Raw genomic sequence first — 57,671 nt, forward strand, 5'->3', positions numbered from 1 at the left:
AATCGCCTGCCGATTTAGCCTCTACGTTCCTGCGCGGCTACATTCGCTCTTACGCGCGTCTGGTGCACATTCCTGAAGAGGAACTGCTGCCGATGATGGCGAAACAGACACCGGTTCGGGCTGCAAAAATCGAACCGATGCAAAGTTTCTCACTGGGCAAGCGCCGCAAGAAACGCGACGGCTGGCTGATGATTTTCACCTGGCTGGTGGTGTTTGTGGTGGTGGGACTGACCGGCGCCTGGTGGTGGCAGAATCATAAAGCGTCGCAGGACGATCTGGTGCCGATGACCGATCAGAACGGCAGCAGCGGTGATAGCGGCCAGTCGATTCCGCTGGGCGAGACCAGCGGTGACAGCGCGGCACCTGCTGCGCCTGACGAAAGTAACACCACGACCAGTGATAACAGTGCGGCCAGCACGCCAGCGAGTGCGGCTCCGGCCGCCAGCGCCAGCAATGGCGCGACTGCCGCCCAGCAGGATACCAACAGTAATGCGGTGGTGTCGCCGAGTCAGGCACCTGTAGACAACACGGCGGCTGCGCCTGCAGCCACCCAGTCCGGTACCAGCACCAGCACATCACCTCAGATGCCAGTAGGCGCAGCCGCGGTCAGTGAACCGGCTGCTGATCCTAACGCAGTGGTCATGACCTTTAACGCCGACTGCTGGCTGGAAGTGAGTGATGCGACCGGCAAAAAACTGTTCAGCGGTATTCAGCGCAGTGGTGGTAAACTCAGCCTCGCAGGAACGCCTCCGTATCGTCTGAAAATTGGCGCGCCTTCCGCGGTTCAGGTGCAATATCAGAATCAGCCCGTTGATTTAAGTCGTTTTATCCGTAATAACCAGGTTGCTCGCCTGACGTTGGGTGCGCAATAACAGCGTATCGCGTACCGGGCAATTGTGGAGAAGAAATATGCATAACGAAGCACCCATTATCCGCCGTAAATCCAAACGCATTTACGTCGGCAAGGTGCCGGTCGGTGACGGCGCGCCAATCGCCGTACAGTCGATGACCAACACCCGCACCACTGATGTGGAAGCGACGGTAAATCAGATCAAAGCCCTTGAACGCGTCGGTGTCGACATCGTTCGTGTCTCGGTGCCGACCATGGATGCCGCAGAAGCGTTCAGGCTGATCAAACAGCAGGTGAACGTCCCGCTGGTTGCAGATATTCATTTTGACTACCGCATCGCCCTGAAAGTCGCCGAATATGGCGTCGACTGCCTGCGCATCAATCCCGGTAACATCGGGAACAATGAGCGCATCCGTATGGTGGTCGACTGCGCACGCGACAACAATATTCCGATTCGAATTGGCGTGAATGCCGGTTCGCTGGAAAAAGATCTGCAGGAAAAGTATGGCGAGCCGACGCCACAGGCGCTGCTGGAATCCGCTATGCGCCATGTCGATCATCTCGACCGTCTTAACTTCGACCAATTCAAAGTCAGCGTAAAAGCGTCTGACGTCTTCCTCGCGGTTGAATCTTATCGCCTGCTGGCGAAACAGATCGAACAGCCTCTGCATCTCGGCATCACTGAAGCGGGTGGCGCGCGTGCGGGCGCAGTGAAATCGGCGATTGGCCTGGGGCTGCTGCTGTCAGAAGGGATCGGCGATACGTTGCGCATCTCACTGGCGGCCGATCCGGTTGAAGAAGTCAAAGTCGGTTTTGATATCCTGAAGTCATTGCGCATTCGTTCTCGTGGTATCAACTTCATCGCCTGTCCGACCTGCTCACGTCAGGAATTTGACGTCATCGGTACGGTCAACGCGCTGGAGCAGCGTCTGGAAGATCTGATCACGCCGATGGACGTCTCCATTATCGGCTGTGTGGTTAACGGACCGGGCGAAGCGACCCTCTCTACGCTGGGCGTGACTGGCGGCAGCAAGAAGAGTGGTTTCTACGAAGATGGTGTGCGTCAGCGCGATCGTCTCGACAACAATGACATGATCGATCAGCTGGAAGCGCGCATTCGTGCCAAAGCGTCGATGCTGGATGCCAGCCGCCGTATTGATGTGCAGCATCTGGAAAAATAATGGCGTGCGCGGCCTGCGTACGTGACTTTTTTGACTGAACCTGTGCGGTTTCATCCTCATAAGGTATGATGCCGGACAGGTTTTTTTGCATTAAGAGATTTTAACGTGGCGAAGAATATTCAGGCAATTCGCGGGATGAACGACTACCTGCCTGCGGATACTGCCCTCTGGCAACGGATTGAAGGCGTTCTCAAGCAGACGCTGGCGAGCTACGGTTACAGCGAAATTCGCTTACCGCTGGTAGAGCAAACCCCACTGTTTAAACGCGCCATCGGTGAAGTCACCGATGTGGTTGAAAAAGAGATGTATACCTTTGATGACCGCAATGGTGAAAGCCTGACGCTGCGTCCGGAAGGCACGGCGGGCTGCGTACGTGCCGGTATCGAACACGGTTTACTCTACAACCAGGAACAGCGCCTGTGGTACATGGGACCCATGTTCCGCTATGAGCGTCCGCAGAAAGGCCGCTATCGTCAGTTCTATCAGATTGGCGTGGAAGTGTTTGGTCTGCAGGGACCGGATATTGATGCTGAACTGATCATGCTGAATGCCCGCTGGTGGAAAGCCCTGGGTATCTCTGAGCACGTGCGGCTGGAACTTAACTCTATCGGTTCACTGGAGGCGCGCGCGCATTATCGTGACGCCCTGGTCGCCTTCCTTGAGCAGCACAAAGACGTGCTGGACGAGGATTGCAAACGCCGCATGTACAGCAACCCGATGCGCGTTCTCGACAGCAAAAATCCCGATGTTCAGCAACTGCTGAATGATGCGCCACAGCTTGGCGACTATCTGGATGACGAATCTCGCGAGCATTTCAGCGGCCTGTGTGCGCTGCTGGATGACGCTGGCATCAGCTACACCGTCAATCAGCGTCTGGTACGCGGCCTGGATTACTACAACCGCACTGTGATTGAGTGGGTTACCGATAGCCTGGGTTCACAGGGCACGGTGTGTGGCGGTGGTCGCTATGATGGTCTGGTTGAGCAGCTTGGTGGTCGTGCCACACCTGCCGTGGGTTTCGCCATGGGCATGGAGCGTCTGGTGCTGCTGGTTCAGGCGGTTAATCCTGAATTTGAACCGACGAGCAATGTGGATGTCTATGTTATCGCTTCAGGTCAGGGCGTGCAGTCTGCTGCGATGCAACTGGCTGAGAAATTGCGTGATGAAGCGCCGGAACTGAGGCTGATGACTAACTTTGGCGGCGGCAACTTTAAGAAGCAATTTGCCCGTGCTGACAAGTGGGGCGCGCGCGTTGCCCTGGTGTTAGGCGAAGATGAAGTTAAAGCCGGTCAGGTCGTGATTAAAGATCTGCGCCGTGGCGAGCAGCAAACGCTGGATCAGGCAGAGGCTGCTGCTGTATTGCGCACCCTGTTACAGTAAGCGTGACACAGCACCAACCATAGAAAGGAGAGGGATTGCGTGGAAGTGTATAGCAATGAGAACGAGCAGACCGACGCGCTGCGCAACTTTTTTGCCAGTAATGGCAAAGCGTTAGCCATTGGCGTAGTCATCGGCATTGCTGCGCTGGGTGGCTGGCGTTACTGGAGCAGTCATCAGGATGATACGGCGAAATCCGTGTCCGCGCAGTATCAGCAGCTCACCACCGCCATGCAGGCGGGTAAACCGGAAACGCTGGAAGCGGTTAACCGTTTTGCCAGTGAAAACAGCAATACTTATGGTGCGCTGGCTGCGATGGATCTGGCGAAGCAGTATGTTGACGCCGGTCAGCTTGATAAGGCCGCAACGCTGCTGCAAAACGGACTGAAAGATACCAAAGATGCCAATCTGCAGGCGGTGATTAACCTGCGCCTGGCACGCATTCAACTGCAACAGAATCAAGCGGATGCGGCGCTTAAAACCCTTGACGGTGTGAAGGGTGATGGCTGGACAGCCATTGTGGCCGATATTCGCGGCGAAGCGCTGCTGACTAAAGGTGACAAGCAGGGCGCGCGCGATGCCTGGCGTAAAGGAGTCGAATCTGACGCCTCTCCGGCATTGAAGCAAATGATGCAGATGAAGATGAATAACTTAAGCTAAGCCAGTCAAGAGAGAGCGCATGGAATTACGTAAATACCTGCTGCCGGGACTGATTTCAGTCACTTTGCTCAGCGGTTGTTCGCTGTTTAGCGGCGAAGAAGATGTAGTAAAAATGGCCCCGTTGCCGAAGGTGGAAAGTCAGTTCACGCCACAGAAAGTGTGGAACACCTCGGTAGGCGATGGCGTCGGTGACTTCTACTCAAATCTGCATCCTGCCTGGCAGGACAACACCGTTTTTGCAGCCGATCGTTTTGGTATTGTCAAAGCGCTGGATGCCGCAGACGGTAAAGAAAAATGGAAAGTCGATCTCTCTGAGAGAACCGGCTTCTTCTCGAAAAACCGCTCAGCGCTGTTATCAGGCGGTCTGACCGCTGATGGCGATCGGGTTTACGTTGGCAGCGAGCGCGGCAAGGTTTATGCCCTGAACAGCAGCGATGGCAGCCTGGCCTGGCAGACCAGCGTCGCGGGTGAAGCACTGTCTCGTCCTGTCGTCAGCGATGGTCTGGTACTGGTGCATACCAGTAACGGCATGCTGCAGGGACTGGATCAGAGCAGCGGTGCGGTGAAGTGGAGCGTCAACCTGGATATGCCTGCGTTGTCTCTGCGCGGTGAATCTGCACCTGCTGTCGCTTTTGGTGGCGCAATTGTCGGTGGTGACAACGGTCGCGTCAGTGCTGTGGTGATGAACCAGGGACAGCTGATCTGGCAGCAGCGTATTTCTCAGGTTAGTGGTGCCACTGAGATTGACCGTCTTAACGACGTCGATACCACACCGGTTATCGTGAATGGCGTAGTGTATGCACTTGCTTACAACGGTAACCTGTCGGCGCTGGATCTGCGCTCCGGCCAGATTTTGTGGAAACGTGAAATTGGCGGTGTGAAAGATCTGATTGTCGATGCTGGTCGCATCTATCTGGTCGATCAGGATGACCGCGTGATTGCGCTGAACGCTGACGGCGGTGTTGCCATCTGGCGTCAAAGCGATCTGCTGCATCGCAACCTGACTTCTCCGGTGCTCTACAACGGCTACCTGGTGGTCGGCGACAGCGAAGGTTATCTGCACTGGCTGAACACCACTGATGGTCGTTTTGTTGCACAGCAGAAACTGGATAGCTCAGGCTTCCAGACCGAGCCAGTGGTCGCCAGCGATAAGCTGCTGATCCAGTCGAAAGACGGCGAGGTTTATGCAATTACCCGTTAACGGGTCAACGTCTGGCAGGTGAAATCCTCCGTTCCGACGGCTCCTGGTTTAATCAGGGGCCGTTTCGTTTTTAGTCAGGCATGGTATTCTTTGCGCCTTAAGCCTGAACTTAATGGCCAGAGCCGTTATAATCACGCCATTCGGGCGATTAATTATTTATTGAGGCATTTTGTTATGGTACCTGTGGTCGCGCTGGTTGGGCGTCCCAATGTGGGAAAATCTACGCTATTTAACCGCTTAACCCGCACACGTGATGCGCTGGTAGCGGATTTTCCTGGACTGACTCGCGATCGCAAATATGGTCGCGCCGAAGTGGAAGGGCGCGAATTTATTGTTATTGATACTGGTGGTATCGACGGCACCGAAGAAGGTGTTGAAACGCGGATGGCCGAACAGTCACTGCTGGCTATCGAAGAAGCCGATATTGTGCTGTTTATGGTTGATGCGCGTGCGGGCATGATGGCCGCCGATCAGCAAATTGCTAAGCATCTTCGTTCCCGTCAGAAAGCTACCTTCCTGGTGGCGAACAAAACTGACGGACTCGATCCGGATCAAGCGGTCGTCGACTTCTATTCACTGGGCCTGGGCGAGATTCATGCCATTGCAGCCTCACATGGTCGTGGTGTGACCAGCCTGATAGAAGAGGCACTGCTGCCGTGGATGGAAGAGGTTGAGGCGGTTGAGCTTACTGAAGAAGAAGAGAACCAGGCTTACTGGGCTGCCCTTGAAGCTGACGAGATTGCTGAGCAGGAAGCTGCAGAGGAAGAAGAAAACTTCGACCCGACAGGCTTACCAATCAAACTGGCGATCGTTGGCCGTCCTAACGTAGGTAAGTCAACGCTTACTAACCGAATCCTCGGCGAAGATCGCGTGGTGGTCTACGACATGCCGGGCACGACCCGTGACAGCATCTATATTCCGATGGAGCGTGATGGACGTGAATACGTTCTGATCGACACCGCAGGCGTGCGCAAGCGTGCCAAAATCTCTGACACCGTTGAGAAATTCTCGGTAATCAAGACGCTGCAGGCGATTGAAGATGCCAACGTCGTAATGCTGGTGATTGATGCCCATGCCGGTATTTCCGATCAGGATCTCTCGCTGCTGGGCTTCATTCTTAACAGTGGTCGCTCGCTGGTGATTGTAGTCAACAAATGGGATGGCCTGTCGCAGGAAGTGCGTGATGAAGTGAAAGAGACGCTGGATTTCCGTCTGGGCTTTATCGATTTTGCCCGCATTCACTTTATCTCTGCGCTGCACGGGAGCGGCGTAGGTAATCTGTTTGAGTCGATCACGGAAGCCTATGACTGTTCGACCCGACGCGTAAACACCTCGCTGCTGACCCGCATCATGAACATGGCGGCAGACGATCACCAGCCGCCGCTGGTACGCGGTCGTCGCGTTAAGCTTAAATACGCGCATGCTGGTGGCTATAACCCGCCTATCGTGGTGATTCACGGTAACCAGGTTAAGGATCTGCCTGATTCTTATAAACGCTACCTGATGAACTATTTCCGTAAATCACTTAACGTGATGGGAACGCCAATTCGCATTCAGTTCAAAGAGGGTGATAACCCTTATGAAGGCAAACGTAACCTGCTGACACCAACGCAGCAGCGTAAACGTAAGCGTCTGATGGCGCATATGAAAAAGAATAAGCGTTAATAAAATGAGGGCCATCTGGCCCTCTTTTTTTTGCGCTGAATAACGCAGGGGAGAGAACATAATGCGTGTACTTTGTGAAAAATGTCAGCAACCGCTGTCGCTCAGCGACGGTGAATTTATCTGCACAGCCTGCGGAGCACATTACCCAGCGCATCCCTGCTGTCCTGATTGTCACCAGCCACTTGAAGTGCTGAAAGCCTGCGGCGCAGTGGACTATTTTTGCCGTAACGGACATGGTCTGATTTCCCGCAAGCGCGCACTTTTCCAGCCAACCGGTCACTGACCCCGCTTTCAGCTACCCTTAAAATGTCAGATAACGCAGCGCGATCCCTGGCCCTTTTTGTAGCAAAAATGCTATTGCGCCGTAACAAATGCGTTGTACAGGTTCACTCTGTAATGTACCAGGTGGTACAATCCTGCCGCGTCGTGGGAGGGGTCAGCCACATCCGTGCTCTTCCGGCCCACAGATTCTCACGGACGCGGGTCTGTTTATATTCGATTTGAAACAGAGCAATGCTCTGCGCGGATGTGCATAACGCGCCAGAGTCCGGACGGCATCAGTCCGGATGCTCTGTTTATTCAGGAGAGTAAGTGTTATGGCTGAAACATCCTCCCGCTCCGGAAAGGGGCTGGGAATCGCATCCGTGCTGCTCGGACTGGTTCTGCTTGCTACCGGTCTGTTTTTTGCCATTGGCGGCGGTAAACTGGTAGCCCTTGGCGGCAGCGGGTACTTTTTAATTGCGGGTATCGTCACTGTACTCTCCGCAATTCAATTCTTCCGTCGCAAATCATCGGCAGTGATTCTGTTCCTGATGGTCTTTGTCGGCACCCTGATCTGGTCGCTGTTCGATGCGGGTCTGGAGTTCTGGCCGCTGGTCTCGCGCCTGATGTTGCCTGCCGGACTGATGCTGCTGGCTTTCCTGATCTGGCCTTCACTGCGTAAGCACGAAGGTAAGCACTCACTGGCAAAACCCTCTTACGCCTTCTCTGCGCTGCTGGCGGCAGGCATGGTGATTACGCTGGTACAGATGTTCCAGCCCCATCCTACCGTTGCCGGCACCGGTGAAGAGTTGCCGCTGGTCCCGGTTGATAAAGCCAGACAGCAGAAAGACTGGGATAACTACGGTAACACTCCGCAGGGCAGCCGCTTTGTGGCGCTGGACCAGATTACCCGCGATAACGTGAAGGATTTGAAAGTTGCCTGGACCTTCCACACCGGTGATACGCCTGTCAGCCCGACCGGTAACGGTGCAGAAGATCAGCAGACGCCGTTGCAGATTGGCAACACCCTTTACCTCTGTACGCCACACAACAACGTTATTGCGGTTGAGGCTAACAGCGGTAAGCAGATCTGGAAACGTGAAATCAATGCCAAAGCAGAAGTCTGGCCGCGCTGCCGTGGTCTGGCTTACTTTGACGCAACTAAACCACTGCAACAGCCGGATAAGCCGGGCTCTTCACCTGTACCTGCCGCTGTGCTGCCAGCCGGTGACACCTGTCAGCGTCGTATTTTGATGAACACCATCGACGCACGTCTGATTGCGATCAACGCTGACAACGGCGAGTTCTGTGAAAACTTTGGCGATCACGGCATCGTTGATCTTAAAGCGGGACTGGGCCAGGCACCGGATCCACAGTATCAGCTGACGTCAGCGCCAACGCTGGCAGGCACCACCGTCGTGGTGGGTGGTCGTGTCGCAGATAACGTGCAGACTGATATGCCAGGCGGCGTGCTGCGTGGCTTTGACGTTATCACCGGTAAAATGCGCTGGGCGTTTGACCCAGGCAATGTTGATCCAAATGCAATTCTGATGCCGGGTAAAGATTACACCCGCAGTACGCCGAACTCCTGGGCACCGATGTCGTACGATCCGGCAATGAACACCGTATTCATTCCGATGGGCAGTTCATCGGTTGACCTTTGGGGCGCGAACCGTACCGAACTGGATCACAAATATGGTGCTTCAGTGCTGGCGCTGGATGCCACCACCGGTAAAGAGAAGTGGGTCTATCAGACCGTACATAACGATCTGTGGGACTTCGACCTGCCGATGCAGCCAAGCCTGATCGACTTCCCGCAGAAAGATGGCAGCACCACGCCAGCGGTGGTGATTGGTGGTAAAACCGGCATGATCTTCGTGCTTGACCGTATGACCGGCAAGCCGCTGACCAAAGTCGAAGAACTGCCGATGCCGCAGGGTCATATCCCGAACGAGCAGTACACGAAAACACAGCCACACTCGACCGGTATGCCGCAGATTGGCAACCAGACGCTGAAAGAGTCTGACATGTGGGGTGCAACGCCGTTCGATCAGCTGGCCTGCCGTATTGCCTTCAAATCGATGCGCTACGACGGCCTGTTCACCGTGCCGGACACTGACAAGTCGCTGAGCTTCCCGGGTTCGCTGGGCGGGATGAACTGGGGCAGCATGTCGATCGATCCGAACAACCATCTGCTGTTCGTCAATGACATGCGTCTGGGCCTGTGGGTTCAGATGATCCCGGCTGACACCAACAACATTGCCCGTGGCAGCAATGGCGGCGAAGCGATCAATACCGGTATGGGGGCGGTACCGCTGAAAGGCACGCCATATGCTGTGAATAAAAACCGCTTTATGTCGCCGCTGGGCATTCCTTGTCAGAAGCCGCCATTTGGTACGCTGTCGGCAATTGACCTGAAAACCCAGAAAATCGTCTGGCAGGTGCCGGTCGGCACCGTGCAGGATACCGGTCCGTTTGGCATCAAAATGCGTGTGAAAATGCCGGTTGGTATGCCAACGCTGGGCGGTACGCTGGCAACACAGGGTGGCCTGGTGTTCATCGCCGGTACGCAGGATTACTATCTGCGCGCCTTTGACTCTTCAACCGGTAAAGAGGTGTGGAAAGCACGCCTGCCGGTCGGCAGTCAGGGCGGCCCGATGAGCTACGTTTCACCGAAAGATGGTAAGCAGTACATCCTCATCTCAGCAGGTGGCGCACGTCAGTCACCGGACCGTGGTGATTACGTGATTGCTTACGCGCTGCCAGACAGCAAGTAACCATGCATAAGGAAAAGGGCCGACATTGTCGGCCCTTTTTTTTGAAAAGGACTGGCCGGTTCGCTGTAAGAGCGTGCATGCTCAGGAAACACGGTCAGATCGGAAAGTCGCAAAATCGTCATCCATGACGGCTCGGCCCGCGCCGTCCCAGGCGCGGGACGCTTTCCTCTTCTGACTGTGTTACCTTCGCTAAAGGCTCATTCGTTGCTGCCAGATTCACATCAGATTATCAGCTGTCTCCGGGTCGACATTGTCGGCCCTTTTTTGCTTATTTTCCGTCGTGCCACAGCGCCTTTAGCTCAGGCGGGGCCACCTGTTCCGGGATCAGCAGCACAATGGTGCCCGCCTCACGGCGGGTGGCATACTGAATCTGGATGCGAAAATAACGCTGGTCGCCACTGCCTACCTGCGCGGCTTTCTCCTCGGGTTCGCCCAGCGGCATCGCCTGCTCAAGCACATGGCAGACGCGCTGTTTTTCTGGGGGCGGCAGCTCGCCCAGCATAAAACGACGTTCGGCACGCAGCCCCGGAATAAAGGCCATGCCGCCTTCACGCGCGACGACAATGGTGGCATCATCGGTGAGTTCGGGCAGGTCACTCATAGCACGCCAACCTCCTTCCACGCCTGTTCAATGGCGCTGCTAACTGACGGGTTAAACCGCTTTTCGCCATGTTTAATGGTGAAGCGGGCAAAGGTTTTAAAATCTGCATCCTGTGGCAGTTCGTCGTCACACACGGTGTCATACCAGGCATAGCCTGCCTGCTCCCATGCATGACCGCCCAGCGCGGTAGCCGCCAGATAAAATGCCCGGTTTGGAATGCCGGAGTTGATGTGAACCCCGCCATTATCTTCACGGGTTTTCACATAGTTATCCATGTGCGCCGGTTGCGGATCTTTATCGAGCATCGGGTCATCGTAGGCGGTGCCGGGTTCAGACATTGAACGTAAACCGCGCCCATTGATGCCGCTTGCCAGCAGGCCTTCACCGATAATCCAGTCCGCCTCTTCGGCGCGCTGTTTCTTACTGTACTGTTTGACCAGCGAGCCAAAGACGTCAGACAGGGACTCATTCAGTGCGCCCGCCTGCTCAAAGTAGATCAATCCGGCTTCGTTTTCCGTGACGCCATGCGCCAGTTCATGCGCCACAACGTCAATCGCAATGGTGAAGCGATTAAAAATTTCGCCGTCACCATCGCCAAATACCATCTGTTGGCCGTTCCAGAAGGCGTTCTGGTATTTCTCACCGTAGTGAACGGTACCCAGCAACTTCAGGCCCTGACCATCCAGCGAATTACGCTGATACGCCTGCCAGAAGAAATCATAGGTGACGCCAAGGTAGTCCCAGGCTTCTTCTGCCGCGACGTCATCATTACCTGGCTGGCCTTCCTGACGAACCAGCTTACCCGGCAGGGTTTCCTGGCTCTGGGCATCATAAATTTCGCGGTCAACGTGACCGCCCGCCGCCGTTTTCACGCCGGTCGGTTTTTGCCAGTGTTCTGCCATCAGGTGCTGAACGTGTGTCAGGGTGCGACGCGCCTGCGCCTGCTGGTGACCGGAACCGTGGGCAATGATTTTACGAAGGATATAGGGAGGAATAACGCAGTAAGCCATGTGAGACTCCTTGGCAAAAAGGAATGAGCCAAAAGTATAGACCCGTCTGGCTGGTTAGACCTCATGAGTAAGGCCAGCGGTAAATGGAAAAATGTGAGGTGGCGCGCAAAGTCAGTGTCAGGGAGCAGATTTGCGACGGCGCTTATTTTTCAGACAACCCATCTGACGGGTTATATGAGAATGCCTGGCAGCAAAAATTAGCCATAAACACAGCCGGTCATGCCGGGTAGTCCTGGTTAATGAGGCCATTTGTAAATAGAGAATTGGGGCTGGCGGACAGCGTCAGGAAGCGGTTTTACGGCGACGCTTTTTCTCGGGCAGTAACTGCGTGACCTGGCTTTCGACCCAGCCATCATCCAGACGGGTGCGCAGCAGGTCGCCGCTCTGCAGCTGCGCCGTTTTTTTCACCACCTGACCGGCGGTGTCGGTGGTCACGCTAAAACCACGCGCCAGCGTCGCCAGCGGGCTGACACCTTCGAGCTGTGCGACCAGCTGACCAAACTGCTGTTTATTACTGCTCAGCTGCGTTGCCATGCTCTGCTGCAGGCGATAGTGCCAGCTTTGCAGCTGTTTTTGCGCCTGGAACAGACGCTGCTGCGGCTGTTGAGCGTTGAGCCGATGCGCCAGGCGATCCTGCTGACGTGTGGCCTGACGAAGGCGGGTTTCCATCGCTTCAGCCAGACGCTGCTGCAGGCGGAACAGGGCAGTCTGCTGACGGGCCAGACGCAGTTGTGGATGCTGCTGCTGCAGGCGATGCTCAAGACGGCTGTAAAGCCGCTGCTGGCGCGCCAGATAGTAATCCATCGCCATCTCCAGCCGCTGCTGCTGCGACTGCAGCTGGCGCAGCAATTCAAGCTGGTTCCGGCTGACAATTTCTGCGGCTGCTGAAGGGGTAGGGGCGCGTAAATCGGCGACGAAGTCAGCAATGGTGACGTCGGTTTCGTGTCCGACCGCGCTGACGATAGGAATGCGGCTGGCAAAAATAGCGCGCGCCACGCGTTCGTCGTTAAAGCTCCATAAATCTTCCAGCGAACCGCCGCCGCGCCCGACAATTAACACATCGCATTCATTGCGCAGGTTGGCAATTTCAATCGCCCGGACGATAGCCGCAGGCGCATCGACACCCTGCACGACGGTAGGGTAGATGACCACAGGCAGGGAGGGGTCACGGCGATGCAGCACACGTAACACATCATGCAGCGCCGCGCCGGTGGAGGAGGTAATAACCCCGACCTGACGCGCCGGTTCGGGCAGCGGTTGCTTATGCTGCGGATCGAACAGTCCTTCGGTCGACAGTTTTGCCTTCAGCAGTTCAAACTGCTGCTGCAACAGCCCTTCGCCCGCCGGATGCATACTCTCGACAATCAGCTGATAGTCGCCACGAGGTTCGTAGAGAGTGATACTGGCGCGCACCAGCACCTGCTGCCCGTGCTGTGGACGAAAAGTGACGCGACGATTGCTGTTGCGGAACATGGCACAGCGAACCTGAGCGCCATCATCTTTCAGCGTGAAGTACCAGTGACCGGAAGCCGGCTGACTAAAGTTGGAGATTTCGGCGCTGATCCAGACCAGGCCCATCTCTTTCTCCAGCAGCTGACGCACTGTCGTATTGAGACGGCTGACGGTAAAAATATTGGCGTTGGATGGCAGCGACATGTGACGAAGATCAAATTCCAAATCAGCAGGTTAATTCACCGATACTACAGGGCTGCCGGTGCGGATCAAGAGTTTTTCGTAAATAATAGTGGAGGCAATCGATTACGGCCTGTATAATGCCGCGGCAATATTTTATCTAATCTCAATCACCCGAGGTGGAGTATTGCCATGTTAAGAATCGCTAAAGAAGCACTCACTTTTGACGACGTTCTGCTCGTTCCTGCTCACTCCACCGTCCTGCCTAATACGGCCGATCTCAGCACTCAGCTGACCAAAAATATCCGTTTAAACATTCCTATGCTCTCCGCTGCCATGGACACCGTGACCGAAGCGGGCCTGGCAATTGCGCTGGCACAGGAAGGCGGCCTTGGCTTCATCCATAAAAATATGTCGATTGAACGCCAGGCGGACGAAGTGCGCAAGGTGAAGAAACATGAGAGCGGCGTCGTCACTGAACCGCAGACCGTACTGCCGACCACGCCACTGGCTGAAGTCAAAGCGCTGACCGAGCGCAACGGCTTTGCAGGCTATCCGGTGGTTAACCGTGACAACGAACTGGTCGGTATCATTACCGGTCGTGACGTGCGCTTTGTGACCGATCTCTCCCAGCCTGTTTCTGCCGTCATGACCCCGAAAGATCGTCTGGTGACGGTGAAAGAGGGTGAAGCGCGCGATGTGGTGCTGCATAAAATGCACGAAAAGCGCGTTGAGAAAGCGCTGGTGGTGGATGACAGCTTCCATCTGCTGGGCATGATCACCGTTAAAGACTTCCAGAAAGCCGAACGTAAACCTAACGCCTGTAAAGATGCGCAGGGTCGTCTGCGTGTCGGTGCGGCAGTAGGCGCGGGGGCTGGTAATGAAGAGCGTATCGATGCGCTGGTTGCTGCGGGCGTTGACGTACTGCTGATTGACTCTTCACACGGTCACTCTGAAGGCGTGCTGTCACGTATCCGTGAAACCCGTGCCAAATATCCTGACCTTGAAATCGTCGGCGGCAACGTCGCTACCGGCGCAGGCGCTCTGGCGCTGGTCGCGGCAGGCGTCAGCGCTGTTAAAGTCGGTATCGGTCCTGGCTCTATCTGTACGACCCGTATCGTGACCGGCGTGGGCGTTCCGCAGATTACTGCTGTCTCTGATGCCGTGACCGCGCTGGAAGGCACCGGTATTCCGGTTATCGCCGATGGCGGTATCCGTTTCTCCGGTGACATCGCCAAAGCGATCGCCGCGGGTGCCTCCTGTGTAATGGTCGGTTCGATGCTGGCGGGGACCGAAGAGTCACCGGGCGAGATCGAACTCTATCAGGGCCGTTCATTCAAATCCTATCGCGGTATGGGCTCACTGGGCGCGATGTCCAAAGGCTCTTCTGACCGTTACTTCCAGACTGATAACGCCGCTGACAAACTGGTGCCGGAAGGCATCGAAGGCCGTGTAGCCTATAAAGGCCGTCTGAAAGAGATCGTACATCAGCAGATGGGCGGCCTGCGTTCGTGCATGGGCCTGACCGGTTGCCCGACCATTGACGATCTGCGCACCAAAGCGGAATTTGTCCGCATCAGCGGCGCGGGCATCAATGAGAGCCACGTGCATGACGTGACCATCACCAAAGAGTCACCGAACTACCGCATGGGTTCATAATCCCGATTTCCCGCCCGGCTTAAGCCGGGCGCTTTTATTGATCAAGTCACCGTTCTGGAAACCCCTCAATGACGACGGAAAATATCCATAAGCACCGCATTCTGATTCTCGATTTCGGCTCTCAATATACTCAGCTGGTTGCCCGCCGCGTACGCGAACTCGGCGTTTACTGTGAACTCTGGGCATGGGATGTCACCGAAGAGCAGATCCGCCAGTTCAACCCAAGCGGCATCATCCTTTCCGGCGGCCCGGAGAGTACCACCGAACTGAACAGTCCGCGTGCACCAGAATATGTCTTCAGCGCGGGCGTGCCGGTGCTGGGTGTCTGCTACGGTATGCAGACCATGGCGATGCAGTTGGGCGGCACCGTTGCTGGCTCAAACGAGCGCGAGTTCGGGTATGCGCAGGTCGAAGTCACCATGCCAAGCGCACTGGTTCGTGACATCGAAGATGCGATCAGCGCCGCCGGTAAACCGCTGCTGGATGTCTGGATGAGCCACGGCGACAAAGTTACGTCAATTCCGGCTGACTTCGTGACCGTTGCCAGCACCGAAACCTGTCCGTTTGCCATCATGGCCAACGAAGAGAAGCGTTTCTACGGCGTGCAATTCCACCCGGAAGTGACCCACACCCGCCAGGGTTTGCGGATGCTTGAGCGCTTCATTATTGACATCTGTGAATGTGAGGCCCTGTGGACGCCAGCCAAAATTATCGAAGATGCCGTTGAGCGCCTGCGTGAGCAGGTGGGTAACGATAAAGTGATCCTCGGCCTGTCAGGCGGCGTGGACTCCTCTGTGACCGCAATGCTGCTGCATCGCGCTATTGGTGATCGTCTTACCTGCGTATTCGTGGATAACGGTTTGCTGCGTCTGAATGAAGCACAGCAGGTGATGGATATGTTTGGTGACCACTTCGGTCTCAACATCATTCATGTACCGGCTGAGATGCGTTTCCTGGACGCGCTGGCGGGTATTGATGAGCCTGAAGCCAAGCGTAAAACCATTGGTCGCGTCTTTGTAGAAGTGTTCGACGAAGAAGCACTTAAGCTGCAGGATGTGAAGTGGCTGGCGCAGGGCACTATCTATCCGGACGTGATTGAGTCGGCGGCCTCTGCCACCGGTAAAGCACACGTCATCAAATCGCACCACAACGTCGGTGGCCTGCCGAAAGAGATGAAGATGGGCCTGGTTGAACCGCTGAAAGAGCTGTTCAAAGACGAAGTGCGCAAGATTGGTCTGGAGCTGGGCCTGCCGTACGACATGCTGTATCGCCATCCGTTCCCGGGTCCGGGTCTGGGCGTGCGCGTGCTGGGCGAAGTGAAGAAAGAGTATTGCGACCTGCTGCGTCGTGCCGATGCTATTTTCATCGAAGAGCTGCACAAAGCGGATCTCTACAACAAAGTCAGTCAGGCGTTCACCGTCTTCCTGCCGGTTCGTTCGGTCGGCGTGATGGGTGATGGCCGTAAGTATGACTGGGTTGTCTCACTGCGCGCGGTAGAAACCATCGACTTTATGACTGCACACTGGGCGCACCTGCCGTATGATTTCCTGGGCCGCGTCTCTAACCGCATCATCAATGAAGTCGACGGCATTTCCCGCGTGGTGTATGACATCAGCGGTAAGCCACCGGCGACGATCGAGTGGGAATAAACCGGCCTCAGCCGATTAAACGCTGATGCTTAAAAAGCCCGCTTCCAGCGGGTTTTTTATTGCCTGAACCACACGCAGATTCCCCGCTTTAACCTTTCACCACATCCGGGTTACCATCTGGCGGTTTTCTGTTCACTTTGCCGGAAATTACGCTATTCTCCATGCAGTCAAAGCTGCACTACACGTCAGCTGTGTCCCGCTTTCACCGATTTATCCCAACGCCACCGCTTACTGAAACCGCCCGCTGATCAGGCGTTTCGTGATTTTTACGTCACCAGGAATGTTGTCATGCTCTCACTGAAAGTGTTCAGCCTGTTTTTTGTTGCCGTACTGCTGTTATCACTCGGAGCCAGCATCGCGCAGGCAACGCGTCACGGCGAAACCGCACAGCCAGGCGGCTGGGCGACCGCCCGGCGCGATTCGGCTGGCATAGCGCCCGATCCGCGCGCGTTATATAGCCTGGCTATCGTCCAGGTCTATGCTGCGCCGACCTATGGCTGGAAAGGGCGGGTGGCGGTGCATCCCTGGATCATTTTTAAACGTGCGGGTGAAACGCGCTACACGCGTTATGAAGTGATTAGCTGGGGCAGTGGCGATAAAGTTCGCCGTAACACCAACCTGCCGGATGGCTACTGGTATGGCGCAAAACCGCGGCTGCTGGTGGAACATCGCGGACCGGAAGCCGAAGCGATGATCCCGCAGATAGAAGCCGCCATTAAATCGTATCCGTGGCCGACAACCTACCGTGCCTGGCCAGGACCGAACAGCAACACCTTCCTGGCGCACATTGGCCGAGAAGTGCCCGCCCTGAGGCTTGATCTCCCCGCCAATGCGCTGGGCAAAGATTACCGGCCACTGTGGCGTCCTGTCGGGCTGCCGCCATCCGGGCGCGGTGTGCAGGTGTCGATTCTGGGCGTGGCGGGCGTGACACTGGGTGCAGAAGAGGGATTTGAAATGAACCTGCTGGGTCTGAACATGGGACTCGATTTTTCGCCGTTCCGGCTGCGGTTGCCGTTTGTTGGCGGTCTCGGCAACGACAATCTTCAGCAGGACAAGCCCTGACAATATGGCCCCATCAGGGGCCGTTTTGCCTCAGCACACGCCAAAGTCACCCTCTTCGTGATAGAGGTTGACGCTCTCTGCCTTCACTTCAATCTCTTTCTTCGCCGCATCATCAACGCGCGCGCACCACAGTGTGTCGCCTTCCACGCGCAGCACCTGCATTTTAGGGCCGCCGGTTTTCGACTGAACAAAATCCTCTGCTTTAAACATATTGCCTCCATTAATTATCGTTACTGCTGCCGATCGTTTTTTGAGTGACGTTTTCCAGTTTATACCCTGACTGTTTTACTGCGAGAAAAAGTCTCCGCATGCTGAACCGCATTAAGAAACATTCGTTGAGTTGTCAGTTGACAACTCGCTCATTCGGCGTCAGCATAGGGGCACATATGGCAAGGAAGCGGCATCCCAGTAAAGAGATTGAGATGGCGTTACGTTACGCCGAATCCCACGGCTGGCTGGTGGTTACTGGAGGCCATCATGCCTGGGGCAAAATGTACTGCCCGAAAAATCTGTTGATGTGCCGATGCGGGGAGTTCTGTCTGACCTGTATCTGGAGCACACCAAAAAACGTTCATCACCATGCCCGTGCGCTGCGGCGCGTGGTCGATAACTGTCAGTATCTGAAGTCCTGACACAGCACAAGGAGAGGCATATGGAATATTCTTTTACATTACGGTTCAGCCTGCCGGACGGGCATGCGCCGGTGGATGAGATGCTGGAAACGCTGGCAGCAGCAGGCTGTGATGATGCGCTGATCGGCCTGGGGATGCCAGGGCGAATAGCATTTGAGTTCACCCGGGAGTCTGACTCTGCAACGGACGTATTAAAGCAGGCGGAAGAGGATGTACTGCGCGCAATACCGGGTGCCACACTGGTGGAAGCGGCACCCGATTTTGTGGGCCTGACAGATGTGGCGGAGATCATCGGCATGACGCGTCAGAATATGCGCAAACTGATGCTTAGCCATCGCCCGCCGTTTCCCCTGCCGGTGCATGACGGTAAAACCGCCATCTGGCACCTGTCGGATGTACTGGAGTGGCTGAGCCAGCGCGGCAATTATACGCTGCCTGCGGCTACCCGTGAGCTGGCGCAGGTGACGCGCCAGCGTAATCTTAATGGATCGCTGCAACGTTACGGCCTTCACACCTGATCAGTGCGGCAGCAGGAAGATCGTTGCCAGTCCCAGGAAGATAAAGAAGCCGCCGGTATCGGTAAGGGCGGTGATCAACACGCTGGAGCCGACTGCCGGATCGCGCTTCATTTTGGTCATTACCAGCGGCACCAGCACCCCCATCAGCGCGGCCAGTAGCAGGTTCAGCGCCATGGCCAGCATCATGACGCCGCCCAGTGCCATATTGTCATACATCAGCCAGGTAATGCCGCCCATAATACCACCCCAGAACAGGCCGTTGATCAGCGCAACACCAAGTTCACGGACAATCAGAAACGAGAAGTTACCCGGTTCAACCTGATGCAAGGCCAGCGCCCGTACAATCATGGTGATGGTCTGGTTACCGGTGTTGCCGCCGATACCCGCGACAATCGGCATCAGGGTAGCGAGGGCGACGATCTGTGAAATGGTTCCTTCAAACAGCCCGATGACGCGCGAGGCAACAAAGGCGGTACAGAGATTAATCGCCAGCCAGGCCCAGCGTTTACGCACCGATTTACGCACCGGCGCGAAAACATCCTCTTCCTGACTGATACCGCCCATTTTACGGATGTTGCTTTCGTTTTCGGCATTCACCAGGTCGATGATGTCTTCAATGGTTACGCGGCCAATCAGTTTGCCTTTTGCGTCAGTGACAGCGGCAGAAATCAGGTTATAACGCTCAAAGGCGCTGGCGGCGTCTTCGGCCTTATCGTTGAGCTGGAAGGTGGTCGGGCGTGCGTTCATGACGTCGCTTACCAGAGTTTTAGGTTTGTTAAGCAGGATATCCGTCAGCATCAGCTCGCCCAGCAGCTGATTGTCTTTATTGGTGATAAACAGCTTATCCGTACCGCCGGGCATGTCTTTACGCTTACGCAGAAAACGCTGTACCGTTGCCAGCGTGACATCGTCGCGCACCGTCAGGATATTGAAATCCATCACCCGGCCCACGCGATCGCGGTCGAGCTGCACCATATCGAGCATACGGGCGCGCAGAGCAGGCTCCACGGTAGCCAGCAGGCGTCCGGTCAGGTCACGCGGCAGATAACGCGCCAGCCAGACCTGGTCGTCGATATCCAGCGGCTGAATAGCACGCAGAATATCGCGATCGCTCATCTCCTCGGTGAGGCTGGCCCAGACCGTTTCAGAGGCTTCAACCAGTACGTGGCCGCGCCGCTCATTTGGCACCAGCCGCCACAGTGCCTGACGCTCCTCTTCGGGCAGGGCTTCGAGAATATCCGCGAGGTCAGCGGCATGCAGTTGCAGAATGTCCTGTTCCAGCGCATCACGCTGGGCCGCATTTTCACGTTGCTGTTCAGGATTGAGATCGCCGGATTTCTCCAGCAGAGCATCAACCAGATCGTGCTCGTTGAGCAGCAGCGTCAGAATGCGATGACGTATTTCACTTAAACATTGAGAGTGAGAGGCAGACACAATGAGTTCCCTTTAGTCTGAAAGCACCAGCACGAAGTGTAGCGTTTCGCCTGAAAAAGGGATGCAAAAAAGAGTCCAGTTGTCTGGATAACGTTTAGCGTTCAGGCGAAAAATCACGGTTCGTTAACGCGTATCACCTGACGTAACGGTAACCGGTTCAGGAATCGCTTTCTGTTGCTGGTGATGCTCGAAGGCAGCGGGCAGGATAAAAATCAGGCGACTAAAGAGAATGATAAAACTGATCAACAGCACAATGCGGGTCATGGTGCCGGTTTTTTGACGTCTTCGGGGAGAAATAGCGCTGTTCACGCGGGGTGGTTCCTGTAATGACCCCATCAGGGGCGACTGCAATATTTAGTCACAGTCGCCTGATGAAATCAATCGCTGTTGAAAAAAACAGCAGATAAAGATCAGTAACTCGCTTTTTGCGCCAGCAGCGTAGCAAAGCGGCAGGTAATGCGGTTGCCATTTTCATCTTTGCGATGCAGCTGACCGGGATGTTCGTTGTACTTCACGATGTGCCAGTTGCGGTAATAGTGGCTCAACTCGCCCGACTTAAAAGCAAAGGAAAAATCAGTCGGGCAGGGCATATCTTCCGTGTTCATCGCCGCCACGATCAGGTTGAAACCATCCCTGACCGTACAGGCCTGCATGTCGGCAATCAGCTGTGGAATAGTCTGCGGCTGCAGAAACATCATCACCACGGTCGACAGCACAAAGTTAAAGCCGCCATTGAAGCGCGTGTTGTTCAGGTCGCGCTGCTCGGTGTGAATCCCGCTGAGGTTTTCCCGGGCAATAATTTCCTGCAGGCGCGCCAGGCTTTGCGGATTATGGTCCCATGCTGTCACGTCAAAGCCGTGCTGGTTCAGAAACAGCGTATTGCGTCCCACGCCACAGCCCAGATCCAGCGCCTTACCGACGTTGAGCTGAGGCAGAGCCGCAACCACTTCGGAGTGGGGCGGCGTTAAACCATAGGTTTCGGCAAAATAGTTTTCGCCTGAAAGTGGTGCAGTTGGTTGTGTCATATTCATCAATTCAGTTAAACGGGCGTCAGGCGCCCGGGTTATCAGGCTTCTTCTTCGAGGATCAGTTTCCATCCCGTCACGTCATTCCAGTAAACCTGCTCACGTTCCAGATCGAGCTGAACCAGATTGTTCTGGGCGAAGTAGCCCGCCGGGAAAATCAGCGTCCAGTGGCCGTCATCGCATTTCAGGGTTAACGCATCCGGACGCGTCGTGGCCTGACGCTGATTATTCAGCAGGGTACCCAGGCGCAGCAGGAAAATCAGCGGCACAAACTGCTTTTTCTTGAATAGCGTGACGCGCGGCAGCTCATCGAGTTTAATCGCTTTGCGGTGGAATCTGACCAGCGCCGCCAGCAGCATCTGCTGATCCTGATTGAAACCGGGCAGGTTGGTGTTTTGCAGAATGTAGGCGGAATGGCGCTGCAGCGCGCTGTGATTAATCGTCAGGCCCACTTCGTGCAGCATCGCCGCCCACTTCAGCAGGGCTGCCAGCTGCGGATTCGCCAGTTTCGGGTTCTGCTCGCGCCACTGCAGATAAAGCTGCTCGGTGGTATCCAGCACGCGGCGCGCCTGATCGCTGTCGATGGCGTAATGATTCGCCAGACTTTGTGCTGTACGGCTGCGAATATCCTGATGGCGGAAACGTCCTTCCATCTCATAGAGCACGCCTTCACGCAGCGCACCGTCGGAGAGGCGCAGCTCGCGAATCGCCAGCGCATCAAAGACGCCACACAGAATCGCCAGTCCTGGCACAAAAACGCCTTTGCGCTCTTCTGACAGGCCCGGCAGGCTCAGTGCCGCAAAGGATTTATGTTTCATCACCTCGTCATAGAGCTTGTCGAGGCGCTCAGGTGTAATCAGCTTCTCTTTCTCATCCATCGCCTGCAGCACTTCGCAGGCGGCTTTGATGGTGCCGGACGCACCCAGCGCATATTGCCAGCCATGCAGACGGTATTGCCACGCCAGCGTTTCCAGCTTTTGCGCAGCTGCTAAGCGAGCGCGACGGAAGTTTTCACGACTGATTTCGCCTTTCGGGAAATAGAGCTGGGCGAAACTGACGCAACCCATGCGCCGACTCTCAACCAGTTGCGGTTCAAAATCCTCGCCAATCACCAGCTCGGTGGAGCCGCCGCCGATGTCGATCACCAGCTTGCGACCTTTCTCCGGCTGCGTGTGCTCAACACCCATAAAGATCAGACGCGCCTCTTCATGGCCTGAAATCACTTCGATCGGATAGGGGATCACCTCAGCCGCTCGCTGCAGGAAGGTTTCGGCGTTGACCGCCTCGCGCAGCGTATGGGTGCCGACAATCGTCACGTTGCTGGGACTGAAGCCCTGCAGGCGCTCGGCGAAAAGTGCCAGACAGGCTAAACCGCGCTCCATCGCCTCTTCGCTGAGGTTGTGTTGAGCATCCAGCCCGTCAGCCAGATGGACGCGCTGTTTAAGGCGGCCCAGTACCTGCATCGCACCATCGACGACCCGCGCAATCACCATATGGAAACTGTTCGAGCCCAGGTCAATCGCCGCAAACTCCTGGGGTTTTGGCGTACTTTTATGAGAAATTGGCATAGGATTTATTCAGGTTGTTCCAGTTTCTTGATGTAATCATAGATGGCCAGCTGCGAGCGCACTTTACGGCGATTGCCACGCTGGACGTAATGGTTACTCAACTCTTTATCGACGATGCGGGCTTTCACCGTATCACTTAACTGAATAGCAATAATGTCGAGTATGCGCTGCCGGATGTGGGGATCGAGAATCGCCACAGCCACTTCGATGCGGTAATCAATGTTACGTGTCATCCAGTCAGCGGAGGAGAGGAACACCTTCTTATCGCCGCCATTTTCAAAAATATAGACGCGATCGTGTTCCAGATAACGGTCAACAATACTGATGACACGAATGTTTTCACTGATCCCCGGCAGGTCCGGGATTAATGAGCACATTCCGCGCACCAGAAGATTGACCTTCACCCCTACGCTGGAGGCTGTATAAAGCCGATCTACCAGACCTTTGTCTACCAGATTGTTGATTTTCAGAGTAATACCGCAGGGCTTATTCTGCTGTGCATTGGCAATTTCAGTATCGATCAGTTCATACAGCATCCGGCGCGAGTTCTGAGGCGACACCATCAGGTGATCGAACGTCACGGGCCGATAAGGATTCTCAATAAAGTTGAACACCCGGCGTACTTCGTTGGTGATGCGCGCATCCGCGGTCAGCAACGAGTAGTCGGTATAAAGCCGCGCGGTTTTCTCGTTAAAGTTGCCGGTACCGATATGCGCGTAGCGCACAATCTCTTCCCCTTCGCGACGGGAGATCAGGAACAGCTTGGCGTGGATCTTCAGGCCAGGAGCAGAGAAAATCACATGTACGCCCGCTTCGGTCAGGCGTTTCGCCCAGTAAATATTGGCTTCTTCATCGAAGCGTGCCTGCAGTTCTACCACCACCGTGACTTTTTTACCGTTATAGGCGGCATGAATCATCGCATCCATGATGCGCGAGTGTTTAGCGACGCGGTAGATGTTGATTTTGATCGCCAGCACGCTGGGGTCAAACGACGCCTGACGCAGCAGTTCCAGCACGTGCTCAAAGGTGTGGTAGGGATAGTAGAGCAGTACGTCGCGGTCGCGAATCGCATCAAAGCCGTTGCGGAAGCCATCAAAACCGATGTGGCGAATCTGCGGCAGCGGGCGGTTAACCAGGTTGTTTTTACCGACGTTCGGGAAGCCGATAAAGTCTTTGAAGTTGTGATAGCGGCCGCCAGGCAGTATGGAGTCAAAGTTGGAAATCGAGAGTTTGTGGCACAATAGCTCAACCATCGCCTCAGGCATGTCGCGCTGATAGACAAACCGCACCGGCTCTGCCGTCAGTCGCTGCTTCAGACTGGAGGACATCAGCTCCAGCAGGCTCGACTCCATCTCTGTGACCAGATCGTACTCGGCGTCACGCGTCATTTTCATTGAATAGGCGTTGAGCGCGTCGTAGTCATAGAAGCCTTTAAAAATGTCATCCAGGCAGTAACGCAGAATGTTATCCAGCAGGATCATCGGCTTGCGACGCCGCGGGGGCTCTGCCGGTAAATTGATGAAGCGTGGCACTTTATCGGACGGGATCTCCAGCAGCGCATAACGAATATCGTCACCACGGATAATCTCTACCGCCAGGTAGGTGTAATCATCTTTAAGGAATTCGGTCAGGTCGGTTTCATGGGTGATCAGAATCGGAGAGATATGCTGACGCAGTTCATGTTTAAAGTAGTGGCGCAGCCACGCCTGCTGATTGGGCGACAGCTGGCGTTCATTGATCAGGAAGATCTGATTCCGTGCCATCTCCAGCAGCAGATCGTTATAAAGTGCATCGAACTCCTGATCGGACTTCATCACCCGCTGCTGAATTTTCTTAAACAGATGGCGTGGCGTACTGGCGTAACCCTGCTCTTCACCAATCAGAATGCGGCGTTTGAGGTCGGCGAAACGCACTTTATAGAATTCGTCGAGATTGTTGGAGTAGATGCCCAGAAAGCGCATGCGCTCAATCAGTGGATTGCTTTTGTCTGCTGCTTCCTGCAAAACCCGTTCATTAAAGGATAACCAGCTTAATTCTTTTTCTATATAAAGCTTTACCTGACCCATTCTCACTCCATTTAGCGGTTGCAGGACTGAAGATCCAGTATCCACCAACATTATGGCGAGAGTATGGCAGCGTTGTCCAACGGCAGGAGTTGTCTTATCAATCGGCTACGGGCAACATAGCGGCTTATTTTGGCCTGCTACCGGAACCGCATGAGCGCAAACCACATTCCTGTCCAATTCAGCGATCGCAAGCGTCGTGCCGTCGATCGTCTGACGCGGCGGCTGATCACCTGCTGTGGTGTCGCGATCCTGCTGCTGATGCTGCTGCTGTTCTGCTGGCTGATTGGCGTGGTATTACCGCTGTTTAATGCGCCGGGCCTGCAAATCGCGGCCAGCCAGCAACTCTGGGATCGTACGCCCGCTTTAGCGATAGGCAATCAGGGCAATATTAGCTGGCGTATCAGCGCGCACGGTGCAGCACGTTTTATTCCACTGGATGGTCAGCCTGCGGAACCGGCGCTGGCGCTGACCCCGGTGCCCGATGAGGTGGTGCAGAGTGCTGATGGGCAGACGCTGCTACTGAATATGCAGGGCGCGCTGACGCTGATGCAGCCTGCGACCGACCGGCAGTGGCGCTTCCCGCTGGGCGACAAACCCTTTCATCTGCCTGATGGCGCAGTGACAAAGATGGCGCTGGCGACGCGTCATGCGGGTCAGTGGCGCATCGCTGCCCTCACTGAGGCCGGACTGCGGGTGCTGACGCTGGGCACCGATCGTCAGGCGTCGGTTATCCCGCTGCCGCAACGCCAGCTGGATCTGCTGGCACTCTCGCCGTCCGGCGATCTGCTCTACACCACCGAAGGCAATCTGTTGCGGGTCTGGCAGCTTGAGGATGATCATGCCCTGCTGCGCGAAACGCATACTCTGTCGCAGCCTCCACAAAGTCTGCATCTGCTGGTGGGCGGCAAAAGCCTGCTGATTCAGGATCACAGTGGCGTCACCCAATGGTTTGCTATCGCCAGCGATCAGGGGCCGCGCCTGCAGCGCATCCGGACCTTTGCCGACAGCGACGGCGAGACGATTCTGGTGACGGAATCGCAACGCCGGGTGTTTGCCACACTCAGTCAGCAGGGCATGCTGCGGCTGTTCGCCAGCAAGCAAAACGGTCCGATACTGCAGCGTCAGCTGGAACCTGGCATTGTGCACGCGCAGTTTTCACCCCATGGCGACAGCCTGCTGATTGAGCGGGCGGGAAGCTGGCAAACCCTGCGGCTCGATAATCCGTGGCCGGATGTGACCTGGCGTAATTTCTGGCAGAAAATCTGGTATGAAAACTACCCCGGACCCGACTGGGTCTGGCAATCTACCGCCGCCGGTGACAGCTATCAGGCCAAGTTCAGTCTGATGCCAATGGTCACGGGAACGCTGAAAGCGGCCAGTTTAGCGCTGCTGTTTGCCACGCCGCTGGCGCTGGCCGCAGCGATGTACACCGCGTGGTTCATGGCACCGGGGCTGCGGCGCTGGGTTAAACCGGCCATCGAGATGATGGGCGCGCTGCCAAGCGTTGTAGTGGGGCTGATTGCCGGAATCTGGCTCGCGCCGCATATTGGTCAGGCGCTGGTGGGTGTACTGCTGCTGCCCGTAACGCTGGCAGGCGCGCTGCTGCTGTGTGGCGTATTCAGCGCGCGTTTACCGCCGCGCTGGCGTCAGCCGGGGCGGGAGGTACTGATTTTGCTGCCGTTTTTGCTGCTGGTCACGCTATTGACGCTGTGGCTGCCGACGTTATTTATACCGGATGCGGGCGACTGGCTGTCGCACTATGAGCAGCGCAACCTGCTGGTGGCTGCGCTGGCGATGGGCTTTGCGCTGGTGCCGCTGATCTTCACCCTCTCTGAAGATGCACTTTTCAGTGTACCTGCGGCGCTGGGCCAGGGTTCACTGGCACTGGGCGCTACGCCATGGCAAACCCTGACCCGCGTCGTACTGCCGGGCGCCTCCGCGGGGATTTTTGCCGCGCTGATGATCGGTCTGGGACGTGCCGTAGGAGAAACCATGATTTTGCTGATGGCGACCGGTAACACACCGCAAAGTGAAGGTGGCTTGTTCAGTGGTCTTCGCGCATTGTCCGCCAACATCGCCATTGAGATGCCGGAAGCCGCAGCGGGTAGTGCGCACTATCGCGTGCTGTTTCTCAGCGCCCTGATGCTGCTGCTGTTTACGCTGGTAATTAACACGGTTGCCGAACTGATCCGCCAGCGGCTGCGTCAGCGTTACAGCCAGCAGGAGGAGCAGGCATGAAGGCGATGCGACAGAATGACCGCTGGCGCTGGTTAACCGCTGGTGCCGTCGCCGTCTGCCTGCTGGCCTTTACGCTGCTGATCGGGCTGCTGGCGTGGCAGGGCGTTCGCGCTTTCTGGCCGCAGCGCGTGGACCTCTATACCTTCAGCCAGCCTGAAGGCGGCGAAACGCGCCTGCTGGGCGAAACCCTGGAGCATCAGCGTCGTTTCCCGGCTCCTGCCGATGAGCAGGGTAACAGCGACGGGCAGGTGCATCGCTATCTGATTAAAACCGGTAACCGTGACTGGGACGCCCCCGATTTCCGCGTGGTCTACAGCCGTGCAGCGGCAAAAATCAGTCAGCCGCCGGACGTCATGGTGCTGCAGCGGCGCAGCCACGGTCAGGCCTATGGCTGGTTTGTCGGCCTGCGTGAAGATAACGAAGAGCTGACGGCGCAGGATCCCGATGCGCTACTGCATCAGCGGCTTGGACAGGTGCAGATGCTGGTGCGGCAGGCTAACGCGATTCGCCGGGTGGATATGGCGCGTCTCAACAGCCAGCGTGAAGAGCTTGATGAGCAGGCGGCCACAAATCGGGCGGCCGGACGCTTTGATCTGCAGGCAGAGTCAGAATACCAGGCCAATCAGGCGGCTTTACAGCGGCGCTTTAATCAGCTGAGTGAAACACTGGCTTCTCTGCAACAACAGAGTCAGCGCGATCTGTTAATCCTGCGGGATGTGCAGGGCAATGAACATGCCATTCCGCTGACCGAAATCGTCGACAGCTGGAAGCCGAACGCGATGACGCTGACCGGCAAAACCAGGCATTTTCTGCATCAGCTATGGCGTTTCGTCAGTGATTCACCCGCCGGGGGCGAAAGTGAATCAGGCGCATTTCCGGCGATCTTTGGCACTGTGCTGATGGTGCTGCTGATGTCGGTGGTGGTGATGCCGCTGGGCGTTATCGCCGCTATCTGGCTGCATGAATATGCCGGACGCAATGCGTTGACCAGGCTGGTGCGCATTGCGGTTGTTAACCTGGCCGGCGTCCCTTCCATTGTTTATGGGGTATTTGGTCTGGGCTTCTTTGTCTGGCTGGCAGGCGGCACGATTGATCAGCTCTTCTTTGCCAGCGCGTTGCCCAACCCCACCTTCGGCACGCCAGGCTTACTCTGGGCATCGCTGACCCTGGCGTTACTAACGCTGCCGGTAGTCATCGTGGCGACCGAAGAGGGCTTATCCCGTATTCCCAACAGCCTGCGGCAGGGTTCGCTGGCGCTGGGCGCGACCCAGGCGGAAACGCTGTGGAACGTGGTGCTGCCGATGGCGGTGCCAGCCATGCTCACCGGCCTGATCCTGGCGGTGGCGCGAGCAGCAGGTGAAACCGCGCCGCTGATGCTGGTGGGCGCGGTGAAAATGGTACCGGAACTGCCGGTCGACGCGGTATTTCCTTATCTGCATCTGGATCGCAAGTTTATGCATCTGGGCTTTCAGATTTACGATCTGGCGTTTCAGAGTCCGAATATTGAAGCTGACCGGCCGCTGGTGTTCGCCACCGCGCTACTGCTGGTGCTGATTATTCTGTCGCTTAATCTGCTGGCGATGGGCCTGCGTCACCGTCTGCGTGAACGCTATCGCCTTATGACTCAATAACAGGCTATGACTATGACGTCCGACACGGATATCGCGCTGACCGTTAACCATCTGTCGCTGTGGTATGGCGAGCGCCAGGCGCTGCAGGATATTTCGCTGCAGGTGCCGAAAAACAGGATTACTGCGCTGATTGGCCCTTCGGGCTGTGGCAAGTCGACGCTGCTGCGCTGCTTTAATCGCATGAACGACGTGATTGACCACTGCCGGGTAGAGGGTGAAGTGTTGCTGGGATCGCAGGCGATCCTGCGCCCCGAACAGGATCTCTCCGCGCTGCGCCGTCGGGTCGGCATGGTGTTTCAGCGGCCGAATCCTTTTCCAAAATCGATTTATGAAAATGTGGTCTACGGACTGCGTTTACAGGGTGTGCGCGATCGGCGGGTACTGAACGAAGCCTGTGAGCGTGCGCTTCGTGCGGCCGCGCTGTGGAGTGAGGTGAAAGACCAGCTGTCACAGAATGCGCTGACGCTCTCGACCGGACAGCAGCAGCGGCTGGTGATTGCCCGCGCCATTGCGATTGAGCCGGAAGTGCTGCTGCTGGATGAGCCGACCTCGGCGCTGGATCCCATCTCCACGCTGGTGATTGAAGAGCTGATGACCACGCTGAAGCAGCATTTCACGCTGGTGCTGGTAACGCATAACATGCAGCAGGCGTCGCGCGTGTCCGATTTCACCGCGTTTATGCATCAGGGCGCGTTAGTGGAGTTTGATGAGACCGACCGGATTTTTACCGCACCGAAGCAGCGACGTACCGAAGATTACATTACGGGGCGTTACGGCTGAGACAGCATCGGGAGCAGAACAGGTTTTTGTGTCAGACGGCTCATATGCTTAAAGCGATGGGAGCCTATGCCCGTAGTAAAGCATCGCGGGCCATGGATGGCCCGCGCTGAGCTGCCATGGATGGCATTTTTTGCGTCTTTACGAAGGGCATAGGCTCCCTGAGCCTTTACTCTGCCAGTACTTCATAAGAAGCCCTGGCTTCCGGTGCATCAGTCGTTAGCATAGCCCTGCGGTGGCAGTGGTTCGCCATCCAGCCAGGCCTTACCATCACGCATCAATAGCCGTCCCTCAACAAACCAGTCGATGACCAGCGGATAGATGGCGTGCTCCTGATGCTGCACCCGCTCGGTAATCTCCGCTTCGCTATCGTCAGGAAAGACCGGGACTTTAGCCTGCAGGATCACCGGCCCCCCATCCAGCTCGTCCGTCACGAAATGCACGGAAGTGCCATGTTCGCTGTCGCCGTTCTCCAGCGCCTGACGGTGCGTATGCAGGCCCGGATATTTCGGCAGCAGGGAAGGGTGAATATTCAGCAGGCGATCGTGAAAATGCGCCACGAATGCGCTGCTGAGAATACGCATATACCCAGCCAGGACGACAAGGTCGGGCGAGTACGCTTCAATCTCAGCGATCAGCTGGCGATCAAAGGCTTCGCGGTCAGCGAAGTCGCTGGCGGCAAGCGCGTGGGCGGGGATCCCCGCCTCCTGCGCCCGCGTCAGGCCATAAGCGGCGGCACGGTTGCTGAACACGGCAGCGACGCTGCCGTGAATCCGCCCGCTTTCACAGGCGTCAAGGATGGACTGAAGGTTACTTCCGTTGCCGGAAATCAGTACAACCAGCTTTTTCATCCGTTGATGACCACACGCTCTTCGGCATCCGACGCTTTAATCACGCCGAGCTTCCAGGCTTTCTCGCCGGCCGCTTCCATCAGCGCAATCGCCTTGTCCGCGTCTGCCGGGCTCAGTGCGATGATCATGCCGACACCGCAGTTAAAGGTACGGTACATCTCGAAACGGCTGACGTTGCCCGCCTGCTGTAACCAACTGAAGACTGCTGGCCACTGCCAGCTCTTCTCGTCGATCACGGCCTGGGTGTTGTCGGGCAGGACGCGCGGGATATTTTCCCAGAAGCCGCCGCCGGTCAGGTGTGCGATAGCATGCACATCGACCTGTTCAATCAGGCTCAGGATATTTTTCACGTAGATGCGGGTCGGTTCCAGCAGATGATCGGCCAGCGGTTTGCCTTCCAGCTGTTCAGCCAGCGGATCGGTGTTGCTGACTTCCAGAATCTTGCGCACCAGCGAATAGCCGTTGGAGTGCGGGCCGCTGGAGCCGAGGGCGATCAGTACGTCGCCATCCTGCACCTTACTGCCGTCGATAATTTCTGACTTTTCCACCACGCCGACACAGAAACCGGCCACGTCGTAATCTTCGCCGTGATACATGCCTGGCATCTCAGCGGTTTCACCGCCCACCAGCGCACAACCTGACTGCAGACACCCTTCGGCGATGCCGGTGATCACCGCAGAGGCAGTATCCACATCCAGTTTGCCGGTGGCGTAGTAGTCCAGGAAGAAGAGCGGCTCAGCGCCCTGAACCACCAGGTCGTTGACGCACATCGCGACCAGGTCAACACCAATGGCATCGTGACGTTTGAGATCCATCGCCAGACGCAGCTTGGTGCCCACGCCATCGGTGCCGGAGACCAGCACGGGTTCACGGTATTTTTGCGGCAGCGCGCAAAGCGCACCAAAACCGCCCAGTCCACCCATCACTTCCGGGCGACGCGTCTTTTTCACTACGCCTTTAATACGGTCAACCAGAGCGTTACCAGCATCAATATCAACACCGGCGTCTTTGTAACTGAGAGAGGTTTTGTCGGTCACTGCGAGGTCCCCACGCGAGTTGCGGTTGGTGGTTTAAAATAAAGCGCGGCAATTCTATCAGTGCAGGCAAACGTTTGCGAGTGCGGGATTGCGCCTCAGGCGATTTTCATTAATCCTCTATTTTTCCCGGTAAACCCGCGGCTTTGCGCAAGAGCAGGTGGCGCAGGGCGCAAAAGGCGGTATAATCCCGCGATTTTTTTTAGCTCAACTCATTCCGGGAGAACACCAATGAAGATCGTGGAAGTCAGACACCCGCTGGTCAAACATAAACTGGGCCTGATGCGTGAGCATGATATCAGTACAAAGCGTTTTCGCGAGCTGGCCTCTGAAGTGGGCAGCCTGCTGACCTACGAAGCGACCGCCGATCTGGAAACAGAGCGCGTCACCATTGAGGGCTGGAACGGCCCGGTAGAGATCGATCAGATCAAAGGTAAAAAAATCACGGTGGTGCCGATTCTGCGTGCCGGCCTGGGCATGATGGAAGGGGTGCTGGAACACGTTCCCAGCGCCCGTATCAGCGTGGTGGGTGTTTACCGTGATGAAGAGACGCTGGAGCCGGTTCCCTATTTCCAGAAGCTGGTCTCTAATATCGAAGAGCGCCTGGCGCTGGTGGTCGACCCGATGCTGGCGACCGGCGGTTCCATGATTGCTACCATCGACCTGCTGAAGAAAGCGGGCTGCACCAGCATCAAAGTGCTGGTTCTGGTTGCCGCACCAGAAGGGATTGCTGCACTGGAGAAAGCGCATCCTGATGTTGAGCTTTACACCGCGTCAGTGGATCAGGGACTGAACGAAAAGGGTTACATCATTCCCGGTCTCGGCGATGCCGGGGACAAGATTTTCGGAACCAAATAAATCGCACAGCCGACCAGAGAGTCGGCTTTTTTTTGGCAAAAATAGTGCCCCGAACGGATTCGGTCTGCCGCAAGGCGCACCGGCGTGCCTGCTGCTGTGCAGAGACGCGAACCCACGGGGATAAAAAACATAAGGGGATAAATGATGACTCGTCGCGCCATTGGCGTCAGTGAACGGCCGCCGTTACTGCAAACCATTCCACTCAGCCTGCAACACCTGTTCGCCATGTTTGGCGCTACGGTACTGGTGCCGATTCTGTTCCACATCAACCCGGCGACGGTGCTGTTGTTCAACGGCGTCGGCACACTGATTTATCTCTTTATCTGTAAAGGCAAAATTCCCGCCTATCTTGGTTCCAGTTTTGCCTTTATCTCGCCGGTGCTGCTGCTGTTGCCACTGGGTTATGAGGTCGCGCTGGGCGGATTTATCCTGTGCGGCGTGCTGTTCTGTATCGTGGCGCTGATTGTGAAACGCGCGGGCACCGGCTGGCTCGACGTGATGTTCCCCCCGGCGGCAATGGGCGCGATTGTCGCCGTCATTGGTCTTGAGCTGGCGGGTGTCGCCGCCAATATGGCCGGCCTGCTGCCCGCGGAAGGCAGTTCGCCCGACAGCAAAACCGTGCTGATTTCGCTGGTCACGCTGGCGGTAACGGTATTCGGTTCGGTACTGTTCCGTGGCTTCCTGGCGATTATCCCGATTCTGGTCGGTGTGGTGGCAGGCTATATGCTCTCTGCCTTTATGGGCATCGTTGACTGGAGTGGCGTGGTGAAAGCCCCGTGGTTTGCCCTGCCAACCTTCTATACGCCGCGCTTTGAGTGGGTGGCGATGCTGACGATTCTGCCTGCGGCGCTGGTGGTGATTGCTGAGCACATCGGTCATCTGGTGGTCACCGCTAACATCGTGAAGAAAGATCTGATTCGCGACCCTGGCCTGCATCGTTCGATGTTCGCCAACGGCTTATCCACCGTTATTTCTGGCTTCTTTGGTTCGACGCCAAATACCACCTACGGTGAAAACATCGGGGTGATGGCGATTACCCGCGTCTATAGCACGTGGGTGATTGGCGGTGCGGCGATTCTGGCGATTCTGCTCTCCTGCGTCGGCAAACTGGCGGCGGTGATCCAGGCGATCCCGGTGCCGGTCATGGGCGGCGTGTCGCTGCTGCTCTATGGCGTCATTGGCGCATCCGGTATCCGCGTATTGATCGAATCGAAAGTCGATTACAACAAAGCGCAGAATCTGATTCTGACCTCGGTGATCCTGATCATCGGCGTCAGTGGCGCGAAGGTACACATCGGCGCGGCAGAGCTGAAAGGGATGGCGCTGGCGACGATCGTGGGTGTCGGCCTGGCGCTGATCTTCCGTGTGATCACGCTGTTGCGACCGGAAGAAGTGGTGCTGGAGGCTGAGGAAACGCGCGAGCATTGATCGCAGCGCGCCTGACAGGATCGGGGCAGGGACGCTCCATTCATCTCTTTCTGGAAACTGTGTTAGACTTCCCCCGATTTTTTGCTTGTTCTCTTGCTGAGGTGCTTCTGAACACGCCGGCACAATTGTCATTGCCACTCTATTTACCCGACGATGAAACCTTCTCCAGCTTCTGGCCGGGGGAAAACCCGTCGCTGATTGCCGCACTCAAAGGCGCTCTCAATCAACAACATGGCAGCTATCTCTACTTCTGGTCACGCGAAGGCGGCGGGCGGAGCCATCTGCTGCACGCCGCGTGCGCCGAAATGTCCGCGCGCAGCGAAGCGGTCGGTTACGTTCCGCTGGATAAACGCACCTGGTTTGTTCCGGACGTACTGGAAGGGATGGAGCAGCTGTCACTGGTCTGTATCGATAACATTGAGTGCATTGCAGGCGAACCGGAGTGGGAGATGGCGATCTTCGATCTCTATAACCGCATTCTGGAAACCGGCAATACGCGCCTGTTTATTACCGGCGATCGTCCGCCACGCCAGCTGAATCTGCAACTGCCCGATCTCGCCTCGCGGCTGGACTGGGGACAGATCTATCGCCTGCAGCCGCTCTCCGACGAAGACAAACTGCAGGCGCTGCAACTCCGTGCCGGATTACGTGGTTTTGAGCTGCCGGAAGATGTGGGGCGCTTCCTGCTGAAACGACTGGATCGGGAAATGCGCACGCTGTTTGATACGCTGGATCGGCTTGATCGCGCCTCGATCAGCGCGCAGCGTAAACTCACCATTCCCTTTGTTAAAGAGACGCTCGGCCTTTAAAGAATGTCGAGCACGGCTTCTGGCGGACGTCCGATCCGCGCCTTATCGCCATTGATCACAATCGGCCTTTCAATCAGCACCGGATTTTCTACCAGGGCATCCAGTAGCGCACTTTCGTTTTTGTCGCCGAGTGCCAGCTCGCTGTAGATCGCCTCTTTGGTACGCATCAACTCTCGTGCGCTCTGCATTCCCAGTTTCTGTAGCAGAATTTGCAGCGTCTCGCGATCGGGCGGCGTCTGCAGATAGAGCACCACTTCGGGCTCAATGCCGCGCGCGTTCAGCAGCGCCAGCGTTTCGCGGCTCTTACTGCAGCGCGGGTTATGGTAAATCGTCACCATCTGGGATTCTCCTTTTATTCGCAACGCGCTGGCAGCGCGAGGGCTTAGCCTTTCTGATACTGCTTAAAGCGCTGTTGTAACTGACGCAGCTGATCGATACGGGCATCGTAGCGCGCCTGTTTCAGGCTGCCGAGCGGCACCTGTGCGCTGGCGCTGCCTAACGCGGTAATGGCCTGATCAAGCTGACCATTCAGCGCCAGGCTCTCTGCCCGTGCCGACAACTCTTCATCATTCAGTCCCTGCTGTGCAGAAGCCTGTGCCAGTAAGTCCCAGCCGTTGGGATCATCTTTATTGGCCCAGGTATAGCGGTTCAGAATACGACTGGCACTGGCATACTGCTTCGCTTCAACATAGGCATTCGCCAGGTTGAGCTGCACCACCGGACTGTTTTTGGCACCGGTTGCGGCGGTGAGCAGGGCGATCGCCTGTTGTGGCTGATTCAGGCCGATATCGATGTCTGACATGATGTCGAGGAACCAGACGTTATTGGGCTGTTTCGCCAGCAGTGGCGTCATGATCCGCTTCGCATCGGCATAGCTCTTCGCCTGTAAAAACTGTATGGCCTTGCCATATTGTGACGCCAGCTGCTCACGGGCATTACCGCTGGCATACTGACTCAGCAGTTCGTCAGTAAGCTGATTACGTCCGGTGGCGTACATCCCCAGCGCACGCACCTTCGCCAGGTAAAAATCTTCAGTAGACTGCACGACGACCGGGCGCATCTGGTTAGCACGGTTGCGGGCATCCGCCAGTCGGCTGTCGGGCAGGGGGTGCGTCAGCAGAATTTCAGGTGGCTTAGAGGAGAAGCGGCTCTGATCGGCCAGCTTCTGCAGAAAGTTCGGCATCGCCTGAGGGTCGAATCCGGCGCGCTGCAGCACCTGAATGCCAATGCGGTCCGCCTCCTGCTCATTGCCCTGCGTAAAGCTAATGATCCCCTGCTGCGTACCCGCCAGGGTGCCGGTCAGCGCCGCCATGCCCGCCTGCGGACTCGCCATCGCCAGCAGTATCGAGCCCAGGGCACCGACCCAGGTGAGCGGGGCATTGCGCTTCTGATCTTCCATGGCTCGCGCCAGATGGCGCTGGGTGACGTGTGAAATTTCATGCGCCATCACTGACGCCAGTTGACTTTCATTTTCGGTAAAACGAAATAGCGCCGAATGCAGCACTACGTTGCCACCGAAGAAGGCAAAGGCGTTAAGCTCATCGTTCTGAATCAGAAAGAAGTGGAACGGGGTTTTTACGGCGTCGGCGTGCGAGACCAGCCGCTGTCCCAGCTGATTAATGTACTGATTAAGCAGCGGATCGTTGATCAGCGGCGCACTGGCACGCAGCTGGCGCACATAGAAGTCGCCCATCTGCAGTTCCTGATTAATCGACAGCGTCGAACCGGCCGTGGTGCCAATATCGGGAAGCGAATCACTGACATCAGCGTGGGCCGGTGTCAAAGTGGTGAAAATGAGCGTCGGGAGGAGCGCGGCGATTAGCGTTTTCTTTAACCGGTTCAACATGCCTTAATCCTGTAGAGAGGCCCTGAAAATGGACAGGTGCGCAGCGGGAATGTTCCATTTTTCGCAGATAACGGCGGTTCGCGACTATCTTAACCAGAGCATCAAAAGAAAGAAATGTCGTTTTCTGACCGGTGCCTGGTGTAATTTGTGCAAGATCGCAGATTTTGCCGAAAAAAACTGAACATCCTGCCAACTTAAACCGCAGTTAAACGAGATAAATCCGGGGAGGTATTACCGGGATCCTGAGCAGCTAAGTTGCCACTTATCTGTTCATTCCCGCCGCGCTTCGCCAGAATAGAGCAGAATCTGCTGACAGACATACGCAACGGTAATCGTTCTTTTTTTAAAGTTATGTAAATTCAATCAGAAAAACTGAATATGGCACGTCTTTTTCCAGGTCTACTCTGAAAAAATAGGCCACGCTGAGCTGTAAAATGTCTCTGCGCCATTGATAAATTAAATCGATTTACCTGCGCCCATCTCCCTGATTCCAGCTAAGCATGGCTGTTATTTTATCGCATCAACTCAGGAGGCAGAGATTAAATTCCCGATAGTCAGATCCACTCCTGCCAAGACTCTTTTTTCTGCATGATGAAAAACTTCGATTAATTCTTTCAGTGAATAATTTCAGCGGGTATCAATAGCGCGTTGACCTGAATTTACAGAAGCGAGAATTAATCCTGCGCTGTGGTATAGATAGCCGACATGATTCTGCCCTGAATCTGACAGACATTATTTGCCGGAGAGAAGTATTATGCGTTCAGTTGTTTCATACGCGTTAATCGCCATTATTGGCGGCGTCGTTGGCGCGGCTGTCACACAGAGTGGCAATATTTACGACAAAGTGACACGTCATTTTGCAACCGAGCCACAGGAAGCTGCTGGATTCTGGAGCACCCCGGCGATTGAAGGCTACGGCAAAATTCATTACGAACCTGACGCCGCGTTTAAACCGGTAGCGGGCCTGAGCAACAAAATTGTTTTCCAGATTACCCGCAGCGACGGCGCGATGACCGCACCCAATCTGGGACTGGAACGTGTGGCGCGCGTGGTGAATTTGTATATCGCCTCTGGCGTGCCGGCCGACCAGCTGAAGTTCGTGGTTTCGGTCACCGGTGACGCAACGCCCGCCATGCTGGATAACGCCCATTTCAAACAGTTTTATGGCATCGAAAATCCAAACCTGAAGCTGATTAATGAGCTGAATCAGGCGGGAGTGAAAGTCTCGGTCTGCGATCAGTCCGTGGCATTCCATCACTATCCGAATAACTGGATTGATAAATCAGTTATCCATGCGCTTTCCAGTCCGACCACCGTATCAACCCTGCAAAACCAGGGGTACGCGTGGCTGGCAATGTAATTGATGTTTTTAAACGACCGGGAGAAGAGTAAATGCGTCCAGCAGCGTTAGTAGTAATGGCAGCCGTAGCAGGGTTTATTGGCGGCAATGTTTTACAGTTGCCAGAATTATTCGATAAGGTCAGCGGCAAAATGGCAGATAATAAATCTGAGCCCGCTGATTTCTGGAGTACGCCTGCGATTGATGGCTACGGCAAAATACATTATGTCGATACGCCGGCATTTAAACCCGGCACCACAGCGGGTCTGAGTAATAAAATTGTTTTCCAGATTAACCACAATGATGGCGATATTCGTAAGCCGAATCTGGGCCTGGAGCGTGTAGCGCGTGTCACCAACCTCTATTATGCGGCGGGTGTGCCACTCAACCAGCTCAAATTTGTGGTGTCGATCAACGGCGACGCGGTGTCTTCAGCGCTGAATAATGATCAGTTCAGCAAAGCCTACGGCGTGGATAACCCGAACCTGAAGCTGATCAGCGAACTGAAAAAAGCGGGCGTTCAGGTCACTATCTGCGACCAGTCTGTAGCGTTTCATCAGCTCGATCGCAACTGGATCGACCCGATGGTCACCCATACCATCTCCAGCGGCACCACCGTTGCCACGCTGGAAAACAGCGGTTACGCCTTCCTGATGCTTTAATTCCCTGCAGCGGCGTCACTGCCGCTGTCACCTGCCGGTCATGTTAACGTGATGCGTCTGTCATATAACGCCGCTAGTTTACGTCGCAATGCGATCGACGAGGCTGTAATGACAGATTTAATCAGCGTAGCCCGACTGGCAGGGTCTCCCGCGCAACCGCCGCGCGCGCCTTCTCTGCTCCTCATCTGCTGAAACCGGGTACGCTGCAAAAGGTGCTTGCCGCCTCGGAACAGATCGGTTTTCGTCCGAATCATATTGCCCGTCAGCTCCGTACCCAACACTCCACCACGCTTGGCGTACTGCTGCCTTCACTGCTTAATCCGGTTTTTGCCCTGCAACTGCAGGCGATGGAGCAGCAGGCCCGTCAGGCTGGGTATGCGCTGCTGGTGGCAACCATTGATTATCAGGCGGAGCGGGAAGCGGCCATTGTCGAACATATGCTGCATCAGCGTGTCGCCGGTCTGGTTCTTAAGGTGGCAGACGCCGACCGCAGTGCGCTATTGCCGACGCTGGCGGCAGCAAAGATGCCATTCGTGCTGACCCACAACGTGCCGCTTTCCCGGATCACGCCTATCTGCAGGCGGGACCCACCCTGAACTGACAGCTCAGCGTTGGCGGCGTCAGGCTGCTGGCGCTGGACTCCAGCGTACCGCAACAGCCCTGGGGTGAGCTGGACGAGCTACAGCTGCACTGGCTGGACCGGCAACGATTACGTTATCCGCAGGCTCTGGAAGCGATTATCGCCCGCCATGGGCAGGTTGAAAGGGTATTGTGTGGTCATCTGCATCGCAGTCTGCAGACCCGCTTTGCCGGCACGATCGCCTGTGTCGCGCCGGGTGTATCGCATCAGGTGGTGCTGGATCTGCATCCCGACGGGCCGGCTCACTTTATTCTGGAACCGCCCGGCTTTTTGCTGCACTGCTGGCAACCCGGGCAGGGAATGGTCACGCATCAGTGTGCGATTGGCCACTTTTCGGGACCCTGGCCTTTTTACGATAGTCAGGGATTAATCGATTAGTGCCAGTAAAATCTGGATTCTCAGGCGTGAAATTTGTCTTAATGCTGCTCAAAAATGCCGACACCGTGTAGACTTAAGCCCGGATATCCGGGCTTCTGGCACACATTAAAAAAATAATCAGGCATTGACGACATGACATTTATCTCCGGGGCGGCGACGCCATGTTAAAGCTCTTTCGGCCCAAGGCCGATTTGCGCAATCTGATCGCCCTGCTGGTGATTGTCAGCATTGTTATCACGCTCGCGAATACGCTTTACGCCACCTGGCGGGTTCAGCGCCAGGTGCTGATTGACACCACGCTTGAGGCCAACCGGGCCTACGCCGCCAAACTGGCCTCAACCAGTGAGATTTTCTTTCAGCTCGCGCAGTCACAGCTACATTACAGCGCCAACCAGCTCAGTCGCGACTTTAATAATGGTGCATTGCTGGAAAGCGAAGTCAGCCGCCTGCGCGAGCAGACCAGCAGTTTCAACTCAGTGGCGATAGTGGATGCGCAGGGCGTGATCAAAGCGATTTCGCCTGAGTCGTTGACCCTGAAAGGTATGCACCTGACCAGCGACGCCTCACGGGAAGCGCTGACTCTCCGCCAGCCGATCATCAGTAAACCCACTCTTTCTGCCGCCAACAATCTGCTGGTGTTTGTCTCCTGGCCCGTCTGGAGTGCCGATGGCGACTACCTGGGCTATATCGGCGGCACCATTTATCTGAAGAAAAAAAGCATTCTGAATGCGCTGCTGGGTGAGCAATTTTACCGGGATGGCACCACGGTCTATGTGCTCGACAGCAATAATGAGGTGTTGTATCACCAGAACCGGCAGCTGGTGGGTAAAACGCTGCCTGCCATCGTCAGTCCGCGCGACGAGCAGACCAATGGCTCGCTGATGCTTGCCGGTCCGGGTGAGTCAGCCCAGCTGGCGGGCTTTGCTGTCGTGCCGACCACCGGCTGGACAGTGGTGGCCCTGAAGCCGATTAACGTTACGCTGGATCCGCTTTCTGGTCTGTTAATGAACGTCCTGAAAAACTCGGTGCCGTTTGCGCTGCTGACTCTGCTGGTGGGCGTGGTGCTGGCGCGGTTGATCGCCCGGCCACTCTTCCAGCTGGCCCGCAAAGCCAGCCGGATGGATGCGCAGGGGGTATCAAAAGAGATTGGTGGCATCACCGCCTGGTATTTTGAGGCGGCTCAGGTTAAACGTGCACTGCTCACCGGTATTGGTCTGTTGCAGGACAAGATTGGCCGTCTTAGCTCGGAAGCGCAGACCGACCCGCTGACCCAGTTGCTTAATCGCCGTGGTCTGAACGCGGTGCTGGAGTATTACCGCACGCTGCGCCAGCCTTTCTCGGTGCTGGCTCTGGATATCGACCACTTCAAAAACGTCAATGACAGCTGGGGTCATGATGTCGGTGACCGAGTGATTCAGCAGGTGGCGAGCACGCTGCGTGCCAGCGCCCGTCAGTCTGATGTGGTGTGTCGCAACGGCGGAGAGGAGTTTCTGATGCTGCTGCCGGGCACGGCCCTGGATGAGGCACAGATCATCGCGGAGCGCGTACGGCTGGGTATTGCTGAAGCCTGGCTCACAGATGTAGGACGAATTACCTTGTCTATTGGCGTTGCGGCATGGAATGGCACCCAGGATGCCGGGCTGGAAACGAGTCTGAAACAGGCGGATGCGGCGCTCTACGCGGCGAAAAATGCCGGGCGAAACTGCGTTATCGCTGCCGCAGCTTAATCGCACGACTTAATCGCACAAATAGCGGCTCTTTTTTACGGCAGGGAAGCGTGAAGGGAAAGAAGATAAGCAGGGCGCGGCGGTCAGGCTACCGCGCCCCTTAACATCAGGCTGACTTAACGTAATCCAGCACCATGTCGTGGTGATTCGAGGTCTTAAAGTTATCAAACACTTTCTCAATCCTGCCCTCAGCATCGATCAGGAAGCTGATGCGATGAATGCCATCATAGGTTTTCCCCATAAAGGTTTTTTCACCCCAGACGCCAAACGCCTGGCAGACTTCATGATTTTCATCTGACAGCAGCGTGAAGTTCAGCAGCTCTTTTTCGACAAACTTTGACAGTTTTTCCGGTTTGTCGGTGCTGATACCCAGGACTTCCACGCCCGCTTTTTTCAACTCATCCATGTTGTCACGCAGACCGCACGCCTGCACGGTACAGCCTGGCGTCATCGCTTTCGGGTAGAAGTACACCAGAACGCGCTGTCCCTGGAAGTCGGTCAGATTCACGTGTTCGCCGTCCTGATCGGGCAGGCTAAATGCAGGTGCAGTATCTCCGGCTTTCAGTGGATTCATCACATCTCTCCATTTTTTTATTCAGGCTGTGGGTAATACACCATCCGGACCGAAACGACCAGAGGGAACATTACCATCAGGGGGTATTTCACCACATAGCCGATCACGCGTCAGGCATGTGGAGAAATCACTCCGGTTTATAAACTAAAGCTTAGCGTACCGCGCTGACAGATTCGCTGCTGTCGGCATCAGACACACTGTAGAGACGCAGCGTTCCCTGCGCATTCAGCTCCTGACACAGGGTATTAAAAGCCTGCTCAAAAGTGGTGCCGCTGGTTCGTGTCGGACTGTGGGCGGTCATTTGAATATAGAGCGTTGGTGGCAAATTGTGTTGCGCGGGTGTGATGCGCGACACCAGTTCGGCCACATTCATCTGATGCTTATCAATAAGATCGGTAAAGCGTTCAATAATATGCGGCGAGTCGGCTACTTCAACCTGAATGAACGCGGTATCGGGCATCGGCGGACGAACCCCGGCGTTGGTGCGCTTCATGACGATAAGCAGCTCCAGTTCTGCGCCTTTCAGCGGCAGTGTCGATTCAATCAGCGTAATCGCGTTCCAGCTGCCCGACAGCAGCATAATAAAGGTGAATTCATCCCCAAGCATGGCAAGACGGCTATCTTCAATATTGCAACCGCAGCTGCTGACGTGTCGGGTAATCGTATTGACGATACCCGGCCGGTCAACACCGAGCGCGGTGATCACCAGATGATGAGGCTGAGATTGCGGCAAAATGGCTTTTCCTCTGCTTTCGCTAATAACCATAAGGTAAACATAAAAAAAACTGCTGACAAGCGCGGGAATGGCGTGGCTTGCTTGCTTTTCCCTAAGTGTAAAACGTACCATGAAGCACTTGTTTGTCGAGGGGATCGCCAATGTTTACGGGAAGTATTGTTGCACTCGTTACGCCAATGGATGACAGCGGTAATGTCTGCCGGTCGAGTCTGAAAAAACTGATTGATTATCACGTCGCCAGCGGCACCGCGGCGATCGTTTCCGTCGGCACCACAGGCGAATCTGCGACCCTGAGCCATGAAGAACATGGTGATGTGGTGATGCTGACCCTGGAACTGGCCGATGGCCGTATTCCGGTGATTGCAGGAACCGGTGCAAATGCCACCGCTGAAGGCATCTCTCTGACGAAGCGTTTTGAAAATTCCGGCGTCGTGGGTTGCCTGACCGTGACGCCTTATTACAATCGTCCGACGCAGGAAGGGCTGTTCCAGCACTTTAAAGCGATTGCGAATAGCACCAGCCTGCCGCAGATGCTGTATAACGTTCCCTCGCGTACCGGGTGTGACATGCTGCCGGAAACCGTTGCCCGTCTGGCCGAAATTAAAAATATTATCGGAATCAAAGAGGCAACCGGGAACTTATCGCGGGTTAGTCAGATCCAAGAGCTGGTCAATGAAGACTTTATTCTGGTGAGTGGCGATGACGCGACTGCGCTGGACTTTATGCAACTGGGCGGCAAAGGCGTCATTTCGGTGACCGCAAATGTGGCTGCACGTGAAATGGTCGAGCTGTGTCAACTCGCACAGCAGGGCAATTTCGTTGAAGCACGCCGCCTGAATCAGCGTCTGATGCACCTGCACCAGACGCTTTTCTGTGAACCCAATCCTATCCCGGTGAAATGGGCTGCGAAACAGCTAGGATTAATCGCTAACGACACGCTGCGTCTGCCAATGACGCCACTGACTGCAGCCGGCCAGCCGAAAGTGGAGCAGGCGCTGGTGAAAGCGGGTTTGCGATAATTTAGGGAGTTTGAATGAATTACTCAGTAAAGCGGTCAACAGTAGCCACAGTAGTCGGGCTTTCTACTCTGATGCTGTTGTCGGCCTGTTCAAGCGATCAGCGTTATAAGCGCCAGGTCAGCGGTGACGAATCTTATCTTGAAGCCAGCCAGTTAAGTGAACTGAAAGCGCCAGCCGGTATGATCCTGCCGGTTCAGCGTGGTGACTATGATGTGCCGCGCACCAGCAGCCAGGCACCAACCGGCAAGCAGCTCGATATCCGTCCGCCAGCCCAGCCGCTGGCGCTGATGAACGGGACGCGCGCGCAGTTCAGCAATAATACCGGTGCGCTGATGATCGATAACAGCCGCGGTTCAGTCTGGTCACGGGTCGTTAACGTCGTTGAGTCAAACAAATTCCCGATTGCTTCACGTAACGATGCCGGTCAGCAGCTGACGACCGACTGGGTGCAGTGGAACCGTGCTGATGAAGATCAGCAGTATCGTGGCCGCTATCAGATCAGCGTGCAGTCGCAGAGCTATCAGCAGCAGCTTACCGTGCGTCTGCTGGAGCTGCAGCAGGATGGTAAAACCATTACGTCACCTGTGCAGATCCAGCGTTACACCGCGCAGATGCTGAATGAAATCAGCAGCGGTCTGGATAAGATTGATACCGCCAGTGAAAACGCGGCATCAGGCCGGGTAAGTGGCGCTATTGATGTCCAGAGCGGCGCAGATGACACCGGTCTGCCCATGCTGATCCTGCGTACGCCATACAACGTGGCATGGCAGCGTCTGCCAGATGCGATGAAACGCGTCGGGATGGAAGTGACCGATACCACCCGCTCAACCGGCAGCATGAAGGTGACCTACAAGTCACCAGGCAGCAGCGACTGGGATTCAGTCGGTGCAAAAGATCCGGAATTACCAAACGGTGATTACAAAGTGCAGGTCGGCGATCTCGACAACCGTACCAGTCTGCAATTCATCGACCCGAAAGGGCATGTGCTGACCCAGTCGCAGAACGATGCGCTGGTGGCCGTGTTCCAGGCGGCGCTGAACAAATAAAGTTGCCTCAGGCCGGAGATTCTCCGGCCTTTTTATTTTGTTTTTGGCATAATAGCGCGCGGCGAAGTAAACGATTGCGTCAAGGCAATCGCCGCAGCGGCACTGGTCGCTGAACACCCGTTATTTCAAGTCTGGAGTGAACAAGATGCAAAAGCGAGCTGAGTTGTATCGCGGTAAAGCGAAAACCGTATATAGCACCGATAACCCGGATCTGCTGATACTCGAATTCCGCAACGATACGTCAGCAGGTGATGGTGCCCGAATCGAGCAATTTGATCGCAAAGGAATGGTTAACAACAAGTTTAACCACTTCATCATGACCAAATTGCAGGAAGCAGGTATCCCGACCCAGATGGAAGCGCTGCTGTCCGATACCGAAGCGCTGGTAAAGAAGCTGGAGATGGTGCCGGTCGAGTGCGTGGTGCGTAACCGTGCCGCAGGCTCGCTGGTAAAGCGTCTGGGCGTGGAAGAGGGCATTGTGCTCAATCCGCCGCTGTTTGATCTTTTCCTGAAAGATGATGCAAAGCACGACCCGATGGTCAACGAATCTTACTGTGAGACCTTCGGCTGGGTGAGCAAACAGAACCTGGCGCGGATGCAGGAGCTGACCTTTAAAGCCAACGACGTGCTGAGCAAACTGTTCGACGATGCGGGCCTGATTCTGGTCGACTTCAAACTGGAATTTGGTCTGTTTAACGGCGAAGTGACGCTGGGCGATGAGTTTTCGCCAGACGGTGCGCGCCTGTGGGACAAAGAGACGCTGGATAAAATGGACAAAGACCGTTTCCGTCAGAGCCTGGGCGGTGTGGTTGAAGCCTATGAAGCGGTGGCACAGCGGCTTGGCGTGAAACTCGACTGAGTTTGCCTGCAGCGCAGAAAGAAAGCACACAGAATAAGGAGAGCCCCGGCTCTCCTTGTTTCATTTCAGGGTAAAGCTGGTGATTGCACCGTCACACAACTAAAATCATGCCATCTGAAAAATGACTGAGGGAATACAGCATGCGCTGGCAAGGGCGTCGCGAAAGCGACAATGTAGAGGACCGTCGCGATCAATCGTTCGGTTCAGGTGGCGGAGGCCGCCAGATTCGTCTGCCGCGTGGCAAAGGCGGTATCGTGTTACTGATCGTGGTGGCAGTCGCCGGTTATTACGGATATGACCTGACCGGACTGCTGACGGGGGGTGACGTTGCACCGACCAGCCAGCAGCAACAGCGCAGCGTCAGTGCCAATGATGACGAGGCGGCGAAATTCACGAAAGTGATCCTGGCCACCACGGAAGACACCTGGGGCAAGCTGTTCCAGCAGATGAACAAACAGTATGTAGCGCCGAAGCTGGTGATGTATCGCGGTGCAACCCGCACCGGCTGCGGAACCGGGCAGTCGGTGATGGGACCGTTCTACTGTCCTGCCGATCAGACTGTCTACATCGACCTCTCTTTCTATGACGAGATGAAAACCAAGCTGGGCGCAGGCGGTGACTTCGCCCAGGGCTACGTCGTCGCGCATGAAGTGGGCCACCATGTCCAGAAACTGCTGGGCATTGAGCCGAAAGTGCGTGAAATGCAGCAGGGTGCCAGCGAAAAGCAGGTGAATCAGCTCTCCGTCAAAATGGAACTGCAGGCGGACTGTTTTGCCGGTGTCTGGGGACACTATATGCAGAAGGAAAACATCCTTGAAGCAGGCGATCTGCAGGAAGCGCTGAATGCCGCTGAGGCGATTGGCGATGACCGTCTGCAGCAGAAAGGTCAGGGCCGCGTCGTGCCGGACAGCTTCACCCACGGCACCTCTGAGCAGCGCTACACCTGGTTTAAGCGCGGGTTTGATGGTGGCGATCCAGGACAGTGCAACACCTTCGCCAGCAACTGATGATCTCAACGCAGCTTATGCAACAGGCCGGTGTGCGTCGTCTGGCAGTCATCAGCGGCGACCCGGCCTGGTGCTTAGGTCGGGCTGCGGCGTGGCGTGATGCGTTGCCTGGCGACTGGCTGGAGCTAAGCCCGGCACCGCTATTCTTTGCTTCATCTGAAGAGTCACACCTGCATAAAACACCTGGCGCAGTACGCACGTTGCTGGGACGCGAATTCCATCATGCGATATTCGATGCCCGCCAGGGCTTTCATGCCGAGGCTTTCGCGGCGCTGGCGGGTACGCTCACCGCCGGAAGCTGGCTGCTGCTGCTGGTACCCCCCTGGCAAGCGTGGTCGCAACAGCCTGACAGCGACAGTCTGCGCTGGGCGGACGTCGCTGAACCCATCGCAACCCCTCATTTTGTTCACCACCTGCAACAGCTAATCCTGGCGGATGACCAGGTGCTGCTGGATCGACAGCATCAGCCCTGCCGTTTTCCGGCACAGCCGGACTGGCCGCAGTGGCACTGTCAGGCACCACAGCAACAGCAGGCGATCCTCAAGCAGCTGATGGCGCTGCCCCCGGGTGTCGCCGTACTGACCGCTGCCCGTGGGCGGGGTAAATCGGCGCTGGCGGGAATGCTGGCCCGGCAGAACAGACATTGCCTGGTGACGGCACCGGCCAAAGCCTCAACAGAGGTGCTGGCTGCTTTTGCCGCTGACCATTTTCACTTTATGGCACCCGATGCACTGCTGGCGCTGGAGACGCCGCTCCAGGTGGAGTGGCTGATTGTGGATGAAGCAGCGGCGATCCCGGCACCGTTGTTGCAGGCGCTGGTCAGCCGCTATCCCCGCGTATTGCTCACCACCACCGTTCAGGGCTATGAAGGCAGCGGGCGCGGCTTTATCCTTAAATTCTGCGCCGGGCTTACCGGCGTTCACTATTTCACACTGGACGAGCCCCTACGCTGGTCGCGTTTTGATCCGCTGGAGCAGTGGCTGAATCAGGCGCTGCTGTTTGAGGATGCCAGCGCCACTGTGCCCGATTCTCCGTTAACACCGCATCGTGTTGAACGGCATGATTTCAGCGCGCTGGATGCCGCTTATCGTCTGCTCACCAGCGCGCACTACCGCACGTCGCCGCTTGATTTGCGCCGCCTGCTGGATGCACCCGGTATGCAGCTGTGGCGGGCGGGCGATGCACCCGCGTTACAGGGCGCGCTCTGGCTGGTGGAGGAGGGGGGGCTGGAACCTGAGCTGGCGCAGGCGGTCTGGGCGGGCACCCGGCGACCGCGCGGCAATCTGGTTGCACAGTCGCTGGCCGCTCACGCCGGTCTGGTTGAGGCGGCAACCCTGCGCTCGCAACGCATCAGCCGGATTGCTGTGGCGGCGGAGAGTCGTCGTCGGGGAACCGGACAGCAGCTTGTTGCTGCGGCGGCTAATGCGGCTGCCGATCACGACTACCTCTCTGTCAGCTTCGGCTACACTGAATCACTCTGGGCGTTCTGGCGCGCCTGCGGCTTTACGCTGGTAAGGATCGGCAGTCAGCGGGAAGCCAGCAGCGGCTGCTACGCGGCGATGGCACTATTGCCCTGTTCTGCTGCGGGTGATGCACTGACGCGCCGGGCAGCAGAACAGCTGGCGCGTGACTGGCCGCGGTTGCGGCAGCATATCGCGCTGGAACTGCAGTTTGATAAGACCACGGACGACGAATTAACTGCTCAGGATAGCTATCTGGCCGTCGGTTTCGCCTGGGCGCAGCGGCCACTTGAGTCGAGTCTGCCGGTATTGCAGCGCCTGGTTGAGTCCAGTGCCGTCTCCATACCGCTGCTGGCCTCCGCAGTTGCTGCACCTGATGCGCTAAGCGACCTGGCCCGGCAGGCGGGCTTAAGCGGCCGCAAAGCATTGATAGCTAAGCTACGTCAGCAGGCGGCTTCAGCCCTCGAAAGCCTGGGCGTTACTGCTGACGCGCTGCACCGGCCGTTGAAATAATTCGACCAGCTGGTTCAAATTATCCTCATATCATTTTGTGCCAGGCGGCGTAGAGTGAACACAGGAGGTCAACATGACACTGAAATATGTAATCGTTCAACAGCCTGCCACTACCGCACAGCTGTTTCTGCTCTATCACGGCGTTGGCGATAACCCGGATTCAATGGGTGAGATTGGCAACTGGTTTGCGAAAACCTTTCCTGACGCGCTGGTGGTTTCTGTCGGTTCACCCGGCGTGGGTCGTCAGTGGTTTGGCGAGACTGACCTGCACGATCAGACTATCCAGCAGCGGGTTGATGCGGCCATGCCGCAGTTTGTTGCGTCGGTGCGTCACTGGCAAAAAAAGAGCGGCGTGCGGCCGGAGGCGACAGCCTTAGTTGGTTTTTCGCAGGGCGGCAGTATGGTACTGGAAGGGGTTAAAGCCCATCCGGATCTGGCAGGTCGCGCAGTGGTGTTTAACGGCCGGTTTATTACCCTGCCAGAGAAAGCGAGCACCCGCACCACGATTCACCTGATCCACGGTGATTATGACGAGCAGATCCCGATGCACCATGCCCGGCTGGCAGAACAGCGGCTGACTGCCTGCGGTGGCGACGTCACGCTGGATATTGTTGACGATCTGGCGCACGCCATCGATAACCGCAGCATGGAGCTGGCGCTGAATCATCTGCGCTATACGGTGCCAAAACGCTACTTTGATGAGGCGTTAAGCGGCGCAAAACCGGGTGATGATGACGTTATCGCAATGATGTAAAAAAGCCCCTGCCTTGCAGGGGCGTTTTCGTTTACTTCTTCTTCGGCCAGTTGTCGTCGTCATCCCACTTATCGTTGAAATCACGATGCGGCGGCAGGTCAGGTTTGTTATCCATAAATTTTTTGTGATCGATGCGTTTCAGATCTTTATAAACGTTCATCAGCACGCCAACCATCAGCAGGATCACCAGGATCCACCAGTAATCTTTAATAAATTCCATTTGCTGCTCCTTAACATCGCCGTCAGGCGATCAGTTGTTCCATGATGCGCTGGTACATCCGGCTCAGCATCTGCAGGTCGGAGGCTTTCACACACTCATTGATTTTGTGAATGGTGGCATTCACCGGCCCCAGCTCCACCACCTGCGCGCCCATCCGGGCGATAAACCGGCCATCGGAGGTGCCGCCCGTGGTCAGCAACTGCGGCTTAATTTCATTATAGTGCGCTACAGCTTTCACGACGGCATCCACCAGCTTACCGCGTGAGGTCAGGAAGGGCTGACCCGAGAGTTTCCACTCGATGGTGTAACGCAGCTGATGACGATCCAGCAACTCAGCGACCCGCTGGCGGATCATTTCATCGGTAAGTTCAGTGCTGAAGCGGAAGTTAAACTGCACAAACAGCTCGCCGGGGATCACATTGTTGCTGCCGGTGCCCGCCTGGACATTAGCAATCTGCATGCTGGTGGCCGGAAAGAACTCATTTCCCTGATCCCACTCCGTCGCGACCAGCTCAGTCAGCGCGGGCATCGCCCGGTGAACCGGATTATCCGCCAGATGCGGATAGGCGACGTGGCCCTGCACACCGTGTACCGTCAGGTTGGCGGTAATTGAGCCGCGTCGACCATTTTTCACCACGTCACCGACAACTTCCGTACTGGAAGGCTCGCCGACCAGACAGTAGTCCAGGCGTTCACGACGCGCCATCAGCCGCTCAACCACTTTAACCGTGCCGTTGGTCCCGCTGGCCTCTTCATCAGAGGTAATCATAAAGGCGAGGCGGCCCCGGTGATTGGGACGCACCGCCACAAAGCGTTCGGCGGCCACCACCATGGCCGCCAGTGAGCCTTTCATGTCAGCCGCGCCACGGCCAAACAGCATGCCATCGCGGATGGTGGGTTCAAATGGCGGGTTAATCCAGCGGCTGGCATCGCCAGGCGGCACCACATCGGTGTGACCGGCAAACGCCAGCGTTTCACCTTCGCCACGGGTGGCCCAGAAATTCAGGGTATCGTCGATGTTCATCGTTTCAATCTTAAAGCCAATGGCTTCAAGACGGGCGATCAGCAGAGCCTGACAACCGGCATCATCGGGGCTGAGAGAGGGGCGACGAATAAGCTGCTGCGTCAACTCAATGACCGGGCAAAACATATTATGGCTTCTCCTGAATAGCATTCTGATAGGTGGCTTCGCTGAAACCGGCGAGCAGGGAGCCATCCGGGGTGCGCAACAGCGGACGCTTAATCATGGCGGGATGCGCCAGCATCAGCGCTTTGGCGCTACTGGCATCGTTAACCGCTTCACGATCAGCCTCGGGCAGTTTACGCCAGGTCGTGCCGCGTGTGTTAAGCAGGGCTTCATAGCCCAGCGCATCGATAAATTCCTGTAGCAGGGCATCGCTCAGCCCATCGGCACGGTAGTCGTGAAAATGATAATCAACGCCTGCATCTGTCAAAAAGCGCCGGGCTTTTTTTATGGTGTCGCAATTTTTAATCCCGAACATCACCCACTGCGTGCTCATTGCCCGATCCTTTTTGTCCTGTGAGAAGAGAAAGCTGAAAAAGCAGCCAAAGCGCGAGTTTAGCATAGTGTGATCGGTTGCGGCATCCGCGCTGGCGCGGGAATCGGTCCGGATAGCCTGCACACCCAGTCGTTATGTCCCCGCGGGTAAACGCTATCAATTTCGCAGGCAATTATTACCCTGCTTATCGATGCGTGCTTAAGAATTTCGCCATGTTGATAAAATAGTCTACCGCTGGGCTTAAAATAAATTATCTTCAATGAGGTTAAGGAGTTGCTGAAATGTGCGTCAGCTTCCAGAATCAGCAACATTCATGTTTTTGTGAGGCTTGCCGATAGGTATAACAGGTGTAAACGTATTCACCTGCTTAAAAAAAGCGCGTAATATTGCCAGCACAATAAGAGAGGGCATTATGATTGACACTGAAATGGGAACCTGGAAAGAATTCATCGAAGCGATGTTACGCAACAAGTAACACGTGGAGAAAAAAGCAGGTCATTCCCGCTTGCTGACATTCTTACCACACACAGAAATAAGGCGGCCGCTGATCTCAGGGGCCGCTTTTTATTTAGCGTTAGTCGTGCGGTTTCTCTTTCAGCGGGAAACGACGGCGGACCAGCACAAAGAACAGCGGCACAAAAAAGATCGCCAGCAGCGTGGCGGAGATCATCCCGCCCATTACGCCGGTTCCCACGGCGTGCTGGCTGCCGGAACCTGCACCGCTACTGATTGCCATCGGCAGCACCCCAAAAATAAAGGCCAGGGAGGTCATCAGAATCGGCCGCAGACGTTGACGCGACGCCTCCAGCGTGGACTCCACCAGTTCACGGCCTCTGCTGTTAATCTCATTAGCAAACTCAACAATCAGGATGGCGTTTTTGGCGGATAGTCCTACCACCGTCAGCAGGCCAACCTGGAAGTAGACATCGTTCTCCAGCCCGCGCATCCAGGTGGCGATAAGCGCGCCCACCACACCCAGCGGCACCACCAGCATCACCGAGAACGGGATCGACCAGCTCTCATACAGCGCCGCGAGACAGAGGAACACCACCAGCAGCGAAATCGCATAAAGCGCTGGAGCCTGCGAGCCCGAGAGCCGTTCCTGATATGAAGCACCGGTCCACTGGAACCCGACGCCCAGCGGCAGGGCATTGACCAGCTTTTCCATCTCATCCATCGCCGTACCGCTGCTGACGCCATTCGCCGCTTCGCCGACAATCTCCAGCGACGAATAGCCGTTGTAACGTTCAAGACGTGGTGAACCGGTCTCCCAGCGGCTGCTGGCAAAAGCAGAGAAGGGCACCATTTTGCCGCTGCTGTTGCGCACGTACCACTTGTTGATGTCGTCCGGCAGCATGCGGAATTCGGCGGCGGCCTGCACATAGACCTTTTTCACCCGGCCACGATCCAGGAAGTCATTCACATAGCTGGAGCCCCATGCGGTAGTCAGGGTGTCGTTAATGGTGTCCAGCGACACGCCCAGCGCCTGCGCTTTACGGGCATCCACATCGATCTGCAGCTGCGGGCTGTCATCCAGTCCATTGTGCCGCACCCGCGATAGCGACTTATCGTTGCCCGCCATCTCCAGCAGTTTGTCACGCATCGCCATCAGTTGCGTATGACCGATACCCGCGTGATCCTGCAACTGCATGTCAAAGCCAGAGCTGCTGCCCATGCCAGTAATGGCGGGCGGACTGCTGGCAATCACACGCCCCTCTTTAATCTTCTGAAACGCCTGAGTTGCACGATCGATAATGGCGAATGAGGTGCGATCGGCACCGGGCCGATCTTCCCAGTCTTTCAGCCGCACAAACAGACGCGCCACGTTCTGCCCATTGCCGCCCGGGCCAGCGCCGATGGTGGAGAAAACCGACAGCACGTTGGCCTTCTCCTCGGTGAGGTAATAGTGTTCGACTTTCGCGACCACGCTGGCGGTTTGCTCCAGCGTTGCGCCTGCCGGAAGCTGGACCTGAGTCAGGAAGACGCCGCGATCCTCCAGCGGCAGAAACGAGGTGGGCAGACGCAGAAACAGAAACGCCATCAGGCCGATAATGCCGAGATAGAGCAGCAGCCAGCGGCCCCCCCGGCGCAGAATGCCTGCAACACCGCGCTCATAGCGGTCAGCATTGCGATTAAAGTGACGATTGAACCAGCCGAAGAAGCCGCGACGTTCAGGCTGCTCACCTTTCGCCACGGGTTTCAGCAAGGTGGCACACAGCGCCGGTGTCAGGATCATCGCGACCAGCACCGACAGCACCATCGCCGAAACAATGGTGATCGAGAATTGACGGTAAATAGCGCCGACGGTACCGCCGAAAAACGCCATCGGCACAAACACCGCAGAGAGCACCAGCGCGATACCTACCAGCGCGCCCTGAATCTGTCCCATCGATTTTCGCGTGGCGGCACGCGGCGAGAGTCCCTCTTCGTGCATGATGCGCTCAACGTTTTCCACCACCACGATGGCATCGTCCACCAGCAGTCCTATCGCCAGCACCATGGCAAACATGGTCAGGGTATTGATGCTGAACCCGCAGGCATAGAGCACGCTGAAAGTACCGAACAGCACCACCGGCACCGCAATAGTCGGGATTAACGTGGCGCGGAAGTTCTGCATAAACAGGTACATTACGCCAAACACCAGCACGATCGCCTCCAGCAGTGTTTTCACCACATCGGTGATCGACGCTTTAACGAACGGCGAGGTTTCGTAGGCAATTTTTGCTTCCAGCCCGTGCGGGAAGTAGTGCGACAGCTCCTCTATGCGTGCGCGCACCAGCTTATCGGTGTTCATCTCGTTGGCACCGGATGCGAGCTTCACCCCCAGACCGGACGCGGGCTGGCCGTTGTAGCGGCTCAGATAATCATACTTTTCTGCGCCCAGCGCCACGCTGGCGACATCACCCAGCGTCACCACGGAACCGTCGGGGTTGTTCTTCAGGGTAATGGCCCGGAACTGCTCGGGGGTCTGCAGCATCGACTGGGCATTCACCGTGGCGTTCAGCGCCTGCTTCTCTACAGATGGCAGACCACCGACCTGACCCACGGCAACCTGGCTGTTCTGCGACTGAATTGCACTGACCACATCGTCGGTGGTCAGCGCGTAGGCGATCAGTTTGTTAGGATCGAGCCAGATGCGCATCGCATATTGCGAGCCGTAAGCGTCTACCTGGCCGACGCCGTCAATACGGCTCAGCGGGTCCTGAATATTACTGGCGACATAGTCTGAAATATCCTGCTTATCCATACTGCCGTCGGTTGAGACGAAGGCGACCATCAGAATATTACTGTCACCGGTTTTATTGACCGTCACGCCCTGCGACTGTACCGCCTGCGGCAATTTGCGCAGCGCTGACTGCAACTGGTTCTGAACCTGCTGGCGGGCTTCATCGGGATTGGTCCCGGCGGTAAAGGTGAGGGTGATCTGTGCCTGACCGGTATTGCTGCTGTTCGAGGACATGTACATCAGATTATCGATGCCGGTCATGTTCTGCTCGATGACCTGGGTAACGGTATTCTCCAGCGTCTGGGCGGATGCGCCGGGATAGTTGGCGGTAATGCGCACGTTGGGGGGTGCCAGATCGGGATACTGTTCAACAGGCAGCGAAATAATCGAAAGCGTGCCACACAGGCACAGCAGAATCGCCAGAACCCAGGCAAAGATGGGACGGTCGATAAAGAAATTCGACATTAAATCGACACTCCTCAGGGACTTTCATAAACGTTCAGGCCCACCGGCAACGGGCGCACTGGCGGGCAAACCGGATGATCTATGCCACGATTTTCCGCCGCCATTTACTCTACGTGCGGCAGCGGGGGAAATCGTGGAGAAATTGAGGAGAAAATGTAAATTCGTTGGCTATTTGCGGCTTTCAAGCCACATCACCGTGGCGGCGACGCGTGAGCGGACATCCAGCTTACGCAGCAGGTTGCGGATATGCACTTTTACGGTCTCTTCAGAGATATGCAGATTAGCCGCGATCTCTTTATTCGACAGGCCGCGCGCTACCTCCTGCAGCACGTCGCACTCGCGCCCGGTGAGCTGACGCAGGGGATCGGCACTGTGCTGGCGGTTAGCCAGATAACGGGCCACGCCTTCACTGAAGACCTTTTCACCCTGCGATGCCTGCAGAATATGCCCCAGCAGGATTTCCGGCTCGCTGTCCTTAAGCAGATAGCCATCGGCACCCGCATCCACCATGGCGAAGATATCACTGCGGGCGTCAGAGACAGTCAGGACCAGAATGCGTGAACTGATCCCTTCATGGCGCAACGCCTTCAGCGTATCCAGTCCGGACATACCTTTCATATTCAGGTCGAGCAGAATGATATCGGGTTCCTGACGGCGGGCTTCAGCCAGCGCTTCCGTGCCGTTGTTGGCTTCTGAGATGACCTCAAGTCGGGGATCCAGCGCCAGCAGCTGACGAACACCGCGGCGCATCAGCGGATGGTCATCCACAATCATCAATGTTAATGCGGGCTGTTGCATAGGTTCTCCATTTCATCGGCTTCAGACGGCAGCATAAGAGCAGGGCTGGTACCCAATGGCTCCGTACCTGCTGGCCTGCATGCTGAGACCGATAGATTATCTGAATAAGTTAACATCACGCCGGGCGCTCTATGTCAGTGAGCGCGCCGGCTGCGGTGGAAAGCGCAGTTCGACCCGGGTGCCTCGTTGCTGAGTGTGAATCGTCAGATTGCCACTCAGACGCTGGGCACGCTCCGTCATAATCGTCAGGCCGTAATGGCCCGCAGGTTCGTCAGTGCTGCTCATTCCCACCCCGTCATCGGTAATTGTTAGTAAGTGCTCACCATGTTCGCTGTGCTGATAATCCACCCGAATCACCTGCGCGCTGGCGTGACGAATGGCATTCAGCAGCGCCTCACGGGCAATCTGCAACACATGCACCTGCTGTTGTGCCTCCAGACTCTGCAGGCCGGTCTGATAGTTAAAGTGTATTTCTGCGCCGCTTTTTTCCTGCAACGAGGCGATCATCGCCTGCATCGCCGCCACCAGATCCGCCTGCTCAATGGTCAGGCGGAATGTGGTCAGCAGCTCACGCAGCTGACGGTAGGCATCGGCCAGCGCCTGATCGAAGTCAGCGATAATCGCGTGGGCGGCGCTGTCATCCTTATCCACAGTGCGGCGCAGCAGGGTCAGCTGAATACGTAAAAACGAGAGCGACTGGGCCAGCGAGTCATGGAGTTCCCGGGCAATGGTGGCGCGCTCTTCAATCAGCAGCATCTGCTGATACTGCTGCTGTGCCTGCCAGATCCAGATGGCCCGTCCCAGCATCGCCGCCAGGCTGCGCATCAGCTCATTGGGATACGTAACGCCAGCCGACTGCCAGCGCAGTTCGCCAATCTGCTGGTCGTCCTGCTGTAACGGCAGACGCTGCCACTCACCGTCAGCCTGAGCATCGCCCGCGCAGAACTGAAACTGGTCGCTGTCCAGCCGGATCGCTGTCAGTTTTTCGCGCGTCAGCACAGTGGTCAACACGGCCTCAAACAGTGCCGGGTGCAACGGGCTGGCCGTCAGCATCTGCGAACTGTCGTAAAGCAGTGACAGCGTGCGATTCGCCTGGGTTAAGTCTTCCGTTTTCGCGCGTACCGTACTTTCCAGCAGTTGATAGTGCGAGTGCAGACGCGCCGCCATGCCGCTAAAGGCGTGTGATAGTACCCGCAGTTCATTCTGGTGCTCAACGTGCAGCGGCGGAAAAGCAAAGTTGCCGCTTTCGACGTAGCGACTGGCCGTGACCAGCGCATTGAGTGGCCGCACCACCTGTAGCCGGGTAAAGCGAATCGTCATCAGTGCCAGCACGACGATTGCAATAACACCTGCCAGACTGCTGGCCGCCACAAGACGCATTTTCAGCTCGGTATAGCGCTGCAAACCCAGTACAAAGCGATCGATTTCACCGACGTAGTTCGGCACCTGCTGCTGGTATGCCACGGTATCACCCTGCTGCAACTGCTGCTGCAGGGATGGCCATGCAGCGCGCAGTCGCTGATAGCGAGCGCTGACTTCGCGTGGCACCCAGGGCCGATCCAGCTTTTGCAGCACCGGGGCATCAAGCGTTTGCTGATAGAGCGTCAGGTGATGCGCAAGATTTTGTGGCTGACGGCTGGCATCCCATGCCATGCGATAGCTCTGCATGCGCAGGGATCCCGCCAGATTGATCGCCTCTGCATCGCGCTGACTGCTGAGCAGCGTGACTAAGGCGAGACCGGTGGTAAGCAGCGACAGCAGGACAATAGCGCTGAGCGCCTTAGCGATACTTTGAGTAACGGAACGTTTAACAATCACATGGATGGCCCTGTTGAAAGTGCGGGAATTATAAGAGCGCAATAGCGTAACGCAAATGATCCCTTCCCTGTTTATCGCACAGACGGTTACACATCGCACATAAAATGACCTCAACTGACAGTTCCCAGGATGGGCTACCGGTTTGTGGTTAAAAAAGGAACAGGTTTACATCGTCCCGATGTTGCTTTTCATTGCAACGCTAATAATTCATCCAGTCATCAGCTCAACCCCGATCGCAGATTAAGGAGCATCCAATGAAAAAGCTGAATGCTGTACTGGCGGGCGCACTACTGGCTACCGCTTCCTTTGCCACTTTTGCTGCTGCGCCGGTCGACCGGTCACAGGCTCAGAATATGCAGAGCATCGGCAGCGTGTCGGTCTCCGGCGTTCGCGGCTCACTGGACGATGCTAATCGCCAGTTGTCGCAAAAAGCCGAAGAGATGGGTGCCAGCCATTACCGCGTTATCGGCGTTGATAACCCAGGCGACTCCAGCCTGTGGAGCGGCACCGCAGAGATTTATCGCTAACCCAACCCTCCTGTTTCCATCCCTGTAGCTTTTACCGGCCTGAAAATGGCCGGTTTTTTTGTTTTTGTGCATCAGGATGGATT

General features: G+C 56.2%; 50 protein-coding genes and 2 pseudogenes (1 of these 52 only partly in view). 31 read left to right on the forward strand and 21 right to left on the reverse strand.

Features of this window, described 5'->3' with window-relative positions; genetic code table 11:
• The 8 genes from rodZ to F3I44_RS00285 form a co-directional block, all read left to right on the forward strand.
• On the forward strand, positions 1–872 hold the 3' portion of the coding sequence (gene rodZ / locus F3I44_RS00250; RefSeq protein WP_150012597.1) for a cytoskeleton protein RodZ. The gene continues 151 nt to the left of window position 1, outside the view; the window shows 872 of its 1,023 coding nt (coding positions 152–1,023); the start codon falls outside the window, past its left edge; it ends in the stop codon at positions 870–872.
• A gap of 37 nt (positions 873–909) precedes the next feature.
• Complete coding sequence (gene ispG / locus F3I44_RS00255; RefSeq protein ID WP_150012595.1) at positions 910–2,031, forward strand: flavodoxin-dependent (E)-4-hydroxy-3-methylbut-2-enyl-diphosphate synthase; 1,122 nt, start codon at positions 910–912, stop codon at positions 2,029–2,031.
• Positions 2,032–2,136: 105 nt separating this feature from the next.
• Entirely contained in the window at positions 2,137–3,411 is a 1,275-nt protein-coding gene (gene hisS, locus F3I44_RS00260) for a histidine--tRNA ligase (protein ID WP_150012593.1), read from the forward strand.
• A gap of 39 nt (positions 3,412–3,450) precedes the next feature.
• The gene (locus tag F3I44_RS00265; RefSeq protein WP_150012591.1) at positions 3,451–4,068 is read left to right on the forward strand and encodes a YfgM family protein; all 618 of its coding nucleotides are present in this window, start codon (positions 3,451–3,453) and stop codon (positions 4,066–4,068) included.
• 19 nt (positions 4,069–4,087) lie between these two features.
• A complete protein-coding gene (bamB, locus tag F3I44_RS00270; protein WP_150012589.1) occupies positions 4,088–5,269 on the forward strand; it encodes an outer membrane protein assembly factor BamB in 1,182 nt (393 codons plus the stop codon).
• 174 nt (positions 5,270–5,443) lie between these two features.
• Positions 5,444–6,934 (forward strand): ribosome biogenesis GTPase Der, encoded by a 1,491-nt coding sequence (der, locus tag F3I44_RS00275; protein WP_150012587.1) that lies wholly within the window; start codon positions 5,444–5,446, stop codon positions 6,932–6,934.
• Between the two features lie 61 nt (positions 6,935–6,995).
• Positions 6,996–7,217, forward strand: a complete 222-nt coding sequence (locus F3I44_RS00280) for a zinc ribbon domain-containing protein (RefSeq protein WP_150012585.1) — start codon at positions 6,996–6,998, stop codon at positions 7,215–7,217.
• 313 nt (positions 7,218–7,530) lie between these two features.
• Entirely contained in the window at positions 7,531–9,972 is a 2,442-nt protein-coding gene (locus F3I44_RS00285) for a glucose/quinate/shikimate family membrane-bound PQQ-dependent dehydrogenase (protein ID WP_150012583.1), read from the forward strand.
• 268 nt (positions 9,973–10,240) lie between these two features.
• Here F3I44_RS00285 and F3I44_RS00290 read toward each other — a convergent pair whose 3' ends face one another.
• From F3I44_RS00290 to xseA, 3 genes are all read right to left on the reverse strand, one after another.
• Positions 10,241–10,573 carry a protealysin inhibitor emfourin gene (locus tag F3I44_RS00290; protein WP_150012581.1) on the reverse strand — a complete coding sequence of 111 codons (333 nt, stop codon included), beginning with the start codon at positions 10,571–10,573 and terminating at the stop codon, positions 10,241–10,243.
• Positions 10,570–11,583 carry a M4 family metallopeptidase gene (locus F3I44_RS00295; protein ID WP_150019159.1) on the reverse strand — a complete coding sequence of 338 codons (1,014 nt, stop codon included), beginning with the start codon at positions 11,581–11,583 and terminating at the stop codon, positions 10,570–10,572. Before F3I44_RS00295 ends, F3I44_RS00290 begins: the two co-directional genes overlap by 4 nt.
• 282 nt (positions 11,584–11,865) lie before the next feature.
• Positions 11,866–13,239: an exodeoxyribonuclease VII large subunit gene (gene xseA, locus F3I44_RS00300; protein ID WP_150012674.1), complete on the reverse strand. Its 1,374-nt coding sequence runs from the start codon at positions 13,237–13,239 to the stop codon at positions 11,866–11,868.
• A gap of 168 nt (positions 13,240–13,407) precedes the next feature.
• On the opposite strand from xseA, the gene guaB reads away from it, so the two are divergent.
• The 3 genes from guaB (at position 13,408) to F3I44_RS00315 (ending at position 17,585) form a co-directional block, all read left to right on the forward strand.
• Positions 13,408–14,874, forward strand: a complete 1,467-nt coding sequence (gene guaB / locus F3I44_RS00305; protein ID WP_150012577.1) for an IMP dehydrogenase — start codon at positions 13,408–13,410, stop codon at positions 14,872–14,874.
• Between the two features lie 68 nt (positions 14,875–14,942).
• Entirely contained in the window at positions 14,943–16,523 is a 1,581-nt protein-coding gene (guaA, locus tag F3I44_RS00310) for a glutamine-hydrolyzing GMP synthase (RefSeq protein ID WP_150012575.1), read from the forward strand.
• Between the two features lie 288 nt (positions 16,524–16,811).
• Positions 16,812–17,585, forward strand: a complete 774-nt coding sequence (locus tag F3I44_RS00315; protein WP_150012573.1) for a DUF3750 domain-containing protein — start codon at positions 16,812–16,814, stop codon at positions 17,583–17,585.
• A 30-nt stretch (positions 17,586–17,615) separates the two neighbouring features.
• Here the strand turns inward: F3I44_RS00315 and F3I44_RS00320 are convergent, their stop codons facing one another.
• Positions 17,616–17,795 (reverse strand): hypothetical protein, encoded by a 180-nt coding sequence (locus tag F3I44_RS00320; protein ID WP_022624131.1) that lies wholly within the window; start codon positions 17,793–17,795, stop codon positions 17,616–17,618.
• Positions 17,796–17,971: 176 nt separating this feature from the next.
• Between F3I44_RS00320 and F3I44_RS00325 the strand changes: the two genes are divergently transcribed.
• Together F3I44_RS00325 and F3I44_RS00330 are read left to right on the forward strand one after the other, a co-directional pair.
• Positions 17,972–18,217, forward strand: coding sequence for a hypothetical protein (locus tag F3I44_RS00325; RefSeq protein WP_150012571.1), 246 nt, complete (start codon positions 17,972–17,974; stop codon positions 18,215–18,217).
• A gap of 20 nt (positions 18,218–18,237) precedes the next feature.
• Complete coding sequence (locus F3I44_RS00330) at positions 18,238–18,735, forward strand: AlpA family transcriptional regulator (RefSeq protein WP_150012569.1); 498 nt, start codon at positions 18,238–18,240, stop codon at positions 18,733–18,735.
• Here the strand turns inward: F3I44_RS00330 and mgtE are convergent, their stop codons facing one another.
• The 5 genes from mgtE to ppk1 form a co-directional block, all read right to left on the reverse strand.
• Positions 18,736–20,169, reverse strand: coding sequence for a magnesium transporter (gene mgtE / locus F3I44_RS00335; RefSeq protein ID WP_150012567.1), 1,434 nt, complete (start codon positions 20,167–20,169; stop codon positions 18,736–18,738).
• 123 nt (positions 20,170–20,292) lie between these two features.
• Positions 20,293–20,478: a YfgG family protein gene (locus F3I44_RS00340; protein WP_013358709.1), complete on the reverse strand. Its 186-nt coding sequence runs from the start codon at positions 20,476–20,478 to the stop codon at positions 20,293–20,295.
• Positions 20,479–20,579: 101 nt separating this feature from the next.
• Entirely contained in the window at positions 20,580–21,194 is a 615-nt protein-coding gene (gene tehB, locus F3I44_RS00345) for a tellurite resistance methyltransferase TehB (RefSeq protein ID WP_150019160.1), read from the reverse strand.
• A 41-nt stretch (positions 21,195–21,235) separates the two neighbouring features.
• A complete protein-coding gene (gene ppx, locus F3I44_RS00350) occupies positions 21,236–22,762 on the reverse strand; it encodes an exopolyphosphatase (protein WP_150012563.1) in 1,527 nt (508 codons plus the stop codon).
• A 5-nt stretch (positions 22,763–22,767) separates the two neighbouring features.
• Positions 22,768–24,828, reverse strand: coding sequence for a polyphosphate kinase 1 (gene ppk1 / locus F3I44_RS00355; RefSeq protein ID WP_150012561.1), 2,061 nt, complete (start codon positions 24,826–24,828; stop codon positions 22,768–22,770).
• A 150-nt stretch (positions 24,829–24,978) separates the two neighbouring features.
• Between ppk1 and F3I44_RS00360 the strand changes: the two genes are divergently transcribed.
• From F3I44_RS00360 to pstB, 3 genes are read left to right on the forward strand one after another with little or no spacing between them, the layout of a single operon-like run.
• Positions 24,979–27,066 carry an ABC transporter permease subunit gene (locus F3I44_RS00360; protein ID WP_150012559.1) on the forward strand — a complete coding sequence of 696 codons (2,088 nt, stop codon included), beginning with the start codon at positions 24,979–24,981 and terminating at the stop codon, positions 27,064–27,066.
• Positions 27,063–28,697, forward strand: coding sequence for a phosphate ABC transporter permease PstA (gene pstA, locus F3I44_RS00365; RefSeq protein ID WP_150012557.1), 1,635 nt, complete (start codon positions 27,063–27,065; stop codon positions 28,695–28,697). The genes F3I44_RS00360 and pstA overlap by 4 nt, the downstream gene beginning before the upstream one ends.
• A 12-nt stretch (positions 28,698–28,709) precedes the next feature.
• Positions 28,710–29,477, forward strand: coding sequence for a phosphate ABC transporter ATP-binding protein PstB (pstB, locus tag F3I44_RS00370; protein WP_150012555.1), 768 nt, complete (start codon positions 28,710–28,712; stop codon positions 29,475–29,477).
• Between the two features lie 209 nt (positions 29,478–29,686).
• Here pstB and purN read toward each other — a convergent pair whose 3' ends face one another.
• The gene (gene purN, locus F3I44_RS00375; protein ID WP_150012553.1) at positions 29,687–30,325 is read right to left on the reverse strand and encodes a phosphoribosylglycinamide formyltransferase; all 639 of its coding nucleotides are present in this window, start codon (positions 30,323–30,325) and stop codon (positions 29,687–29,689) included.
• The gene (gene purM, locus F3I44_RS00380) at positions 30,322–31,362 is read right to left on the reverse strand and encodes a phosphoribosylformylglycinamidine cyclo-ligase (protein WP_150012551.1); all 1,041 of its coding nucleotides are present in this window, start codon (positions 31,360–31,362) and stop codon (positions 30,322–30,324) included. The genes purN and purM overlap by 4 nt, the downstream gene beginning before the upstream one ends.
• Before the next feature lie 228 nt (positions 31,363–31,590).
• On the opposite strand from purM, the gene upp reads away from it, so the two are divergent.
• The 3 genes from upp (at position 31,591) to hda (ending at position 34,454) form a co-directional block, all read left to right on the forward strand.
• Positions 31,591–32,217 carry a uracil phosphoribosyltransferase gene (upp, locus tag F3I44_RS00385; protein ID WP_009088774.1) on the forward strand — a complete coding sequence of 209 codons (627 nt, stop codon included), beginning with the start codon at positions 31,591–31,593 and terminating at the stop codon, positions 32,215–32,217.
• Between the two features lie 144 nt (positions 32,218–32,361).
• The gene (gene uraA, locus F3I44_RS00390; RefSeq protein WP_150012672.1) at positions 32,362–33,645 is read left to right on the forward strand and encodes a uracil permease; all 1,284 of its coding nucleotides are present in this window, start codon (positions 32,362–32,364) and stop codon (positions 33,643–33,645) included.
• A 101-nt stretch (positions 33,646–33,746) separates the two neighbouring features.
• Positions 33,747–34,454, forward strand: a complete 708-nt coding sequence (gene hda / locus F3I44_RS00395) for a DnaA inactivator Hda (protein ID WP_033743385.1) — start codon at positions 33,747–33,749, stop codon at positions 34,452–34,454.
• On the opposite strand, the gene arsC is transcribed toward hda, so the two are convergent.
• The gene (arsC, locus tag F3I44_RS00400) at positions 34,451–34,792 is read right to left on the reverse strand and encodes an arsenate reductase (glutaredoxin) (RefSeq protein ID WP_150012549.1); all 342 of its coding nucleotides are present in this window, start codon (positions 34,790–34,792) and stop codon (positions 34,451–34,453) included. The genes hda and arsC overlap by 4 nt on opposite strands.
• Positions 34,793–34,836: 44 nt before the next feature.
• Positions 34,837–36,300 (reverse strand): M48 family metallopeptidase, encoded by a 1,464-nt coding sequence (locus F3I44_RS00405; RefSeq protein ID WP_150012547.1) that lies wholly within the window; start codon positions 36,298–36,300, stop codon positions 34,837–34,839.
• 754 nt (positions 36,301–37,054) lie between these two features.
• On the opposite strand from F3I44_RS00405, the gene F3I44_RS00410 reads away from it, so the two are divergent.
• The 5 genes and pseudogenes from F3I44_RS00410 (at position 37,055) to F3I44_RS00430 (ending at position 41,046) form a co-directional block, all read left to right on the forward strand.
• Positions 37,055–37,660, forward strand: coding sequence for a DsrE family protein (locus F3I44_RS00410; protein ID WP_150012545.1), 606 nt, complete (start codon positions 37,055–37,057; stop codon positions 37,658–37,660).
• A gap of 32 nt (positions 37,661–37,692) precedes the next feature.
• Entirely contained in the window at positions 37,693–38,301 is a 609-nt protein-coding gene (locus tag F3I44_RS00415) for a DsrE family protein (RefSeq protein ID WP_150012543.1), read from the forward strand.
• Positions 38,302–38,409: 108 nt separating this feature from the next.
• Positions 38,410–38,855 (forward strand): annotated as a pseudogene (locus tag F3I44_RS00420) (GntR family transcriptional regulator); the annotation flags it as partial.
• Positions 38,849–39,319 (forward strand): annotated as a pseudogene (locus tag F3I44_RS00425) (phosphodiesterase); the annotation flags it as partial. The pseudogenes F3I44_RS00420 and F3I44_RS00425, both read left to right, overlap by 7 nt.
• A gap of 161 nt (positions 39,320–39,480) precedes the next feature.
• Positions 39,481–41,046 carry a sensor domain-containing diguanylate cyclase gene (locus F3I44_RS00430; RefSeq protein WP_150012541.1) on the forward strand — a complete coding sequence of 522 codons (1,566 nt, stop codon included), beginning with the start codon at positions 39,481–39,483 and terminating at the stop codon, positions 41,044–41,046.
• Between the two features lie 106 nt (positions 41,047–41,152).
• On the opposite strand, the gene bcp is transcribed toward F3I44_RS00430, so the two are convergent.
• Together bcp and F3I44_RS00440 are read right to left on the reverse strand one after the other, a co-directional pair.
• A complete protein-coding gene (bcp, locus tag F3I44_RS00435) occupies positions 41,153–41,620 on the reverse strand; it encodes a thioredoxin-dependent thiol peroxidase (protein WP_010260016.1) in 468 nt (155 codons plus the stop codon).
• Between the two features lie 151 nt (positions 41,621–41,771).
• Complete coding sequence (locus F3I44_RS00440; protein WP_150012539.1) at positions 41,772–42,353, reverse strand: glycine cleavage system transcriptional repressor; 582 nt, start codon at positions 42,351–42,353, stop codon at positions 41,772–41,774.
• A 143-nt stretch (positions 42,354–42,496) separates the two neighbouring features.
• On the opposite strand from F3I44_RS00440, the gene dapA reads away from it, so the two are divergent.
• From dapA to ypfH, 6 genes are all read left to right on the forward strand, one after another.
• The gene (gene dapA / locus F3I44_RS00445) at positions 42,497–43,375 is read left to right on the forward strand and encodes a 4-hydroxy-tetrahydrodipicolinate synthase (protein WP_010260008.1); all 879 of its coding nucleotides are present in this window, start codon (positions 42,497–42,499) and stop codon (positions 43,373–43,375) included.
• Between the two features lie 14 nt (positions 43,376–43,389).
• On the forward strand, positions 43,390–44,421 hold the full coding sequence (bamC, locus tag F3I44_RS00450; RefSeq protein WP_150012537.1) for an outer membrane protein assembly factor BamC: 1,032 nt from the start codon (positions 43,390–43,392) through the stop codon (positions 44,419–44,421).
• A gap of 145 nt (positions 44,422–44,566) precedes the next feature.
• On the forward strand, positions 44,567–45,280 hold the full coding sequence (purC, locus tag F3I44_RS00455; protein WP_013358686.1) for a phosphoribosylaminoimidazolesuccinocarboxamide synthase: 714 nt from the start codon (positions 44,567–44,569) through the stop codon (positions 45,278–45,280).
• 140 nt (positions 45,281–45,420) lie between these two features.
• Complete coding sequence (locus F3I44_RS00460; protein ID WP_150012535.1) at positions 45,421–46,287, forward strand: neutral zinc metallopeptidase; 867 nt, start codon at positions 45,421–45,423, stop codon at positions 46,285–46,287.
• Positions 46,287–48,260: a tRNA(Met) cytidine acetyltransferase TmcA gene (locus F3I44_RS00465; protein ID WP_150012670.1), complete on the forward strand. Its 1,974-nt coding sequence runs from the start codon at positions 46,287–46,289 to the stop codon at positions 48,258–48,260. The genes F3I44_RS00460 and F3I44_RS00465 overlap by 1 nt, the downstream gene beginning before the upstream one ends.
• A 73-nt stretch (positions 48,261–48,333) precedes the next feature.
• On the forward strand, positions 48,334–49,014 hold the full coding sequence (gene ypfH / locus F3I44_RS00470; protein WP_150012533.1) for an esterase: 681 nt from the start codon (positions 48,334–48,336) through the stop codon (positions 49,012–49,014).
• A 31-nt stretch (positions 49,015–49,045) separates the two neighbouring features.
• Here ypfH and F3I44_RS00475 read toward each other — a convergent pair whose 3' ends face one another.
• The 6 genes from F3I44_RS00475 to narQ form a co-directional block, all read right to left on the reverse strand.
• Positions 49,046–49,234, reverse strand: coding sequence for a YpfN family protein (locus F3I44_RS00475; RefSeq protein ID WP_003848800.1), 189 nt, complete (start codon positions 49,232–49,234; stop codon positions 49,046–49,048).
• A gap of 22 nt (positions 49,235–49,256) precedes the next feature.
• Positions 49,257–50,384: a succinyl-diaminopimelate desuccinylase gene (gene dapE, locus F3I44_RS00480; protein ID WP_013358682.1), complete on the reverse strand. Its 1,128-nt coding sequence runs from the start codon at positions 50,382–50,384 to the stop codon at positions 49,257–49,259.
• A 1-nt stretch (position 50,385) separates the two neighbouring features.
• Positions 50,386–50,754 (reverse strand): ArsC family reductase, encoded by a 369-nt coding sequence (locus F3I44_RS00485; protein ID WP_150012531.1) that lies wholly within the window; start codon positions 50,752–50,754, stop codon positions 50,386–50,388.
• 574 nt (positions 50,755–51,328) lie between these two features.
• Positions 51,329–54,445 (reverse strand): multidrug efflux RND transporter permease AcrD, encoded by a 3,117-nt coding sequence (gene acrD, locus F3I44_RS00490; RefSeq protein ID WP_150012529.1) that lies wholly within the window; start codon positions 54,443–54,445, stop codon positions 51,329–51,331.
• Positions 54,446–54,613: 168 nt separating this feature from the next.
• Positions 54,614–55,243 (reverse strand): response regulator, encoded by a 630-nt coding sequence (locus tag F3I44_RS00495; protein ID WP_150012527.1) that lies wholly within the window; start codon positions 55,241–55,243, stop codon positions 54,614–54,616.
• Between the two features lie 129 nt (positions 55,244–55,372).
• Complete coding sequence (gene narQ / locus F3I44_RS00500) at positions 55,373–57,061, reverse strand: nitrate/nitrite two-component system sensor histidine kinase NarQ (protein WP_150012525.1); 1,689 nt, start codon at positions 57,059–57,061, stop codon at positions 55,373–55,375.
• A 254-nt stretch (positions 57,062–57,315) separates the two neighbouring features.
• On the opposite strand from narQ, the gene F3I44_RS00505 reads away from it, so the two are divergent.
• Positions 57,316–57,588: a DUF1471 domain-containing protein gene (locus F3I44_RS00505; RefSeq protein WP_150012523.1), complete on the forward strand. Its 273-nt coding sequence runs from the start codon at positions 57,316–57,318 to the stop codon at positions 57,586–57,588.
• Positions 57,589–57,671: the final 83 nt, after the last annotated feature.

Source organism: Pantoea sp. F_5, from assembly GCF_008631595.1.
Lineage (GTDB): Bacteria > Pseudomonadota > Gammaproteobacteria > Enterobacterales > Enterobacteriaceae > Pantoea > Pantoea gossypiicola.

Coding starts and splice junctions, on each gene's coding strand:
- ispG (WP_150012595.1), top strand. CDS start 910: ATGCATAACGAAGCACCCATTATCCGCCGTAAATCCAAACGCATTTAC.
- bamB (WP_150012589.1), top strand. CDS start 4,088: ATGGAATTACGTAAATACCTGCTGCCGGGACTGATTTCAGTCACTTTG.
- der (WP_150012587.1), top strand. CDS start 5,444: ATGGTACCTGTGGTCGCGCTGGTTGGGCGTCCCAATGTGGGAAAATCT.
- F3I44_RS00280 (WP_150012585.1), top strand. CDS start 6,996: ATGCGTGTACTTTGTGAAAAATGTCAGCAACCGCTGTCGCTCAGCGAC.
- F3I44_RS00285 (WP_150012583.1), top strand. CDS start 7,531: ATGGCTGAAACATCCTCCCGCTCCGGAAAGGGGCTGGGAATCGCATCC.
- F3I44_RS00290 (WP_150012581.1), bottom strand. CDS start 10,573: ATGAGTGACCTGCCCGAACTCACCGATGATGCCACCATTGTCGTCGCG.
- F3I44_RS00295 (WP_150019159.1), bottom strand. CDS start 11,583: ATGGCTTACTGCGTTATTCCTCCCTATATCCTTCGTAAAATCATTGCC.
- xseA (WP_150012674.1), bottom strand. CDS start 13,239: ATGTCGCTGCCATCCAACGCCAATATTTTTACCGTCAGCCGTCTCAAT.
- guaB (WP_150012577.1), top strand. CDS start 13,408: ATGTTAAGAATCGCTAAAGAAGCACTCACTTTTGACGACGTTCTGCTC.
- guaA (WP_150012575.1), top strand. CDS start 14,943: ATGACGACGGAAAATATCCATAAGCACCGCATTCTGATTCTCGATTTC.
- F3I44_RS00315 (WP_150012573.1), top strand. CDS start 16,812: ATGCTCTCACTGAAAGTGTTCAGCCTGTTTTTTGTTGCCGTACTGCTG.
- F3I44_RS00320 (WP_022624131.1), bottom strand. CDS start 17,795: ATGTTTAAAGCAGAGGATTTTGTTCAGTCGAAAACCGGCGGCCCTAAA.
- F3I44_RS00325 (WP_150012571.1), top strand. CDS start 17,972: ATGGCAAGGAAGCGGCATCCCAGTAAAGAGATTGAGATGGCGTTACGT.
- F3I44_RS00330 (WP_150012569.1), top strand. CDS start 18,238: ATGGAATATTCTTTTACATTACGGTTCAGCCTGCCGGACGGGCATGCG.
- tehB (WP_150019160.1), bottom strand. CDS start 21,194: ATGACACAACCAACTGCACCACTTTCAGGCGAAAACTATTTTGCCGAA.
- ppx (WP_150012563.1), bottom strand. CDS start 22,762: ATGCCAATTTCTCATAAAAGTACGCCAAAACCCCAGGAGTTTGCGGCG.
- ppk1 (WP_150012561.1), bottom strand. CDS start 24,828: ATGGGTCAGGTAAAGCTTTATATAGAAAAAGAATTAAGCTGGTTATCC.
- F3I44_RS00360 (WP_150012559.1), top strand. CDS start 24,979: ATGAGCGCAAACCACATTCCTGTCCAATTCAGCGATCGCAAGCGTCGT.
- pstA (WP_150012557.1), top strand. CDS start 27,063: ATGAAGGCGATGCGACAGAATGACCGCTGGCGCTGGTTAACCGCTGGT.
- pstB (WP_150012555.1), top strand. CDS start 28,710: ATGACGTCCGACACGGATATCGCGCTGACCGTTAACCATCTGTCGCTG.
- purN (WP_150012553.1), bottom strand. CDS start 30,325: ATGAAAAAGCTGGTTGTACTGATTTCCGGCAACGGAAGTAACCTTCAG.
- upp (WP_009088774.1), top strand. CDS start 31,591: ATGAAGATCGTGGAAGTCAGACACCCGCTGGTCAAACATAAACTGGGC.
- uraA (WP_150012672.1), top strand. CDS start 32,362: ATGACTCGTCGCGCCATTGGCGTCAGTGAACGGCCGCCGTTACTGCAA.
- arsC (WP_150012549.1), bottom strand. CDS start 34,792: ATGGTGACGATTTACCATAACCCGCGCTGCAGTAAGAGCCGCGAAACG.
- F3I44_RS00405 (WP_150012547.1), bottom strand. CDS start 36,300: ATGTTGAACCGGTTAAAGAAAACGCTAATCGCCGCGCTCCTCCCGACG.
- F3I44_RS00410 (WP_150012545.1), top strand. CDS start 37,055: ATGCGTTCAGTTGTTTCATACGCGTTAATCGCCATTATTGGCGGCGTC.
- F3I44_RS00415 (WP_150012543.1), top strand. CDS start 37,693: ATGCGTCCAGCAGCGTTAGTAGTAATGGCAGCCGTAGCAGGGTTTATT.
- F3I44_RS00430 (WP_150012541.1), top strand. CDS start 39,481: ATGTTAAAGCTCTTTCGGCCCAAGGCCGATTTGCGCAATCTGATCGCC.
- bcp (WP_010260016.1), bottom strand. CDS start 41,620: ATGAATCCACTGAAAGCCGGAGATACTGCACCTGCATTTAGCCTGCCC.
- dapA (WP_010260008.1), top strand. CDS start 42,497: ATGTTTACGGGAAGTATTGTTGCACTCGTTACGCCAATGGATGACAGC.
- bamC (WP_150012537.1), top strand. CDS start 43,390: ATGAATTACTCAGTAAAGCGGTCAACAGTAGCCACAGTAGTCGGGCTT.
- purC (WP_013358686.1), top strand. CDS start 44,567: ATGCAAAAGCGAGCTGAGTTGTATCGCGGTAAAGCGAAAACCGTATAT.
- F3I44_RS00460 (WP_150012535.1), top strand. CDS start 45,421: ATGCGCTGGCAAGGGCGTCGCGAAAGCGACAATGTAGAGGACCGTCGC.
- F3I44_RS00465 (WP_150012670.1), top strand. CDS start 46,287: ATGATCTCAACGCAGCTTATGCAACAGGCCGGTGTGCGTCGTCTGGCA.
- ypfH (WP_150012533.1), top strand. CDS start 48,334: ATGACACTGAAATATGTAATCGTTCAACAGCCTGCCACTACCGCACAG.
- F3I44_RS00475 (WP_003848800.1), bottom strand. CDS start 49,234: ATGGAATTTATTAAAGATTACTGGTGGATCCTGGTGATCCTGCTGATG.
- dapE (WP_013358682.1), bottom strand. CDS start 50,384: ATGTTTTGCCCGGTCATTGAGTTGACGCAGCAGCTTATTCGTCGCCCC.
- F3I44_RS00485 (WP_150012531.1), bottom strand. CDS start 50,754: ATGAGCACGCAGTGGGTGATGTTCGGGATTAAAAATTGCGACACCATA.
- acrD (WP_150012529.1), bottom strand. CDS start 54,445: ATGTCGAATTTCTTTATCGACCGTCCCATCTTTGCCTGGGTTCTGGCG.
- F3I44_RS00495 (WP_150012527.1), bottom strand. CDS start 55,243: ATGCAACAGCCCGCATTAACATTGATGATTGTGGATGACCATCCGCTG.
- F3I44_RS00505 (WP_150012523.1), top strand. CDS start 57,316: ATGAAAAAGCTGAATGCTGTACTGGCGGGCGCACTACTGGCTACCGCT.